The 54,665-nt window shown below is 67.8% G+C and carries 60 protein-coding genes and 4 tRNA genes (2 of these 64 cut by a window edge); 40 read left to right on the forward strand and 24 right to left on the reverse strand.

Translation table 11 applies throughout. From position 1 onward, the window contains the following. Positions 1-257 carry the beginning of a PstS family phosphate ABC transporter substrate-binding protein gene (locus ML539_RS11435; protein ID WP_243323981.1) on the reverse strand. The gene continues 742 nt to the left of window position 1, outside the view, so the window shows 257 of its 999 coding nt (coding positions 1-257); it begins with the start codon at positions 255-257; its stop codon lies off the left edge, out of view. A 98-nt stretch (positions 258-355) separates the two neighbouring features. Between ML539_RS11435 and ML539_RS11440 the strand changes: the two genes are divergently transcribed. The 3 genes from ML539_RS11440 to ML539_RS11450 are packed head-to-tail and all read left to right on the forward strand — an operon-like array spanning position 356 to position 3,870. Next, positions 356-799 (forward strand): PaaI family thioesterase, encoded by a 444-nt coding sequence (locus ML539_RS11440; protein WP_243323982.1) that lies wholly within the window; start codon positions 356-358, stop codon positions 797-799. Between the two features lies 1 nt (position 800). Continuing rightward, entirely contained in the window at positions 801-1,844 is a 1,044-nt protein-coding gene (locus ML539_RS11445; RefSeq protein ID WP_243323983.1) for a potassium channel protein, read from the forward strand. A 4-nt stretch (positions 1,845-1,848) separates the two neighbouring features. After that, positions 1,849-3,870: a cation:proton antiporter gene (locus ML539_RS11450; RefSeq protein ID WP_243323986.1), complete on the forward strand. Its 2,022-nt coding sequence runs from the start codon at positions 1,849-1,851 to the stop codon at positions 3,868-3,870. On the opposite strand, the gene ML539_RS11455 is transcribed toward ML539_RS11450, so the two are convergent. Further along, positions 3,871-5,358 carry a M20/M25/M40 family metallo-hydrolase gene (locus ML539_RS11455; protein ID WP_243323987.1) on the reverse strand — a complete coding sequence of 496 codons (1,488 nt, stop codon included), beginning with the start codon at positions 5,356-5,358 and terminating at the stop codon, positions 3,871-3,873. Between the two features lie 104 nt (positions 5,359-5,462). Here ML539_RS11455 and ML539_RS11460 point away from each other — a divergent pair, with 104 nt between their 5' ends. The 11 genes from ML539_RS11460 (at position 5,463) to ML539_RS11510 (ending at position 12,328) form a co-directional block, all read left to right on the forward strand. Further along, complete coding sequence (locus tag ML539_RS11460) at positions 5,463-5,852, forward strand: metalloregulator ArsR/SmtB family transcription factor (RefSeq protein ID WP_243323988.1); 390 nt, start codon at positions 5,463-5,465, stop codon at positions 5,850-5,852. Next, positions 5,849-6,184, forward strand: coding sequence for a hypothetical protein (locus ML539_RS11465; RefSeq protein WP_243323991.1), 336 nt, complete (start codon positions 5,849-5,851; stop codon positions 6,182-6,184). The genes ML539_RS11460 and ML539_RS11465 overlap by 4 nt, the downstream gene beginning before the upstream one ends. 9 nt (positions 6,185-6,193) lie before the next feature. After that, on the forward strand, positions 6,194-7,288 hold the full coding sequence (gene arsB / locus ML539_RS11470; RefSeq protein ID WP_243323993.1) for an ACR3 family arsenite efflux transporter: 1,095 nt from the start codon (positions 6,194-6,196) through the stop codon (positions 7,286-7,288). Between the two features lie 3 nt (positions 7,289-7,291). Next, positions 7,292-7,705: a rhodanese-like domain-containing protein gene (locus tag ML539_RS11475; protein WP_243323996.1), complete on the forward strand. Its 414-nt coding sequence runs from the start codon at positions 7,292-7,294 to the stop codon at positions 7,703-7,705. Further along, complete coding sequence (locus tag ML539_RS11480) at positions 7,702-8,184, forward strand: arsinothricin resistance N-acetyltransferase ArsN1 family B (RefSeq protein WP_243323998.1); 483 nt, start codon at positions 7,702-7,704, stop codon at positions 8,182-8,184. Before ML539_RS11475 ends, ML539_RS11480 begins: the two co-directional genes overlap by 4 nt. A gap of 10 nt (positions 8,185-8,194) precedes the next feature. Continuing rightward, on the forward strand, positions 8,195-8,614 hold the full coding sequence (locus tag ML539_RS11485) for an arsenate reductase ArsC (protein WP_243324000.1): 420 nt from the start codon (positions 8,195-8,197) through the stop codon (positions 8,612-8,614). Positions 8,615-8,685: 71 nt separating this feature from the next. Continuing rightward, positions 8,686-9,021, forward strand: coding sequence for a metalloregulator ArsR/SmtB family transcription factor (locus tag ML539_RS11490; RefSeq protein ID WP_243324001.1), 336 nt, complete (start codon positions 8,686-8,688; stop codon positions 9,019-9,021). 67 nt (positions 9,022-9,088) lie between these two features. Continuing rightward, positions 9,089-9,940, forward strand: coding sequence for an arsenite methyltransferase (arsM, locus tag ML539_RS11495; RefSeq protein WP_243324003.1), 852 nt, complete (start codon positions 9,089-9,091; stop codon positions 9,938-9,940). A 7-nt stretch (positions 9,941-9,947) separates the two neighbouring features. Further along, positions 9,948-11,021 carry a permease gene (locus ML539_RS11500; protein WP_243324004.1) on the forward strand — a complete coding sequence of 358 codons (1,074 nt, stop codon included), beginning with the start codon at positions 9,948-9,950 and terminating at the stop codon, positions 11,019-11,021. An 8-nt stretch (positions 11,022-11,029) separates the two neighbouring features. Continuing rightward, positions 11,030-11,260, forward strand: a complete 231-nt coding sequence (locus tag ML539_RS11505) for a thioredoxin family protein (RefSeq protein ID WP_243324005.1) — start codon at positions 11,030-11,032, stop codon at positions 11,258-11,260. A gap of 27 nt (positions 11,261-11,287) precedes the next feature. Continuing rightward, positions 11,288-12,328 carry a prephenate dehydrogenase/arogenate dehydrogenase family protein gene (locus ML539_RS11510; RefSeq protein WP_243324006.1) on the forward strand — a complete coding sequence of 347 codons (1,041 nt, stop codon included), beginning with the start codon at positions 11,288-11,290 and terminating at the stop codon, positions 12,326-12,328. A gap of 5 nt (positions 12,329-12,333) precedes the next feature. Here the strand turns inward: ML539_RS11510 and ML539_RS11515 are convergent, their stop codons facing one another. The 20 genes from ML539_RS11515 to folE form a co-directional block, all read right to left on the reverse strand. Next, positions 12,334-13,035, reverse strand: coding sequence for a DUF2461 domain-containing protein (locus tag ML539_RS11515; RefSeq protein WP_243324007.1), 702 nt, complete (start codon positions 13,033-13,035; stop codon positions 12,334-12,336). Positions 13,036-13,330: 295 nt separating this feature from the next. Continuing rightward, positions 13,331-13,909: a Fe-Mn family superoxide dismutase gene (locus ML539_RS11520; RefSeq protein WP_243324008.1), complete on the reverse strand. Its 579-nt coding sequence runs from the start codon at positions 13,907-13,909 to the stop codon at positions 13,331-13,333. A 258-nt stretch (positions 13,910-14,167) separates the two neighbouring features. Continuing rightward, complete coding sequence (locus tag ML539_RS11525) at positions 14,168-14,611, reverse strand: DNA starvation/stationary phase protection protein (RefSeq protein ID WP_243324009.1); 444 nt, start codon at positions 14,609-14,611, stop codon at positions 14,168-14,170. 9 nt (positions 14,612-14,620) lie between these two features. Then, the gene (locus ML539_RS11530) at positions 14,621-15,184 is read right to left on the reverse strand and encodes a DUF3501 family protein (RefSeq protein ID WP_243324010.1); all 564 of its coding nucleotides are present in this window, start codon (positions 15,182-15,184) and stop codon (positions 14,621-14,623) included. Further along, positions 15,177-15,650 carry a rubrerythrin family protein gene (locus tag ML539_RS11535; RefSeq protein WP_243324011.1) on the reverse strand — a complete coding sequence of 158 codons (474 nt, stop codon included), beginning with the start codon at positions 15,648-15,650 and terminating at the stop codon, positions 15,177-15,179. Before ML539_RS11535 ends, ML539_RS11530 begins: the two co-directional genes overlap by 8 nt. A 167-nt stretch (positions 15,651-15,817) precedes the next feature. Beyond that, on the reverse strand, positions 15,818-16,297 hold the full coding sequence (locus ML539_RS11540) for a pyridoxamine 5'-phosphate oxidase family protein (protein ID WP_243324012.1): 480 nt from the start codon (positions 16,295-16,297) through the stop codon (positions 15,818-15,820). A gap of 18 nt (positions 16,298-16,315) precedes the next feature. Further along, on the reverse strand, positions 16,316-17,206 hold the full coding sequence (bla, locus tag ML539_RS11545; RefSeq protein WP_243324013.1) for a class A beta-lactamase: 891 nt from the start codon (positions 17,204-17,206) through the stop codon (positions 16,316-16,318). A gap of 51 nt (positions 17,207-17,257) precedes the next feature. Next, complete coding sequence (locus tag ML539_RS11550) at positions 17,258-17,443, reverse strand: hypothetical protein (protein WP_243324015.1); 186 nt, start codon at positions 17,441-17,443, stop codon at positions 17,258-17,260. Positions 17,444-17,494: 51 nt separating this feature from the next. Continuing rightward, positions 17,495-17,989, reverse strand: coding sequence for a YaiI/YqxD family protein (locus ML539_RS11555; protein ID WP_243324017.1), 495 nt, complete (start codon positions 17,987-17,989; stop codon positions 17,495-17,497). Then, complete coding sequence (locus ML539_RS11560; protein WP_243324018.1) at positions 17,986-18,519, reverse strand: NADPH-dependent FMN reductase; 534 nt, start codon at positions 18,517-18,519, stop codon at positions 17,986-17,988. The genes ML539_RS11555 and ML539_RS11560 overlap by 4 nt, the downstream gene beginning before the upstream one ends. Beyond that, positions 18,519-18,743: a hypothetical protein gene (locus tag ML539_RS11565; protein WP_243324020.1), complete on the reverse strand. Its 225-nt coding sequence runs from the start codon at positions 18,741-18,743 to the stop codon at positions 18,519-18,521. Before ML539_RS11565 ends, ML539_RS11560 begins: the two co-directional genes overlap by 1 nt. Continuing rightward, on the reverse strand, positions 18,740-19,126 hold the full coding sequence (locus ML539_RS11570) for a DoxX family protein (protein ID WP_243324022.1): 387 nt from the start codon (positions 19,124-19,126) through the stop codon (positions 18,740-18,742). Before ML539_RS11570 ends, ML539_RS11565 begins: the two co-directional genes overlap by 4 nt. A gap of 127 nt (positions 19,127-19,253) precedes the next feature. After that, positions 19,254-19,928, reverse strand: a complete 675-nt coding sequence (locus ML539_RS11575) for a DUF2278 family protein (protein WP_243324023.1) — start codon at positions 19,926-19,928, stop codon at positions 19,254-19,256. Between the two features lie 279 nt (positions 19,929-20,207). Beyond that, positions 20,208-20,507, reverse strand: coding sequence for a YciI-like protein (locus tag ML539_RS11580; protein ID WP_243295619.1), 300 nt, complete (start codon positions 20,505-20,507; stop codon positions 20,208-20,210). A gap of 166 nt (positions 20,508-20,673) precedes the next feature. Continuing rightward, positions 20,674-20,991: a hypothetical protein gene (locus tag ML539_RS11585; protein ID WP_243324024.1), complete on the reverse strand. Its 318-nt coding sequence runs from the start codon at positions 20,989-20,991 to the stop codon at positions 20,674-20,676. Positions 20,992-21,080: 89 nt separating this feature from the next. After that, positions 21,081-21,707, reverse strand: coding sequence for a hypothetical protein (locus ML539_RS11590; protein WP_243324025.1), 627 nt, complete (start codon positions 21,705-21,707; stop codon positions 21,081-21,083). 57 nt (positions 21,708-21,764) lie between these two features. Further along, a complete protein-coding gene (locus tag ML539_RS11595) occupies positions 21,765-22,283 on the reverse strand; it encodes a DUF3887 domain-containing protein (RefSeq protein ID WP_243324026.1) in 519 nt (172 codons plus the stop codon). Positions 22,284-22,482: 199 nt separating this feature from the next. After that, positions 22,483-23,043 carry a hypothetical protein gene (locus ML539_RS11600; protein WP_243324027.1) on the reverse strand — a complete coding sequence of 187 codons (561 nt, stop codon included), beginning with the start codon at positions 23,041-23,043 and terminating at the stop codon, positions 22,483-22,485. 413 nt (positions 23,044-23,456) lie between these two features. Further along, on the reverse strand, positions 23,457-25,403 hold the full coding sequence (locus ML539_RS11605) for a hypothetical protein (protein ID WP_243324028.1): 1,947 nt from the start codon (positions 25,401-25,403) through the stop codon (positions 23,457-23,459). Between the two features lie 86 nt (positions 25,404-25,489). After that, positions 25,490-26,053 carry a GTP cyclohydrolase I gene (folE, locus tag ML539_RS11610; protein WP_243324031.1) on the reverse strand — a complete coding sequence of 188 codons (564 nt, stop codon included), beginning with the start codon at positions 26,051-26,053 and terminating at the stop codon, positions 25,490-25,492. 268 nt (positions 26,054-26,321) lie between these two features. Between folE and purM the strand changes: the two genes are divergently transcribed. The 3 genes from purM to ML539_RS11625 all read left to right on the forward strand — a co-directional run bounded on the left by purM (position 26,322) and on the right by ML539_RS11625 (position 30,425). Further along, positions 26,322-27,359 (forward strand): phosphoribosylformylglycinamidine cyclo-ligase, encoded by a 1,038-nt coding sequence (gene purM / locus ML539_RS11615; RefSeq protein WP_243324032.1) that lies wholly within the window; start codon positions 26,322-26,324, stop codon positions 27,357-27,359. Between the two features lie 159 nt (positions 27,360-27,518). After that, positions 27,519-29,273 carry an NAD-dependent malic enzyme gene (locus ML539_RS11620; RefSeq protein ID WP_243324034.1) on the forward strand — a complete coding sequence of 585 codons (1,755 nt, stop codon included), beginning with the start codon at positions 27,519-27,521 and terminating at the stop codon, positions 29,271-29,273. Positions 29,274-29,369: 96 nt separating this feature from the next. Continuing rightward, positions 29,370-30,425, forward strand: coding sequence for an acyltransferase (locus ML539_RS11625; RefSeq protein WP_243324038.1), 1,056 nt, complete (start codon positions 29,370-29,372; stop codon positions 30,423-30,425). On the opposite strand, the gene ML539_RS11630 is transcribed toward ML539_RS11625, so the two are convergent. Then, complete coding sequence (locus ML539_RS11630) at positions 30,426-31,868, reverse strand: short-chain fatty acyl-CoA regulator family protein (RefSeq protein WP_243324039.1); 1,443 nt, start codon at positions 31,866-31,868, stop codon at positions 30,426-30,428. A gap of 153 nt (positions 31,869-32,021) precedes the next feature. Between ML539_RS11630 and aceA the strand changes: the two genes are divergently transcribed. Then, entirely contained in the window at positions 32,022-33,296 is a 1,275-nt protein-coding gene (aceA, locus tag ML539_RS11635) for an isocitrate lyase (protein ID WP_243324040.1), read from the forward strand. 27 nt (positions 33,297-33,323) lie between these two features. Here the strand turns inward: aceA and ML539_RS11640 are convergent, their stop codons facing one another. Then, positions 33,324-34,214 (reverse strand): alpha/beta fold hydrolase, encoded by an 891-nt coding sequence (locus ML539_RS11640; RefSeq protein WP_243324041.1) that lies wholly within the window; start codon positions 34,212-34,214, stop codon positions 33,324-33,326. An 89-nt stretch (positions 34,215-34,303) separates the two neighbouring features. Between ML539_RS11640 and frr the strand changes: the two genes are divergently transcribed. The 22 genes from frr to ML539_RS11750 form a co-directional block, all read left to right on the forward strand. Beyond that, a complete protein-coding gene (gene frr / locus ML539_RS11645) occupies positions 34,304-34,876 on the forward strand; it encodes a ribosome recycling factor (protein WP_243324042.1) in 573 nt (190 codons plus the stop codon). Positions 34,877-34,941: 65 nt separating this feature from the next. Continuing rightward, positions 34,942-35,715, forward strand: coding sequence for a TSUP family transporter (locus ML539_RS11650; protein ID WP_243324045.1), 774 nt, complete (start codon positions 34,942-34,944; stop codon positions 35,713-35,715). Positions 35,716-35,724: 9 nt separating this feature from the next. After that, positions 35,725-36,012 (forward strand): hypothetical protein, encoded by a 288-nt coding sequence (locus tag ML539_RS11655; protein WP_243324048.1) that lies wholly within the window; start codon positions 35,725-35,727, stop codon positions 36,010-36,012. A 125-nt stretch (positions 36,013-36,137) separates the two neighbouring features. Next, positions 36,138-37,508 (forward strand): outer membrane protein transport protein, encoded by a 1,371-nt coding sequence (locus ML539_RS11660; protein WP_279341626.1) that lies wholly within the window; start codon positions 36,138-36,140, stop codon positions 37,506-37,508. Between the two features lie 23 nt (positions 37,509-37,531). Continuing rightward, positions 37,532-38,254, forward strand: a complete 723-nt coding sequence (rlmB, locus tag ML539_RS11665; RefSeq protein ID WP_243324050.1) for a 23S rRNA (guanosine(2251)-2'-O)-methyltransferase RlmB — start codon at positions 37,532-37,534, stop codon at positions 38,252-38,254. A gap of 179 nt (positions 38,255-38,433) precedes the next feature. After that, positions 38,434-38,520 (forward strand) — tRNA-Tyr (locus tag ML539_RS11670). 50 nt (positions 38,521-38,570) lie between these two features. Continuing rightward, positions 38,571-38,646 (forward strand) — tRNA-Gly (locus tag ML539_RS11675). Positions 38,647-38,713: 67 nt separating this feature from the next. Next, positions 38,714-38,788 (forward strand) — tRNA-Thr (locus ML539_RS11680). A gap of 54 nt (positions 38,789-38,842) precedes the next feature. Then, positions 38,843-40,036 (forward strand): elongation factor Tu, encoded by a 1,194-nt coding sequence (gene tuf / locus ML539_RS11685; protein WP_243288287.1) that lies wholly within the window; start codon positions 38,843-38,845, stop codon positions 40,034-40,036. A gap of 32 nt (positions 40,037-40,068) precedes the next feature. Beyond that, positions 40,069-40,218: a 50S ribosomal protein L33 gene (rpmG, locus tag ML539_RS11690; RefSeq protein WP_026853109.1), complete on the forward strand. Its 150-nt coding sequence runs from the start codon at positions 40,069-40,071 to the stop codon at positions 40,216-40,218. Positions 40,219-40,270: 52 nt separating this feature from the next. Continuing rightward, positions 40,271-40,346: transfer RNA gene (locus ML539_RS11695), tRNA-Trp, on the forward strand. Positions 40,347-40,415: 69 nt separating this feature from the next. Further along, on the forward strand, positions 40,416-40,610 hold the full coding sequence (secE, locus tag ML539_RS11700; RefSeq protein ID WP_243324053.1) for a preprotein translocase subunit SecE: 195 nt from the start codon (positions 40,416-40,418) through the stop codon (positions 40,608-40,610). A gap of 25 nt (positions 40,611-40,635) precedes the next feature. Continuing rightward, positions 40,636-41,262: a transcription termination/antitermination protein NusG gene (gene nusG / locus ML539_RS11705; RefSeq protein WP_347710764.1), complete on the forward strand. Its 627-nt coding sequence runs from the start codon at positions 40,636-40,638 to the stop codon at positions 41,260-41,262. 165 nt (positions 41,263-41,427) lie between these two features. Continuing rightward, entirely contained in the window at positions 41,428-41,859 is a 432-nt protein-coding gene (rplK, locus tag ML539_RS11710; protein ID WP_243295638.1) for a 50S ribosomal protein L11, read from the forward strand. A gap of 122 nt (positions 41,860-41,981) precedes the next feature. Further along, complete coding sequence (gene rplA, locus ML539_RS11715) at positions 41,982-42,674, forward strand: 50S ribosomal protein L1 (RefSeq protein ID WP_243288284.1); 693 nt, start codon at positions 41,982-41,984, stop codon at positions 42,672-42,674. A gap of 10 nt (positions 42,675-42,684) precedes the next feature. Further along, positions 42,685-43,173 carry a 50S ribosomal protein L10 gene (gene rplJ / locus ML539_RS11720; protein WP_243295639.1) on the forward strand — a complete coding sequence of 163 codons (489 nt, stop codon included), beginning with the start codon at positions 42,685-42,687 and terminating at the stop codon, positions 43,171-43,173. A 47-nt stretch (positions 43,174-43,220) separates the two neighbouring features. Continuing rightward, complete coding sequence (rplL, locus tag ML539_RS11725; RefSeq protein ID WP_243288282.1) at positions 43,221-43,598, forward strand: 50S ribosomal protein L7/L12; 378 nt, start codon at positions 43,221-43,223, stop codon at positions 43,596-43,598. A 371-nt stretch (positions 43,599-43,969) separates the two neighbouring features. Next, entirely contained in the window at positions 43,970-48,364 is a 4,395-nt protein-coding gene (gene rpoB / locus ML539_RS11730) for a DNA-directed RNA polymerase subunit beta (protein WP_243324057.1), read from the forward strand. A 42-nt stretch (positions 48,365-48,406) separates the two neighbouring features. Next, the gene (gene rpoC / locus ML539_RS11735) at positions 48,407-52,630 is read left to right on the forward strand and encodes a DNA-directed RNA polymerase subunit beta' (RefSeq protein ID WP_243324059.1); all 4,224 of its coding nucleotides are present in this window, start codon (positions 48,407-48,409) and stop codon (positions 52,628-52,630) included. Positions 52,631-52,744: 114 nt separating this feature from the next. Then, the gene (locus tag ML539_RS11740; RefSeq protein ID WP_243324060.1) at positions 52,745-53,725 is read left to right on the forward strand and encodes a hypothetical protein; all 981 of its coding nucleotides are present in this window, start codon (positions 52,745-52,747) and stop codon (positions 53,723-53,725) included. A gap of 2 nt (positions 53,726-53,727) precedes the next feature. Next, a complete protein-coding gene (locus ML539_RS11745; RefSeq protein WP_243324061.1) occupies positions 53,728-54,471 on the forward strand; it encodes a sugar phosphate nucleotidyltransferase in 744 nt (247 codons plus the stop codon). A 2-nt stretch (positions 54,472-54,473) separates the two neighbouring features. Beyond that, positions 54,474-54,665: the 5' portion of a dTDP-4-dehydrorhamnose 3,5-epimerase family protein gene (locus ML539_RS11750; RefSeq protein ID WP_243324063.1), read on the forward strand. Its footprint extends 309 nt past the window's final position; only the first 192 of its 501 coding nucleotides appear in the window; its start codon is at positions 54,474-54,476; its stop codon lies off the right edge, out of view.

The raw sequence follows: 54,665 nt of genomic DNA on the forward strand, positions 1-54,665 counted from the left end.
TTGCAGATGAACTGCGTGGCGACCCGGGGGTGGACCTTCTTGAAGTCCTCGCCCCAGAGCACCATCAACGGTTCCATGGAATCCGAGCCCACGCTCTTCAGCTCGCCCGATACGGGCCGCTCCGCGGCGTAGGCGGGCAAGGCCACTTCCCGGGCCGGGGGGGCCGGGGGAGGCGCCAGCGCGGGGACCGTTCCGGGCGGCTGGCACGCCAGGCCGAAGGCGAGAAGGACGATGGGTGCGATCGCGCGAAAGGTCATGGGGATTCCTCCAAAACCATTGCCCCATGGCGCCGTGACGCGGCCGTGAAGCCCCGGCTCCATTGCCGTGACCTCGGCAATTGGAGCTATCCTGGACCATGGTCAAGCCGCACATACCTGAGACCCTCGCGCCGGATCTCCTGGAGCGATTGCGCGACCGCTTCCACCCCTGGCCGCTCATCAGCGGCTGGGGGCTCACCATCGAGTCCGTCACGCCCGGTCAGGCGGTCATGGTGCTGGCGCCCACCAAGGCCGTCATCAACGGCACCCGCGGCACGGTGAACGGCGGGGTGCTGGCCACCATTGCCGACATGGTGAGCGCCCTCGCCCTCAGCACGGCCTTCGACGGCGCCATGCCCTTCGCCACCTCCGATCTGCACATCCGCTACCTGGAGCCCGCCCGGGGCGAGGTTCGTGCGGAAGCCCAGGTGGTGCGGATCTCCGGCCGCAGCGGCATTCTCGCCTGCCGCCTCACCTGCGGCCCGGACCTGGTGGCGCACAGCACCGCCAACTTCGCCATCAAGGCCGGTCTCGGAGGGTGATGTGAGGGCCGGGACGCCATTCCCCGAGAAGCGGAACGGGCGCCAGGCCGTTCCCCTGAGGCGCCTGCAGTACACCCTGGCCCTGCTGGTGGCGGTCATCGTGTGCGGGGGGCTCGGCTACCATCAGCTGGCGCACATCAACGCCCTCGACAGCCTCTACATGGCCGTCACCACCCTGTTCACCGTGGGCTTCCGGGAGCTGGGCGACGTGAACGCCCAGACCAAGCTCTTCACGATCTTCTATCTCATCATCGGCCTGGGCACGGCTTCCTACGCCGTATCGAACCTGACCGCCCTGCTCCTGGAGGGGGACCTCAAGGGCTACATCATGGAGCGCCGCATGCAGAAGCGCCTGGACGACCTCAAGGACCACATCATCGTCTGCGGCTTCGGGAAGATGGGATTCCAGGCCGCCTGGGAGCTGAAGAAGGCCGGCATCCCCTTCGTCATCATCGAGCAGGACGAGACCAAGGGCCGCAGCCCGCGTTTCGCCGGCGAGATGATCCTCTACGGCAACGCCATGGAGGAGATGGTGCTGGAGCGCGCGGGCGTCCGCCGGGCCCGTGGTCTCATTACGGCGCTCACCACGGACGCCGACAACGTGCTGGTCACTCTCACCGTCAAGCAGATGCGCCCGGACCTCCCCGTCGTGGCCCGCAGCGCCAAGCTGGGCACCGAGCGCCAGCTCAAGGCCGCCGGCGCGGACCACATCGTGAGCCCCTACGAGATCGGTGGCCGCCGCATGGCCGGCCTGCTGCTCAAGCCCGAGATGATGAGCTTCTTCGACATCGTGCTGCAGCAGGAGCAGCTGGAGCTCGGACTGGAGCGCATCGCCATCGCCACCGGTTCGCCCCTGGTGGGCCAGACCCTGCGGGAGGCCCGGCTGCGCCACGCCACGGGCTCGCTCCTGGTGGGTCTCGTGCATCCCGGCTCCGGCCTGCGGTTCAATCCCTCCGGCGAAGAGCGGTTCCAGACCGGCGACGAACTGCTGGTGATGGGCCCGGCGGACGCGCTGGAGACCCTCACGCGGCTGGCCAAGGGCTGAGGCCATGGAGGGGCACGCGCGCCTCCTGCTGGACCTGGCCATGGTGCTGGGCGTCGCCGCGCTGACCTCGGTGCTCTTCCAGAAGCTGAAGCAGCCGGCGGTCCTGGGCTACCTCCTGGCGGGCATGATCGTCGGTCCCCACGTGCCCGTGCCACTGGTCGCGGACCTGGGCAACGTGCGCCTCATGGGCGAGCTGGGCGTCATCCTGCTGATGTTCACCATCGGCCTGGAGTTCAGCCTGTCGAAGCTGCTGCAGGCCGGGCCCCAGGCCCTGCTCACGGGCACGCTGCAGGTGGGGACCCAGCTCGTGGTGGGCTTCCTTGCGGCGCGGCTGCTGGGGTGGCCGCCCCTGGAGAGCGCCTTCTTCGGCGCCAGCCTCGCCATCGCCTCCACCATGATCCTGGCCAAGCTCTTCGACGAGCGGGGCATCCGGGGCCCGCTGAAGGAGACGATCCTGGGCGTCCTGCTGGTGGAGGACCTCCACGCCGTGCTGCTCCTGGCGGCGCTCACGGCGGCGGCCTCCCTGGGCGGGCCCAGCGCCAGGGCCATCGCGGGCACGCTGCTCAAGCTGGCCGCCTTCCTGGCCGTGCTCATCGGCCTGGGCCGCCTGGTGGTGCCCCGCGCCGTGCGCTGGGTGGCGGACCATGCGCGGGACGAGGTGCTGCTGGTGGCGGCGGCGGCCCTCTGCTTCGGCCTGGCCCAGCTGGCGGCCTGGGCGGGTTTCTCCGTGGCCATGGGCGCCTTCGTGGCGGGCATGCTGGTCTGCGAGTCGGGCCGGGGCCGCAAGGTGGAGCACCTGGTCCACCCCCTGCGGGACCTCTTCGCCGCCATGTTCTTCGTGGCCGTGGGCATGCTGATGGAACCGGCCGTGGTGGCGCGCGACTGGCCGCTGGTGCTGCTCTTCACCGCCCTGGTCATCGTCGTGAACGCGCTGTCCGTCACCGTGGGAGCCACGCTGGCGGGCCTGCCCCTGGCCCTCGGCGTGCGCGCGGGACTCGCCCTGGGGCAGGTGGGGGAGTTCGGGTTCATCCTCCTCAGCGCGGGCATCGGCCTGGGCGTGGTGGACCCTTCCCGCTACGCCCTGCTGGCGGCCATCGGCGTCGCCACGGCCCTGGCCACGCCGGCGCTCCTCAGCGGGGGGGAACCCGCGGCCCGGTTCGTGGAGCGGCACCTGCCCGCGGCCCTGAAGACTTATCTGGGCCTCTACCAGTCCTGGGCCGCCGCCCTGCGCGCCCCGGCCCTCCGCAAGGCCCCTGGGGCCGCGGCGCGGCGGACCTTCCTGCGCCTGCTGCTGGATGCCGTGCTCATCGGCCTGGTGGGCGTCCTCGCCCCGCGGGTGATGCGGCTGGGCGCCACCTGGCTCGAGGGGCGGGGCGCGCTGGGGCACACCCTGGCCCAGGGAGTCGTCCTGCTGGCGGCGGTGGCCGTGGTGGGGTTCCTGGTGAGCCGCATGGTGCGCCGCACCCGGATCCTGGCCGAGCGCCTGCTGGACCTGCCGGGTCCCGGCGGCCTGGGCAGCCGCCCCGACATGCGCCGCGCCTTCCGCACGGGCCTGCGCCTCGGCGTGCTGCTGCTCACGGGCCTGCCCGTGCTGGCGGCGGTCTCGGCCCTCATCCCCCTGGCCTCCCTGGGGGCACTGGGTGCGGCCGCGGCCCTGGCGATTCCGCTGCTGCTCTGGCGGCGGGCCCGGGGCCTCCAGAGGGACCTGGATGCCGGCGCCGACTGGATGGGCGCGGACGCCCGGGATCCCTGGGGCGATCCAGATGCGGCCTCCGCGGCTCCGGCCGGAGGCTGGCGCACGCTCCGCATCGGGCCCCGGTGCCCCTCGCTGGGCCGCAGCCTCGGAGACCTGGATCTGCCGGGCGGTTCGGGCGCGGCCCTCGTGGCCCTGCTGCGGGAGGGCCACCTGCTGGAGCCCCGGCCCGACGCGCGCCTCCAGGCCGGCGACTTGCTGGCTCTCAGCGGCCCGGCCCCGGCCCTGGATCGGGCCGAGGCCCTGCTGGGGCGGGATCCTGGGCGGGGCTAGTCAGCGCGCAGCGGACGGATTCACGGCTCCCACGGGCGGCCGCAGGTTCACGCCGTGGGGCAGGCGGACTGGCAGCTCCGCCAGCTCCCAGGCCGTGACGGCCATGGCCTGAGTGCCCTGGACGAGCTGGTCCGGGATCAGGTGGTCCGGGAAGTCCATCTGGCTGTGGTGGGTGCCCAGGAAGTAGTCCGCCGGGTCCTGGGTGGCGGGGAAGGCGGGGACGCCGGCCCGGTCGAAGGGGGCGTGGTCCGTGCTGCCCATGACGCGTAGCGAAAGGTCCTTCACGCCCAGGTCGTTGAGGGGCGCGATGGCCTGGGCCATGGGGCCGCGGCAGTCCTCCCGGCCCTGCAGGGTGAAGCCCTTCACCAGGCCCGTGCCCATGTCGTGGACCAGCACGGCCTGGATGGCGTCCAGCTCGGCCTTGTGGGCCTCCACATAGGCGCGGGAGCCCAGCAGGCCCTGCTCCTCCCCGCTGAAGAGCACGAAGCGGATCGTGCGCCTGGGCTTCAGGCCCGAGGCCTGGAAGGCGCGCAGGGCCTCCAGGACGATGGCGCTGCCCGTGGCGTTATCGGTCGCGCCGGTGCCCAGGTCCCAGCTGTCCAGGTGGGCGCCGAGGATCACCACCTCGTCGGGCTTCCCGGTGCCCTTGAGCTCGCCCACCACGTTGAAGGCCTGCACGGGGGCCTTGGAGAAGGCGCCGCCGAGGGTCAGCTCCAGCTTCACCGGCTCCTTCCGGGCCAGGAGGCGCAGCAGCATCTTGTAGGGCTCCTGGGGGACATAGGCCGCGGGAAGCCCGGCCTTCTGCGGGTCCCGGCCAGCACCGCCGGAAGCGAAGCCCAGGCCGTTCTTCCGCGCGGACAGGGTCAGGGCGGCCAGGGCGCCCTCGTCCTGGAGGAACTGGGTCATGGCCGCCTGCTCGGCCTGGAAGGCCGCGAAATCCGCCCCTCGGCGTGCCAGCGGAGGCCGCTTGTCGTCGGGGTTGGTGCGCAGGAGGATCTTCCCCTTGAGCTGCCCCTTGAAGGCCTGCAGCTCCGCCAGATTCCGGGCGTCCACCAGGATCAGCTCGCCCCGCACCGGGCCGCCGGTGGCCGGCGTCCAGGCCTGCTGGTCCACCCGGAAGCGCAGGCCGCTGTGGGTGAGCAGGCGGGCGGAGTCGGCGCCGCGGGTCCAGGCCCGGCCGAAGTCGTAGGCCTCCTCGTGTACGTTCGTGGCACCCAGGTTCTTCATCTCGGCCATGGCCCAGGCCTGAGCCTGGCGCAGCTTCTCGGAACCCGTGAGGCGGGGGCCGATGGTGTCGCAGAGCTGCTCCACCCGGGCCACCACCTCCGCGTGGTCGTGGATCTCCCGGAGCAGGCGGCCGGCCGGGGTGGCGGAGTATTCTTTCAGGACGGGCACCGGCGAAGGGGCGGGCGCGGGCGCGAAGGGGGCCTGGGCCCGGAGGAGGGTGGCCAAGGCCAGCCAGGGCAGGGCGGAGGGACGCCGCATCATGGGAACTCCTGCAGGGGATCTCGGGATTCATCAAACATCAAAAAACGAGGCATTTCAAGATGCGGCCCAGGGGCTATCATGGGGATGTTTCGGGAAATAGCGAAATGACTTCCGACCCCCTCCGTCCACTCGTGGACACCCTCAAAGTCCTGGCCCACCCCGTGCGCCTGCGCATCCTCGCGCTCCTGCACGGGGGCGAGCTGTGCGTCTGCGAGGTGGCCGAGGTGCTGGGCCTGGCGTCCTCCACCGTCTCCGAGCACCTGACCGGCCTGCGCCGGACGGGCCTGGTGCGCGAGTGGAAGGTGGGCCGCTGGGTCCACGTGGCCCTCTCCGACGAGGCCGCCGCCCGCCCCCTGCTGGAGGCCCTCTGGCCCCTCATGGCCGGCGCCGAAGCCGAGCTCTCCCGCGACCGGGCCCAGGCTCGGGCCCTCCGGTGCGATCCCTGCGATCCCGCCGCCTGTCCCCCTTCACGCACCCTCCAGGAGCACGCATGACCTCCCAGCCTCAGACCGAGACCGAAACCACCGGCCTCAGCGAGACCACCCTCAACCTCATCGCCCTGGGCGCCGCCATCGGGTCCAACGCCGAGCGCGCCTTCCGCGCCCACCATTCCCGCCTGGAAGAGCTGGGCGTCTCCAAGGACGACATGATCGAGGCCGTGAACATGGCCCTGCGCGTGAAGGGCGATCCCCACTCCCAGATCATGGCCCTGGCCCAGACCACCCTGGTGGGCGAGAGCGCCGGCGGCTGCTGCGGCGGCGCCTGCGCCTGCGAGGAGGCCGGCGGCCAGAAGGGCGACTGCGGCGACGACTGCGACTGCCACTAGGAGTTGACGATGTCCGCGGGCCGGCTGTCCTTCCTCGATCGCTTCCTCACCCTGTGGATCTTCCTGGCCATGGGGCTCGGCGTGGCCCTGGGCTACGCCGTCCCCGGCTTCAACCGCGCCATCAACGCCTGGAACGTGGGCACCACCAGCGTGCCCCTGGCCGCGGGCCTGATCCTGATGATGTATCCGCCCCTGGCCAAGGTGAAGTACGAGGAGCTGCACCTGGTCTTCCGGAACAAGAAGGTGCTGGGCCTGTCGCTCCTCCAGAACTGGATCATCGGGCCCCTGCTCATGTTCGGCCTGGCCATCCTGTTCCTGCGGGACCGGCCCGAGTACATGCTGGGCCTCATCCTCATCGGCCTAGCCCGCTGCATCGCCATGGTCATCGTGTGGAACGACCTGGCCAAAGGTGACACCGAATACTGCGCGGGCCTGGTGGCCTTCAACTCCATCTTCCAGGTGCTCTTCTTCAGCGTGTACGCCTGGTTCTTCGCCACGGTGCTGCCCGCGAAGCTGGGCCTCCAGGGCGCGGTCGTGGCCATCACCATCGGCCAGATCGCCGAGAGCGTGTTCATCTACCTGGGCATTCCCTTCATCGCGGGCTTCCTCACGCGCTTCGTCCTCGGAAGGCTCAAGGGCCTGGACTGGTACCACCGGGTCTTCGTGCCGAAGATCAGCCCGCTGACGCTCGTGGCGCTGCTCTTCACCATCGTGGTGATGTTCAGCCTCAAGGGCGACACCATCGTGAAGCTCCCCCTCGATGTCATCCGCATTGCCATCCCCCTGCTCATCTACTTCGTTGTGATGTTCCTGGTGAGCTTCTGGCTGTCCAAGAAGGCCGGCGCCACCTATCCCCAGAGCGCCACGCTGAGCTTCACGGCAGCGAGCAACAACTTCGAGCTCGCCATTGCCGTGGCCGTGGCCACCTTCGGCATCGCCCACGGCGCGGCCTTCGCCGCGGTCATCGGCCCTCTGGTGGAGGTGCCCGCCCTCATCGGCCTGGTCAACGTGGCCCTCTGGCTGAAGCGGAAGTGGTATCCCGAGGCCGCGGAGGACGTCGCCAGCGCCGGTTGCTGTCCCGCCGTGGACCCCGCCAAGAGGTAGGCCATGGGCACCTTCGACGGCCAAGGCATGGTGATCGCGGGGCTGCGCTTCCTGGCGCCGAAGGACGCGCTGGCCGCGCTGAACGAGGGCGCGGTCCTGGTGGACCTCCGCCTCGATGAGCTGGCGGAGATGAAGTCCTTCCAGGTGCCCGAGACCATCCGCATCCCCCATAAGGAGCTGGCCGGCCTGCTGTCCGAGCTGCCCAGGGACCGCCCCCTGCTCCTGGCGGACAGCGCCGGCGTCTACACCAAGGAAGCGGCCCACCTGCTGCTCGACCACGGCTTCACTCAGGTGGCCTGCCTCAACGGCGGCATGCTCCTCTGGGACCAGGAGGGATGGCCCGTGACGACCGACGCCGCCGCGCTCCTCCACGGCCAGTGCCCCTGCGTGCTGCGCCCCCGGAAAGGCCACCGATGATCCGCCCCGTCCTGCCCACGGATGCCCCGGCCCTGGCCGAGATCTACAACCCCTACGTCCGGGACACCCTCATCACCTTCGAGGAGCAGCCCGTGACCGCCGAGGAGATGGGCGCCCGCATCGCCAAGGTGACGGCCACCTACCCCTGGCTTGTGTGGGAGGAGGACGGCCGCGTGCTCGGTTACGCCTACGGCTCCACCTGGCGGACGCGGCACGCCTACCGCTTCGCCGTGGAGACCACCATCTACCTGGACCGGGGCCACCAGGGGAGGGGCCGCGGCGTGGTGCTCTACCAGGCGCTGCTGGACGAGCTCAAGCAGCAGGGGTTCCACTCGGCCCTGGGCTGCCTAAGCCTGCCCAACGCGCCCAGCGTGCGATTGCACGAGAAGCTCGGCTTCAGGAAGGTGGGCCACATGACCGAGGCGGGCTGGAAGTTCGGCGCCTGGGTGGACGTGGGCTTCTGGGAGCTGCTCTTGTGACGGAGACCGCATGACCTCGATCCTCTTCCTCTGTGTGGCCAACAGCGCCCGGTCCCAGCTGGGCGAGGGCCTGGCGCGCCGGATGTTCCCTGGCTTCCGCATCCAGAGCGCCGGCAGCCGGCCCAGCCGCGTGAACCCCTACGCCATCGAGACCCTGGCGGAGCGGGGCATCGATGCCTCGACCCACGCCTCGAAGCCCGTGTCGGACATCGACCCCACCTCCGTGGACCTGGTCATCACCCTCTGCGCCGAGGAAGTCTGCCCCGCCTTCCTGGGCCGGGCCGAGCGCCTGCACTGGCCCATCCCGGATCCTGCCAGCGACGATCCCGCGCTCACGCCCGAGGACCTGCGCGCCCGCTTCCGCGCCGCCCGGGACGAGATCGCCGGCCGCCTGGAGGCCCTTGGCCGTGATCGGGGCTGGATTTCATGAATTTCGAAAAAAATCGAAATTAGGCCTTGCGCACTATTTCGACAAATCTAGAATTAGTTCAGGAGGAGACCATGACCGGGCGTGTGGAACAGGCGGCAGAGCGGCTGAAGGCCCTCGGGCATCCCCTCCGTCTGTCCATCCTGCGCCGCCTGGTGCAGGGCCCCGAGGCGGGGACGCCCGCCGGAGAGCTGCAGACGCGCCTGGACATCCCGGCCTCCACCCTCAGCCATCACCTGGCCACCCTCGCCGACGCCGACCTGGTGCTGGTGGCCCGGGAAGGCACCACGCTCCGCTACCGCGCCGACTACGGCACCCTGCGGGCGCTGACCGAGTACCTCTGGCAGGACTGCTGCGCCGGCGGCGCCGCGGACGACCCCCAACCTTCGCCCTGCTGCCGCAGGGACTGACCTTCCATCGTCCTGGGATGTGGATGCCACTGGCGTCCCGGGAAACTTCCATCCGAAAGGCCCCACCATGGAACCCGAAATCCTCAAATCCGCCGTCCGGGACCGCTACGCGGGCTTCGTCACCAAGAACCAGAGCTGCTGCGGCCCTTCCACTTCCTGCGGCTGCGCCCCCGGCGACGCCAGCCTGGACGTGGGCTACGACTCGAAGGACCTGGCCGCCGTGCCCGAGGGCGCCAACCTGGGCCTGGGCTGCGGGAACCCCGTGGCCCTGGCGGACCTGAAGCCCGGCGAGACCGTGCTGGACCTGGGCTCCGGCGCGGGCTTCGACGCCTTCCTCGCCGCGCAGCGCGTGGGCCCCGAAGGCCGCGTCATCGGCGTGGACATGACGCCGGAGATGATCGAGCGCGCCACCGCCCTGGCCCGCAAGCACGGCTACGGGAACGTGGAATTCCGACGGGGCGACATCGAGGCGTTGCCCGTGGATGACGCCAGCGTGGACGTCATCCTCTCCAACTGCGTGGTGAACCTCGCCCCGGACAAGGCCAAGGTCTTCCGCGAGGCCTTCCGCGTGCTCAAGCCCGGCGGGCGCCTCCACGTCTCCGACCTGGTGCTGGCCCGGCCCCTGCCCGAGGCGCTGCTCCAGGACCTGGACGCCTACGCGGCCTGCGTGTCCGGCGCCATGCTCAAGGACGACTACCTGGCCGCCATCCGCGCCGCCGGCTTTGAGGGCGTGACCGTGGCCTCCGAGCGGCGCTTCGGCCTGGCGGAGCTGTCGCCGGAGCTGATGGCGCTGGCGAAGCAGCGCTACCCGGGCATGAGTCCGGAGGAACTGGAACTGCTGGCCGGGTCCGTGCTCAGCGTGCAGGTGGAGGCCACCAAGGCTGCGAAGGCCTGCTGCGCGCCCGGCTGCTGCGGGTGAGGATGCCATGACGGATGCTTCGAAAAGCTGCGCCTGTCCGGCGCCGACACCGGCTTCCAACGGCGGCTTCTGGAGATCGGGAGGGTGGCTGCTGGCCGCCCTCCCGGCCTGGATCGCGCTGTACCTGATCCTCCATCCCGCCGCCGACTGGCTGGCCTTCCGGGTCTTCGGGCTGGCGCCCGGCAGCCGCCTGGGCGAGGCGGTGGCCTTCTTCGTCTATGACGCGCCGAAGGTCCTGATGCTCCTCGGGGCCGTGGTGCTGGGCGTGAGCTTCGTGCAGACCTTCCTGAGCCCCGAGCGCACCCGCGACTTGCTGGCGAAGCGCACGGGCGCCTGGAGCAACCTGCTGGCCGCGCTCCTGGGCATCGCCACGCCCTTCTGCTCCTGCTCGGCGGTGCCGCTCTTCATCGGCTTCGTGCGGGTGGGCGTGCCCCTGGGCGCCACCTTCAGCTTCCTGGTGTCGGCGCCCATGGTGAACGAAGTGGCCCTCTTCCTGCTGCTGGGCCTCTTCGGCTGGAAGATTGCGCTCCTCTACACGGCGACCGGCGTGACCGTGGCCTTCCTCTCCGGCTGGGTCCTCGGGAACCTGCGCCTGGAGCGGCACCTGGAGCCCTGGGTCCTGACCGTTCCCTTCGAACCCTCCAGGGGCGCCGAGGTGTCTGCGGGCTTCTCGGCGCGCCTGGAGCTGGCGCTCCAGGCGACGAAGGAGATCGTCGGGAAGGTCTGGCCGTACATCCTCGTGGGCATCGCCGTGGGGGCCTTCCTGCACGGCTACGCGCCCGCCGAGCTGCTGGCCCGGTTCATGGGCAAGTCCGCCTGGTGGAGCGTGCCCCTGGCCGTCCTCATCGGCGTGCCCCTCTACGCCAACGCCGCCGGCATCATCCCCATCGTGCAGGTGCTGCTGGCCAAGGGCGCGGCCCTGGGCACGGCCCTGGCTTTCATGATGGCGGTGACAGGCCTCTCCCTCCCCGAGACCGTCATCCTCCGCAAGGTGCTCAAGCCCCGCCTGCTGGCGGTCTTCCTGGGCATCGTGGCCGCCGGCATCGTGCTGGTGGGCTTTCTGTTCAACCTCGTGATGTAGGAGTTCCCATGAAGATCGAGATCCTGGGCAGCGGCTGCGCCAAATGCAAGCTGCTGGCGGAGCGGACGGAGGAGGCCGCGAAGGGGCTGGGGCTGGACTTCACGCTGGTGAAGGTCACGGAGTATCCGGACATCGTGGCCCGGGGCGTGATGTCCACGCCGGGGCTGGTGGTGGATGGCGTGGTGAAGAGCCAGGGCCACGTGCCCACGGTGGCGGCCATCAAGGACCTGCTGCGGTAGGATTTCCCCACACCGCGAGGGGATTTCATGCGCATCGGCATCCTGGGCTATGGCCGCTTCGGGCGCGCGCTGGGCGAGCTGCTCCGCGAGGCCGGCCATGGCTATCGGGCCTGGGATCCCGCCGTGGAGGTCCCCGCCGAGCGCCGGGCCGCCGGCCTCCGGGACCTGGTGGAGGCGGAGGCCCTGGTGCTGGCGGTGCCCGTGGCCGCCCAGGTCGCGGCCCTGGCGAGCCTGCGGCCCCACCTGCGGCCAGACCAGCTGGTCTTCGATGTGGGCAGCGTGAAGTCAGGCCCCTGCGCCCTGATGGACGCCCAGCTCGGCGCGGCCATCCCCCACGCAGGGACGCATCCTCTCTTCGGTCCCGTGAGTCTGGCCCGGGCGGAGCGTCCCCTGCGCGTGGTGCTCTGCCCCTCGAACCACCATCCCGCTGCCGCCGATCGGGTGCAGGCCCTGTTCGAGAGCCTGGGCTGCGAGGTGCTGCGGCAGAGCCCCGAGGACCACGACCGCGTGATGGCCACCACCCACGCCCTCACCTTCTTCATCGCCAAGGGCCTTCTGGCCGTGGGCGCCGGGGCCGAGCTGCCCTTCACGCCGCCCTCCTTCCACGCCATCGCCCGCACCCTGGAATCCGTGCGCGAGGATGCCGGCCACCTCTTCGCCGCGCTGCAGAACCAGAACCCCTTCGCCAAGGGAGCCCGCGAAGGACTGCTGGAGGCCCTCTCCGCCATCCACCAGACCCTGGCGGAAGCCGTGGCGGAAGGCGCGGACGAGCAGCAGCTGGCCATCCCCAGCCTGGGGGAGCGCTCCCCCATCCTCCAGGAGACCCGCGACCACATCGACGCCCTGGACCAGGAGCTGGTGGCCCTGCTGGCCCGCCGCACGGAGCTGGTGCTCCGCGCCGGCCGCGCCAAGTCCGAGCTGGGCCTCCCCGTGCACGATCCCGACCGGGAAGCCACGCAGCTCCAGGCCCGGCGGGCCTGGGCCCGGGAGGCAGGCCTGGACACCCAGGGCGTGGAGGACGTCTTCCGCGCGGTGCTGCGAGCCTCGCGTGCCGCCCAGGGGCGCTGAACCGCCTAGAACGGCAAGTCCAGGGCCTTGCACAGGAAGGCCACCAGGGGCGCCGCGTCCCGGAGGGCCTCCGCCAGGCGGTCCGGGAAGTCCGGGGCCAGCACCTGGGCATTGGTGAACGCCGTGGAGGCGTAGAAGTCCTTGAGCTTGAGGTCCTCGGCGTGGGCGTGGCCGGCGTCGAAGCCCTGGGGCACCCGCTTGAGCGCCTCGCCCTCGATTTCCAGGCCCGCGTCCTTGAGCTTCTTCCACGCGGCGGACCGGGCCACGATGGCCTGCCGCACCTTGAACAGCGCCTCTGGCTCCGGATGCCACAGGCCGCCGCCGGCAAAACAGCCGCCGGGCTCGAAGTGGAGGTAGAAGCCGGGCCCGTGCACCCCGCCGGCCGCGGCCGAGCGGTGGCGGAAGTTCACGCCCAGGTGCGTCTTGTAGGGGCTCTTGTCCCGGCTGAAGCGGGTGTCGCGGTAGATGCGGAACAGCGACCCGCCCGACGGGCGGGGGTCGGCCTCCACCTGGCGGCTGATGCCAGCCAGCGGCCCGCTGAAGGCCGCGATGAGACGAAGTACGGGATCCCGGGCCTCCGCCTCGTACCGGGACTTGTTCGCCTGGAACCACTCGCGGTCGTTGTGCGCCTTGAGGTCCTTCAAGAACCGGAAGAGGCCAGGTCCCAGCGGGTTCTCGAGTCCAGTGGAAGCCGTCTTCGTCGCCACATCGCCTCCGGGTAGTGCTCCCAGGCTACGCCCAAAAACAAGGCGGGCCCCCGATTCGGGGGCCCAACCACGAGCACGCGTGGAGAGGCGCCGAGGCGCCCGCGCGCCCTCTTACTTGCCGAACCGCTTGGAGACTTCGCTCCACTTGATGTTCTCGACAAACGCCTCGAGGTACTTCGCGCGGGCGGTGCCAGCGGGGCCCCGTCCGTGAAGCCGAGCGAAGCGAAAGCTGAACGGGAGCAGGCCCCATGCGGGGCCTGCGATCCGGGGGGCGACGAGGTTCACCCGCGCCCTCTTACTTGCCGAACCGCTTGGAGACTTCGCTCCACTTGATGTTCTCGACAAAGGCCTCGAGGTACTTCGCGCGGGCGGTGCCGTAGTCGACCATGAACGCGTGCTCCCAGCTGTCCAGCACCAGGAGCAGGTCCTGCTCGATGGGCAGGCCCAGGTGGTGCTCGGCGATGAAGTAGGTGTGCAGCTTGCCGTCGCGGCGGTTGCGGGTGAGCACGGCCCAGCCGGGGCCGCAGAGGGCCGCGGCCTTGAGGTCGGCGACCACCTTGTCCTTGCCACCCACGGCGTCCAGGGCGGCCTTGAGGCCGGAACTGATGTCGCCGTCGGCGCCCAGGTTCTCGAAGTAGAGCTCATGGAGGAAGGAGCCGTTGAAGGCCACGGCCTCGCGGCGCTTCAGTTCGCTGTACTCGTTGAAGGAGTAGTTGGCCTTGGTGTTGTCCGCCGTCGCCAGCTTCTCCTCGATCTCGTTCAGCTTGGTGATGTAGCCCTTGTAGAGGCCGAAGTGCTGGTCCAGCTGGGAATCGCTGAGCCCCTTCAGGGCGCCGCCCTTCAGGTGGTCGTAGTTCTTGGCGGTGTAGGCCATGGGTGTCTCCTTGGCTGCGCGACGCGCGGATGGGTAGTTTACTGAAGAAGTCGGAAATTGGATGAAACAGGCACAATGTTCAGGTGCGGGTCCGGTATCAGACGCGGTGCCGGGCTTGGCTCGGACCCCGCGTGGGGATGCGCGAGGGGGGACAGGGGTCCCGGATCCGTGAGCACATGCGAGCGGGAACACGCTCCAGCGGAGCGTGCGATAACCGGGCAGGTCGCGAAGCGTCCGGGCGGTCCCCCCTCGTCCAGATCAGCCCAGCATTTCCCTCAGGAACCAGGCTTCTTTCTGGTGGACCTGGACGAAGCGGGTGAGCAGGTCGGCGGTGCCAGGATCGCTGGCCTCGTTGGCGAGCTCGATGCCCTCGTGCATGAGGGACACGGTGGCCTCCTCATTGGCCAGGGCCTCCTTCAGCATGGCCTCGGGATCGAGACGGGCGGAGGGGTTGGAGATGGCGGCCTTGGTCTGGGCCTCGATCTGGGCCGGGGCGTGGATCGGCACGCCGCCCATCATGCGGATGCGCTCCGCCAGCTCGTCCACGGTGCCGTCGGCGGCGGTGTAGAGGTCCTCGAAGCGCAGGTGGTAGTCGCGGAAGTGGGGGCCGGTGACGGTCCAGTGGTAGCGCTTGGCATTGAGGGCCAACACGAAGGCGGTGGCCAGCTCGGCATTCAGGTGGTCGATGACGGAACGGTTCATGGCTTCTCCTCAGGAAGACCAGGACGTCCAGGCGGCCGGCGCGGGCCAGCGGCCGGGAAGCCCGGCGTGGGTGGAGACGAGGGCGGCGATGGGGCGGCCGTCCGGAATGAGGTAGCGCAGGGCCAGCACCGAGGGCAGGCGGTCCTCCGGCCCGGCGGCGCCGCGGTCCACGGAAGGGGCGACGAGGGATCCATCCGCGAGCTCCAGCGCCAGCTGGTCCGGGAACGTGTGCAGGGCCGCCAGTCGGCGGTCCCGCACGTCGTCGGGGAAGCCCAGCATGAGCGTGGCGGCCACACTGGCGCCTCCGGGCTCGCGACGGGGCGCCAGCACGGAGAAGGAGGCGCGGGCCTCGGCCAGGTCCTCCGCCGGGGCGGAGTCCAAGGTCATGCCTTCGGCCCAGAGGGTCTCGACCACCTGGTCCTCCACGCTCTCCGCCGTCTCGGGCTGGAAGCTGATGCCTTCCGCCAGCTCCAGCCGCAGGGCCGCCTGGCGGACCAGGAAGGCCTGCCGTGCCTGGAAGCGTGCCCGTTCGGTGGCGGGGTCGAAGGAAGGGGCCGCCAGGAACTCAGACATGCTGGGCGATGTCGGCGGAGGGTTGGGCGAAGGCGGGCTTGGTGCCGGCCTGCAGCTTGGTCAGGGCCTCCTGGAAGCGACCGGCGTGGAAGCGCTCGACCTTGGCCAGGGTCTCGAACCAGGCGGCGATTTCCGGGTAGCCCTCTTCCTTGGCCAGGCGGGCGAACTCGGGGTACATGTCCGTGTATTCGTAGGTCTCGCCGGCCACGGCGGACTTCAGGTTGGTGAGCGTGTCGCCCAGGGGCAGGCCCGTGGCGGGGTCGCCGGCCTTCTCCGCCAGGAACATCAGGTGCCTCAGGGCGTGGCCCGTCTCGCCATCGGCGCTGTGCTTGAAGAGGTCGGCCACCTCCTTCAGGCCTTCCTTCTCGGCCACCTGGGCCATCCAGGTGTAGCGGCGGTTCGCCTGGCTCTCGCCAGCGAAGGCGGCCTTGAGGTTCTGGTGGGTCTTGGAATCGGTGAAGGACATGGCATCTCCTCTTGGGCCGCGATCGGCGGCATCAAGGTAGAGCCATCTCCATGCCAAAGCAATAAGTCAAATCATTGAATAAATTCTGTAAATTCCAATCCGCGCTTTCCCAAGAGAATCCCGACCGATCGAGAGCCGGATCCTCGGCATGTCGCGAGTCGCGCCGGTCAGGGGATCGCGCGGAGGCTGCCTTGGATCTGAGCGGCGTCCAGGCTGAGCGCCCGGCCGAAACCCAGCACCAGCCGTCCGGAGGCGGGACGGATGAGGAAGAAGGAGAAGTCCCCCAGGCCCAGGGTCGTCTCCGCCTCCGGGAACCGAGCCAGGTAGGCCGCGGCCGCCTGGTCGTGGCGGCTGGATTCCCGGGGGATCTCCTCCGCCCCGCCCTGCACGGTCACCCGGGGCAGGGCCAGCGGGTTCTGGCCCTCCTCCATGGGCACCACGAGCATCAGGCTGGCGCGGGCGTCCGCCCGCAGGTCGCGGGTGTGCTGGGCCAGGCCGCTTACGTGGATGAGGAAGCCCGCACCATCCGGCGCCGGGACCACCGGCACCATGGAGACGAAGGGGGCCCCTTCATGCAGCGTGCCCAGGGAGGCCACGGGGAGTCCCGTCAGCAGGGCGTGGAGTGTCGCTTCCGTGTTCGGATCCATGAGACCTCCTCGGCCTGGTCAGTTCGGGAAGGCGGCGGCCACGATGCGGCCCACTTCGGCCAGCACGGCGTTGCGGTCCTTCATGGGGGCCCGGGAGCCAGTGTAGTAGGCGGCCACCAGGATCGGCGCCCGGCCAGGCGGACGCAGGACGGCCACATCGTTCACGGTGCCCCGCTCGCCTGAGCCGGTCTTGTCGCCCACGGCCCAGGTGACCGGGAGGCCCGCCCTCAGGCGATCTCCGCCGGTGAGGCAGCCCCGCATCCAGCCCTCCAGGCGCTGGCACGAGGCCGGTTCGAGGGCCCCGCCCAGCAGCATGGCCTTCAGGGAATCCACCATGGCCGTGGGGCTGGTGGTGTCCCGGGGGTCGCCGGGGATGGCGGTGTTCAGGGTGGGCTCAGTGCGGTCGAGCCGCGTCACGGCGTCACCCAGGCTTCGGGCGAATGCCGTCACCTCGGCGGGACCGCCGAGGGCCTGGAGCAGCAAGTTGGCGGCGGTGTTGTCGCTGGACTCCACGGCGGCGGCGCAGAGCGCCTCCACGGTCATGTGCCCCTCCGCCAAACGGGCCGCGGTGACGGGCGCATAATCCAGCAGGTCTGCGGACGTGTAGGCGATGGGCCGATTCAGGTGCTCCTGGCCCCGCTCCACCCGCGCGAGCACCGCGCCCGCCAGCAGGACCTTGAAGGTGCTGCACAGGGGGAACCGCTCTTCGCCGCGGTGAGCGATGCGGCGGCCCGTGCCGGTGTCCAGCGCCGCCACGCCCAGGCGCCCGCCCGCGCGGGCTTCCAGGGCGGCAAGGCGGGACTGGGCCAGGGCCTGGGCTGGGGCCGGGGCCCTGGCCGGGGTGGGTGCGGGCGGCGCGGCCTGGAGGGTCTGGATCAGGAGAACGGCGGTGCACAGGATCCGGCTCATGGGGACTCCTGAAGGCCCTTCCTTCTACCACGGTGCGGGCCGCGGCGGCGGCTACTCGGGATCCTGGTCGGGACCCTGGCCGCCCTCGGCGGTGCCTTCCGGGCCTTCGACTTCCGGAATGTCGTTGCCCTGGGCGTCCTTCTTCATCGCCTTCTTCTGCAGTTTCTCTTCCTTCTTCTTCTGGCGGGCCAGGTCCTTCTGCCGCTTCTCGAAGTTGTAGTTGGGCTTTCTGGCCATGGCGCGTCCGATCTCGAAAAAGGTTGAAGCCTGTGAAGCCCTTTCCTAAGTCTACCGCCTCGTCCGCCGGAGCGCCTGGATGAGGTCGTCCAGCCGCTGCAGGAAGGTGGAGCGGTCCCTCGCGCTGAACGGGGCCGGGCCCGTGCCCAACTCGCCCATGGCGCGCAGATGGCTCATCAGCTCGCGGCTGGCCAGGGCGTCGCCGATGGAATCCGGCGTGTAGACGCGACCTCGCGCGTCCAGGGCCCGGGCGCCCTTTTCGAGGCAGCGGGCCGCCAGGGGGATGTCGGCGGTCACGGCGATGTCCGAGGCCGTGATGTTCGCCACGATCCAGTCGTCGGCGCCGTCGAACTGGCCCCGGGCCACCACCACGGACTCGAACAGGGGATGGCGCGGTACCCGCAACGGCGTGTTCGAGACAAGGAAGACCTTCAGCCCGCAGCGCGAGGCCACCCGGAAGACCTCCTCCTTCACGGGGCAGGCGTCCGCGTCCACGAAGATGCGGATGGCGGGGGCCTCCACGCTCATGCCATGCATGCCGCTCATGCCGCGTTTCCGGCGGCGATCAGGGCCTGGATCGCCTCCGCCATGCGGGCCACCTGGACTGGATCGATCAGCCGGCCTTCGGCATCCAGGCCCGAGGCGGCCAGGGTGAGGCAGAGCGAAGCCTCCGGCACCACCCGCGCCGACATCACCGCCAGCGTGTGGGCCAGGGAGGCCTGGGCCTTGGCGCCGCCCTCCGGCGAGGGCGAGGCGCTCCAGGCCGCCGCGGGCTTGCCCACACAGGCGCCCGACGAGACCACCCACTCCAGCAGGTTCTTCAGCACCGCGGGCATGGCGTGGATGTACTCGGGCGTGCAGACGAGCAGGGCGTCCGCCGCCAGGATCCGGGCCCGCAGGTCGGCCACGGGCTCCGGCACGGGTTCGACGTCGCGCTCGGGGCTGAAGTGGGGCAGGTCGTCCAGACGCTCCCAGAACTCGAACGCGGCCTCCGGCGCCAGGCGCGCAGCCTCCCGCAGCAGCCGGGCGTTGAGGGAGGCCGCCCGCAGGCTGCCGGCCAGGGCGAGGATCCGCATCAGCCCTTCCGCCGCCACAGAAGGGCCGTGCCCGCGGCAATGGCCGCGAACCCGGCCCAGGCCGGGATGCGCAGGGTGTCCTTCTCCTTCAGGGTGAACTCCAGGGGACCCAGCTTGGCGTCGTGACTGTCCTTCGTGTAGCTGAACTCCGGCCAGGCCAGGGCCGCGGCGCCCAGGGCGATGAGGGCCAGGCCCGCGAGGGACTTGAGGGTGGCGGCCTTCATGCGGTCTTGTCCAGGCACCACTTCACGCCACCCTTGGCGGCGATGAAGAGGAACAGGAAGCAGAACACCACCGCCAGCTCGCCCTTGTTCACGGCGGGCCAGAAGGCGGCGCCGAACTGGAACTTCCAGTGGAACTGCATGTAGGCCACCGCCATCATGCCGCTGCACAGGAATGCCGCCCGCTGAGTCTGGAAGCCCACCAGGATCGCCAGGCCGCCCACCAGCTCGATGAGGCCGCCAATCCAGAGCTGAGAGCCCACCGGGGGCTGGAAGCCGCTCACCACCCCGAAGATCTTCTGGAGCCCGTGGAACGCCAGCAACAGGCCCGACACGATGCGCAGCAGCGCGTAGGTCTGGTCCGAGTACTTGCTGAGCCATGTCATGAAAGCCCCCTCCGATGGGTGTGAAAACATTCTGGACCTGGAGACCGGATCCGGACAGGGAACTCTTCTCCCGGTTTGCGTTCGGATCCCGCCTGTTATCCGGCCCTGTGAAAACAATGCGTGGCAGTCAGGGGATCGGGTGCCCGCTGGTGTCCGTCTGGTAGGCCTGGGTCTTGAACTTGGTCAGGAATGCCACGATGGAATGATCCTTTTTCTCGATGATCACCCCCCCGTCCTGCCAGATCCCGTTTTCTGACCACCACTGCGAACCGGCAGGGTCCCCCTGGTTCTGGTGGATGTTGTGGACGCCCAACCCGCCGTAGGTGAAGGGTTCCCCGAAGATGAAAAGTCGCGTGGAGTCATCAAGAAGCGGCTCGAGCACTGCGAGGGCATCGATGCTGGTGCCAGCCTTCCAAGGGGGATTGATCCAGATGTTGAACCAGCGCCGCAGTGCTTCGAGAATAGGGTCAAAAATAATGAAGATAATGTTGCAGCCCTTTCGGTGGAACGCTGCGGTCCTGATGTTGTCCAGGGCCCCGGACGTGTCATTGCAGACCAGGGTGTGCCAGCCGTTGGCCATGGCGAACACACCTTTCATGTCCGCTTCTCCCAGGGGAACCACGCGCCATTGGATGCCGTCGTTCGTCATCTTGGTGTCGACGTCGACGGCGCAGTGGTAGAGGCCGCCCGGCGTCGAGACATAGACGTTATCGTGGTAATACTGGCCATAGTTGTTGACAGGGTCGCGTTGGTAATGGTCCAGCGTTCCGATGACGACGCCGTAGCCGTTGGGAAGGGGCACGCGCACCTCCGAGAGGGTGGTTTGGCCAGATTCGTGGAAGCCCTGGATATGAGAATGAGAGCGGCAAAAGATCGTTGCCCGTCACCCTTGCATCACGGCAAAAGGGGTGGCAAGGAGACCTTGAGGCAGGTCAATGGCAAGCCTGGAAGCCCTGGAGATAAGGCCTCGAAGGTTGTTGATGCTCGATCGACAAGCTAGGCAGAAAATGACCCGGGACAAGCCCGTGGGATCGCCGGATCCGAACCTGTGGAATTGGCAGGGGCTGGCGGGCCCGCGGGCCTACGCGTGCACCGGCGTGGCCGCGTCCGCGCCCACCACGGTGATCCAGGGGCGCACCTGCCAGCGATGCACCAGGCCGTGGAGCACGTAGGGATCCGCCGCGGCGAAGCGCTGGGCCGCCGCCGGGGAGTCCCCCTGGAAGAGGAGGACGGACATGTCCACGGGATCCGCCACCGCCCCGCCCAGCACCAGCTCGCCCCGCTCATGGGCGGCCCAGGCCAGGGCCAGGTGCTCCTTCCGGAATTCCCCTCGGCGATCCACATATTCCGGACCGACCTCGTAGATCAGGAGGTAGTGCATAGATACCCCTCATCGATGGGAGGCGGTCATCATGACGGCCGCATCCACCGGAAAAGATGGAGCAAGATGCCTCGCGGTTCCATCGTATTTTTCCATGATTGTCGCTGCCTGCAGAGGCTGCCGACCTTCGAATGGCGACGCCTACTCGGCCCGGTAAGCCCGGCCCTCAGCCCTTGGCGCCAGGCTCCTTCTTGACGGCCCGCCTCCGGCGGTCCGGCTTCTTCGCCTTGGCGGCCGGCTGGGTGGCGTGGTCGTACAGGTATTCCAGACGCACCGCCTTGGCCGAAGTGTCCGCCGCCTTGTGGAGCTCCTTCAGCACCGAGGCCACCAGGTCCAGGTCCGCCGCGTCGCCCTTCAGAAGCTCCTGGAAGGCCGCCGACTTCAGCGCCTCCAGCCGCTTCGACGACCGCTTCCCCGCCGCCCAGGTCAGCAGCTTGGAGAACAGCTCATAGCCGAGCTTGAGTTCGGGGGTGGGGAGGGACATTGCGGAAGGTTAGCTGAAGGTACGCGTCAGGGCTTGTCCACTCGGGCATGGAGCAGGCCAGGTGGGGCCGGTCTCCGGGGCCGCCGCAGTCAGCGGATGGGCTCGCGGGGCAGGAGGTCGATCCTCTGGAGGTCGGCGATGATCCAGCGGGCCAAGCCCCTGGCCTGCTCGCGGGCCCGGTTCGCGGCGACCAGCTTGGCGTCGCCGGAGAGCGGGTCCATGAAGGCCATGAGGTGGGCCTTCATGAAGATCGATGTATAGGGGTGGGCGGCGGTGGCTCTGCCGTAGATCCGGATGTCCCCCTGCATGTCGTCCGCGTCGTAGCCGAGCCGGTCCCGCTGGATGGCCTCGGGGTTCCTGGTGGCTGGACGGGGCCTGTCGCGATCGAAGAGGGAGGCCAACTCCATGGTGGCGTCGGCCTGCCTGGCGAATTCGCTCCGGCACGCGCAGCTGATGCGGATTCGCAGGGTGATGTCGCCTTCCTTCGCGGGCTCGGCCTCGGGCAGGATCTCCGCCCAGGACGAAAGGGCCTCGTGGATCGAATCCACGTACAGCTTCTGGGCTTCGGGTGTGAGCTTGGCCTTGGGGTCGAACTGGGTCTGGATCCGGAGAGCGATGGGAGTGTTCACGGCGTTCGGAGCGGTCCGCCAGGTGTAGTGGGGCCTTCCGCATCCGAGGAGGGCCAGCCCGAGGACGAGCAGGAATCGGTGTCGCATGGAGGTCCTTTGGGGAGGAGTCGATGGCTGGTTTCCATCCAGGCACAGCAACTGGGCTTATTTCGGGTCGATCATCAGATCCAGCAGCAGCGGCGAGTGGTAGTTGAACTCGACGATCTTGTAGGCATCGCCGCGCTTGGCGAGGCGGAAGCGGATCGTGCCCTCGCCGTTCGTGAACCTGGCCGAGTACTGGATCCTCGACCACTTCCCCGTCTGATCGAAGCCGGACTCGACATGCTGCACCTGCTTGGATTCGAGCTTTCCCAGCTTCCCGTAGACGGCGCCCAGCAGGGCCCGGTGCTTCTCCCGGGTCACGACCAGCTTCAGGCTGTCGTCGAACTCCTCATAGGCCCAGTCGTAGCGCCCCTCATTGGCATAGGCCAGGTAGGCATCGCAGGTGGGTCCGAGCTGGCGTTCGCCGAGGGTCATGACCCCCCGGGCCATGACATAGCAGCTGGCCAGTAGGAGCAGGCTGGCCCCGAGGCAGCCGCCGCAGCCCCAGGTGACCCACTTCCAGATTTTGGATTTTGGGGCGGGTGGATTCGGGGCACAGGGGGCTTGGTAGGGGTTTTCCATGGGGATTCCTGGGGGGGGCTTGCGTTTAACGAATGAAGCCAACCAGCTCCGCCTATACCGAGGCGAAGAGCAGAGTCGAGGAAACGGGAAGATGAGAGAGAGCGAAAGGCAATGCCGGCGTGGCCCGAGTTGAGCGAAGGGTTAGGGGCCTCGTTATTCAAGATGGGCTTGTGAATTTCATAAAAATTGATATGAGGGATCAGGTGGTGGGTGACTTACCTTCCTGAGCATCCTGGATGTTGGAACGTTTAGTATTTTCATCGAATGAGAATGGGATATATATTGTTTGGGATGGCTGGTTGAATACGCGTGCGGTGACCTTAAAAATAAAAGTCGTCGTTTCTTTCGAATAAAGCCATGGGACGGAGCTAGGATTGATATTTATTAAAGCTGTACTATATTTTGACCACATATTTGAGCTTAATTTGGGGATATTATCGTTAATCTTGGGGAAAATTGGATTAGTATGAGCAATTTCCTCAACTATAATTTGTTCAATTTTTCTATTGGTATATTTAAAATGAAGGTTGATCCCCCACATTATCGAATTCATTCCATTGACGGGATTTTTGGGCTTGACCATGAAAGTCATGGTATGATTGGCGATCCATTTCCCGCCTGCACCCACTTTGCCATCTTCTGAGATGGAGAGTACCCGTCCGTCATCAGTGACTGGAAGCATTAAGGATTGCCCATTGGCACGGGGGAAAGGTTTCAAGGTCCAGCTTTCATCAGCCAATGCACTGGGAGTGATGCGCACAAAACACATTATAAGTATGGGAACGAATGTTTTGTGCATGAGACTCCTAACTTGGATTTAGACGGACCAAACCCAAAGCCCCTGGGCGCCTCCTGGCGCAAAGCCTAAGGTCCGCCTGGGCCTGAAGGTCGGATTCGAGAACGCGAAGCATGAGCCTCTCGGGGGATGCCGGGCCAGCATAGCTGTTCCGTAAGTCAGCTGCTGATCGACCGGTCGAACGGTCCGATTCGGCCCCTGAACGGTGCGGGCGGGTCGGCCCTCCAACTTCCGCCCCCGGGCAGGCATTTCGCACGGATACGCCGGGAGGCTTCAAGCTGCGGTGGCTCACGAGTGTTCGGACGGCCACGTGCCGAGTACCCCCGGGTGGTCGGCGGAGGTCGATCTGGAATGCGTCGGCGATGGGGGCTGAGCCCTCATTCGTGGAAATCCACCAGGTCCGTGGCGAGGGACGACGGCTTCACCAGGATGTGCAGGCGGTTCCCGCCATCGAAGGCGACCCTGTAGGTGGGGGTGTCGACGGAGGGGACCGGCAGGAGGCTCTCGGTCCAGACCTGGGCGGTCAGGGTGAAGAGGAACAGCCCGTTCTTCTGGGCGAAGACCGCCGCGACCCGCTTGCCGTCCGGGGAGAGGGCGGCCGAGGGCCAGTCGGAGATGCCGGTCGAGGGGAACGACTTCAGGAGGACTGGCGGCTGCCAGAGGCCGTTCACCTTTTGCATGGCCCAGAAGGCGTCGTTCACGGGGTTGCCCGCATCGGGGATCTTGTAGAAGACACAGGCCGTGTTCGAGTCGGTCCACAGGCCGCTCTCGAAGTGGAAGCCGACGAACGAGCTCAGCGTGTTCGGCAGGATCTGGCGGGTCCAGGTGCCGTCCGCATTCCGGCTGTATTCCCGGCTGTCGATCGAGGAGGTGAGCAGCACGTGGGGGACGTCGGAACGGTCAAGGAACAGGCGCCAGTTCCCGGGGAGGGTATTCGAAGGGTCGATGTCTTCCTGAATCCAGACCCCGCCCACCTTGCGGGTGTACCGGACGCCTGTCGCGGTGGAGAGGAGGGTCTGGGGGCTGCCGCTCTGATCCAGCCAGAGGGTGTCGGCGAAGGAGAGGGTGTCGGTCGAAGGGGCCTGGGCGATCACTTCGGAGACCCAGGCGCTGCCGTCGAACCAGGCATGGCTCAGGACCGTCATGGAGGAGGTCGAGTCGGTGTAGAGGGTGTGGGGCCGGGATTGGGCATCCAGCACCAGGGGGTCCCTCGGACCGCCATAGCCATACGAGGTGGGCTGCGTCCAGGCAGGCCAGGTGCCCCAGGGGGCGGGAAGGATCGTGAAGGGGGAACCCGTGGCGAAGGCCCAGAGCCCCTCTGGGGAGAGGGCGAAGGCTCCAACGGAGGGACCGGCCACCTGGGGGGTCGCCGTCAGGCTGGGGGCACCCGGTGGATTGGCGGGGGCGGCATAGAGGGTGGGGCCCTTGGTGGTGCTCTGGCCGTCGGAGACGCTGAGGGCGTACTGATAGTAGCCGAGGGGTACGTCGGCATCCTGGAACGAGGTCTCGGTGCCGGGAAGGGTGGCAAGGAGGACCGTGGGCCCGTAGCCGCCGGAGGCTACCCGAGTGATCTGGATCTGGGTGGCGGTCTGGCTCTGGTTCACCCAGGTGAGGCCCACCGCACCAGAGAGGGGCTGGGCCGCGAAGGCGGTCGGCGCCAGGGGCGGGGTGACCGCCCGCTGGCTCGGCCCCCGCGTCGTGCTGGCGGTGGTTCCCGACCAGGCGGTGACTCGGTACAGGTAGCCCTGGGTTTCGGCCACGGCCTTGTCCACGAAGGTGGTGGCGGCGGGGTTCGGCAAAGGGAGGTTGGCCCAGGCTCCGGTCGGAGCGCCAGCGGCGTCGCAGGGTGCGCGCTCCAGGACATAGCGGTCCGTAAGCAGGGAGAGCGTCTCCCAGGTGACGAGGATTCCTCCATCCGGTACAGAGTACGAGGCCGCCACATAGGTCGGAGGGAGCAGGGGGGTCTTGATTCCCGCGACATTGGAGTACGGCCCGTTGACGCCCTTCGTGACGGTGCAGATCCGGAAGTCGAAGGTCGCCAGCTCCGGGGGTGTCGCTGTGAAGGTCAGGATCGCCGACGTGACGCCGCTGAAGATGGGGCTCGGGTTGATCAGGGTGTAGGACCCCGAATTGACCCTGGCCTCCAGGTTGTAGCCGTCGATGTTGCCCGAGGCCTGGGTCCAGGTGAGCTTGACCTGGGTTTGTGCGGGGTCGTAGGCGGCCTGGAGCTGGATGGGGGCGGGGGGCGCCGAGCTGCCCCCGCCCCCGCCGCAGCCGAGCAGCATCAGACAGAAGGCCAAGCCGAGGCCGAGGGCGCGCGCCATGGGAATCTCCGTGGGTCCGGGAACAGCGGACCCAGCATACCCAGGCCCCGGATCATCTCCGCTGGCTTCCGCCGAACGGTGGCGGATCAGCCCCTGAACGGTCGGGGGGGATCGGTTTCCCAGGCGCCGCCCAGGAGGGTGGTGCGGACGGGGACGCCGGGGGTGCGGACGCCGCGGTGGGCCATGCAGGTGTGGACGGCCACCAGGTCCACGCCCCAGGCGGCGGGGCGGAGGTGGGTCTGGAGGGCGTCGGCGATCTGCCGGGCCATGCGCTCCTGCACCTGCAGGCGCCCGGCGTAGGCCTGCACCACGCGCACGAGCTTGGAGAGGCCCACGGTGCCGCCCTCTCCCGGCAGGTAGCCGATGGTGGCGTGGCCCTCGAACGGGGCCAGGTGGTGCTCGCAGGTGCTCACGAAGGGGATGCGCTCCAGGATGACGGGCACGGGGGCGAGGTCGCCGGGCAGGGGCCTCAGCTCCGCGGCCAGGTCCACGCCGTAGCCCGCCAGGCGCTCGGCCCAGAACTCGGCCACCCGGGCCGGGGTGTCCCGCAGCTCCGGCGCGTCCGGATCCTGCCCCAGGCCCTTCAGCAGGGCGCGGACGGCGGCCTCGGAGGCGGCGCGGTCGAAGGGGGGGAAGGGGGCGTCGGCCATGGTGCGGCCAGTCTACGCCGGTTGACGGGTGGTTTCCGGCGCGGTTGATGCATCCAAGGGGATGGAGGGCCGCCATGCTCCGCGCCCACGCACTCGATCCTCACCGCGCGCCGCGCATCCTGGCCGCCTGGGTCGTGGCGGCCCTCCTGGCCTGGCTGCTGCTGAGCTGAGGCCTTTCGCCTCGCAGGGTGCGTTCCACCGCGCCCCGCGAGGCCGGCCGGTGGCAGGCCGCCCGCCTTGTGGGACAATGGCGGATTCGGGAGAGGTCATGAGCGAAGCCAAGGTCAGCTACGCGTCCAGCGGCGTGGACATCAACCGCCAGGACGAGGCCCTGAAGCGCATCAAGCCCCTGGTGAAGGCCACCAAGACCCCCGGCGTCCGCAGCGACATCGGCCTGTTCGGCGGTCTGTACGACGCCCGGTTCTCCGAGGCCAAGCCCATCCTCGTCAGCAGCATGGATGGCGTGGGCACCAAGATGAAGGTGGCCCGCCGGGCCGGCATCTGGGACACGGTGGGCCAGGATCTGGTGAACCACTGCATCAACGACATCCTGGTGCAGGGCGCGCGGCCCCTCTTCTTCCTGGACTACATCGCCGCCCAGCAGCTGGAGCCCGAGGTCATCGAGCAGATCGTCAAGGGCATGGCCACGGCCTGCAAGGAGGCGGGTTCGGCGCTGATCGGCGGCGAGCTGGCGGAGATGCCCGGCGTCTACGCCGAAGGCGAGGTGGATGTGGCCGGCACCATCGTGGGCGTGGTCGATGAGGCCGACCTGCTGCCGCGCCTCGACGCCATGGCCGAAGGCGACGTGCTCATCGGCCTGCCCTCCAGCGGCCTCCACACCAACGGCTATTCACTCGCCCGCAAGGTCTGCTTCGAGCTGGAGAAGCTCGATGTGAACGACAAGGTGCCCGGGACGGACCGCACCGTGGCCGACGCCCTCCTGGCCATCCACCGCAGCTACCTGACGCCGGTCATGCCCCTGGTGAAGGCCCACCAGCTGGTGGCCATGGCGCACATCACCGGCGGCGGGCTCACCGACAACATCCCCCGCGTGCTGCCCAAGACCCTGGATGCGGAGATCGACACCGCCACCTGGGAGATCCCGGCCCTGTTCCGCTTCCTCATGGAGAAGGGAGGCCTGGGCATCGACGACGCCCGCCAGGCCCTGAACCTGGGCGTGGGCATGGTGCTGGTGGTGAAGCCCGAGCTGGCCGGCGACGTGCTGGCCCGCCTGCACGAGGCTGAGGAGCCCGCCTGGGTGCTGGGGCGGCTGGTGAAGGGCGTGGGGACCGTTCGCTACCGCTAGATCATCAATTGCTGGCCGGGCCGGAATCGGGAACGCATATTGGGGCGTTGCCCGGGTTTCCGGCCGCCTCCCCCTGCCCGCGGGAAGGCTCTCCGAGGGGGCGGACCGCCTTCATGGCCCCTGCCATGGAGGAGTCCCTGCCCCGGCGGAGGAGGTCCCATGGAACGCTTCGGTGTGGAATGCGAACCCAGCGGCAAGCAGCGCCTGGCCGTGCCTTTCCGGGGCGTCCGACTCCTGCGCAACCCCATGTACACCAAGGGGACGGCCTTCACCCAGGAAGAGCGGCTGGTCCTGGGCCTGGATGGCCTGCTGCCCCACGCGGTGACCAGCATGGAGCAGCAGGCCCGGCGGGTGTACGCCAGCATCCAGCGCAAACAGGACCCGCTGGAGAAGTACATCGGCCTAGCGGCCCTCCAGGACCGCAATGAGCACCTGTTCTACCGGGTGCTCATCGATCACATCGAGGAGTTCCTCCCGATCGTCTACACCCCCACCGTGGGACGGGCCTGCCAGGAGTTCAGCCACATCTTCCGCCGGGCCCGCGGCCTGTGGATCACCCCGGAGCACCGGGGCCACATCGCGCGGGTGCTGGAAAACGCCCTCTTCGACGACATCCGCCTCATCGTGGTGACGGACAACGAGCGCATCCTGGGCCTGGGGGACCAGGGCGCCGGCGGCATGGGCATCCCCATCGGCAAGCTGGCCCTCTACACCGCCGCCGCGGGCATCCCGCCCTGGCAGACCCTGCCCGTGAGCCTGGACGTGGGCACGGACAACCTGGACCTGCTGGAGGACGAGTTCTACCTCGGCTGGCGCTCCCGCCGCCTGCGGGGCCCGGAGTACGATGCCCTGGTGGACGAGTTCGTTCAGGCGGTCCGCCGGGTCTTTCCCAAGGCCCTGCTGCAGTGGGAGGACTTCAAGAAGTTCAACGCCTTCCATCTGCTGGACCGCTACCGGAAGGTGCTCACCAGCTTCAACGACGACATCCAGGGCACAGCGGCGGTGGGCGTCGCGGCCCTGCTGGCGGGGGCCCGGGCCACGGGCACGCCCCTTCGGCGGCAGCGGATCGTCTTCCTGGGATCGGGCGCGGCGGGCATCGGCATCTCCCGCCTGGTGCGCTCCACGCTGAGGCGGGAGGGCCTGGAAGGGGAGGATCTCGTCCTGGCCATGGCCAACCTCGACGTGCAGGGGCTCCTGGTGGAGGACGATCCCAGCCTGGACCCGCTGCAGCGGGACTTCGCCTGGCCGGTGGCCCTGGCCGAGCGCATGGGCCTGGGGCGCGGGCAGAAGCGCGACCTCCTCTCCGTGGTGAAGGCCTTCAAGCCCACCATGCTCATCGGCACCTCCGGCACTGCCGGGGCCTTCACGGAGGAGGCCATCCGCGCCATGGCGGCCCAGGTGGAGCGGCCCGTGGTGCTGCCCATGTCCAACCCCACCAGCAAGGCGGAGGCCAAGCCCAGGGATGTCCTCGCCTGGACCGAGGGCCGGGCCCTGGTGGCCACGGGCAGCCCCTTCGATCCGGTGGCCTACGAGGGCCGGGAATACCGCATCGGGCAGAGCAACAACGTCTTCATCTTCCCGGGCGTGGGCCTGGGCGTGCTGGTGGCCGAGGCCTGCGAGGTCACGGACGGGATGTTCGCCGCCGCCGCCCGGCAGCTGGCCGACGAGGTCCGGCCCGAGGACCTGTCTGTGGGGAGCCTCTTCCCCTCCGCCGGGCGGATCCGCGAGGTCACGGCCCGCGTGGCCGCGGCCGTGGTGCGGGAGGCCCGGGAGATGGGCGTGGCGGCCCGTCCCCTGGCGGATGAGGACATCCCCGGCGCCGTCGCGGCGGCCATGTGGAACCCCTGCTACCTGCCGGCCGACCCTGCGCCGGAACCTGCCTACGAGCGGCACCAGGAGGCCACCCTGGCCTGAAGGCAAGCCGATCGGTCCAACCGGACGGTGGCCAAGGCGGGCCATCGGTGGTCCACTGGCCCCTGACCCGGGAGGACGGTTCTGACCAGCGCATCCGTGGAAGCCCGTTCCGCCCCCCCCGCCCGACTGGGCCTGCTGGACCCTCTGCGGGGCCTCCTGGCCCTGTGCGTCGCCGTCTACCACCTGGGCGTGTGGTTCAACATCTCGCAGTCGGGCGGCGGCGCGAACATCGCCATGGCGCGCCTGGGGAACTACAGCGTGTCGGCCTTCTTCGTGCTGAGCGGCTTCGTGCTGTTCCGCACCACGCCCTGGCGCCGCGTCCGGAAGGAGGGGCCGGGGCGCTTCTACCTCCGGCGCTTCCTGCGGCTGGCGCCGGTCTTCTACCTGGCCTTCGCCCTGAACGTGGCCTTCCGCCTGGGCATGGGGCCCGAGGTCTCCGGGCGCTTCCTCCTCGAGAACCTCACGCTGACCTTCGGCGCCATCCACCCCAACCATGCGCTGGTGACCGGCGGTTGGTACGTGGGGCTGGTGGCGCTGCTCTACTTCGCCTTCCCGGCCCTGGCCTGGCTGCGGGAGAAGGGGGGACTCTGGTTCCTGGCAGTCCTGGCCCTCGGCCTCTGGGCCTGGAGCCTGCCCTCGACCCTGCACGGCGTGATGGAACAGCCCCAGTGGAACCGCTTCCACACCTACGTGCTGGCCCCGAACCAGCTCTTCCTCCTGGCCTGGGGCGCCCTGCTGGCGGGGCTCCACGAGACCACGGAGCGGCGGCTGGATCCGCGCTGGGCCCTCCTGCTGGCCATCCCGCTGGTGTGGATCCTGGTGAAGCCCACGCCCCAGTTCTTCGACCACCTGGTGGCCCTCACGGGCTGGCTCCGCTACCGCTACCTGCTGGTGGTGACGGGCCTGGTGGCCCTGGCGGCCTTCACCCGGGATGGCGAACCCGGCTGGTTCGGGAACCAGCTCGGGCGCCTGGGCGCCTGGAGCTACGGCCTCTACCTCCTGCACCCCTTCGCCATGAAGCTGGTGGCGCCGCACCTGGCCGGACGGGCCGGCTTTGGCCTGTCCCTGGGCCTGGCGCTCGTGGCCGCCTGGGCTGTGCATCGGTGGATCGAAGAGCCGATGGGCAAGCTGGGGCGGGGCGCGAAGGCCTGATCAGTTCCCGCCGATCCGCGCGTAGAAGCTGGTGCGGCGCAGGTTCTCCTCCACCTTGAAGGCCTGCTGCAGGGGCGGGAAGGCGCGCTGCTCGCAGTCGGTGCGCTCGCAGAGGCGGCAGGTGACGCCGATGGGCACCGGGGGCTGGTCCAGGCGCAGGCCGTCGGCGTAGATCAGCTCCTTGGCGTGGCCCATCTCGCAGCCCAGGCCCAGGGCCTGCATGGCGTGCTGGCCCCGGTAGCCGCCGGTGTCCTTCTGGATGGTGCGGGCGATGCAGAAGTACTTGCGGCCATCCGGCATCTCGCTGAGCTGGGTGCGGATGAGGCCCGGGGTGAGGAAGGCGGCGTGGGCATTCCAGCGGGGGCAGGCGCCGGAGAACCGCGCGAAGCGGATGCCCGAGGCCGAGAAGCTCTTGGAGATGTTCCCGGCGATGTCGATGCGCAGGAAGTGGAAGGGCACGCCTTCGGCGCCGGGCCGACGCAGCGTCGTGAGGCGGTGGCAGACCTGCTCGAAGCTGGCCTGGAAGCGCCGGGCGAGGATGTCGATGTCGTACCGCTCGGCCTTGGCCGCCCGCAGGAACCGCTCATAAGGCATGAGCACGGCCCCGGCGAAGTAGTTGGCCAGGGCCACCCGGGCCAGGGCCCTGGAGGCGTTCGTGCGCAGCAGGGGATGGTCCGCCAGGCGGTCCAGCAGGTCGCCATGGTCCAGCAGGGCCAGCTGGTGGGCGAGCTGGAAGGTGCGGCTCCGCTGGGGCAGCAGTTCCGAGAGGCTGAGGATGCGGCGCTCGGGGTCGAAGCGGCGCAGCAGGCCCGGTCCCTCGGACACACGGTGGATGCGGATCTGGACGTTCCGGGCCTCGAAGGCCGCCGCCAGGGCGGGGTAGGGCTGGTCCGCGTCCAGGCCGGCGCTGGCACAGAGCTCCTCCGCCGCCGACTCCAGCTCGGGAAAGTGGTTCATGGCCTGCTGGAGGAAGTCGCCCACCTCCTCGGAGGGCAGGCGCGTGGCCTCGGGGTCGAAGCCCTGGCCGTCGCTGAGCTTGTCCGCCAGCGTGTCCAGGCTGTCCTGGCTGTGCTGGTAGGCCCGGTACAGCTCGAAGACCCCCCGGGCCAGGGTGGGGCTGTTCTGCACCAGCTCCCGCACGTCCTGGGCCTGGAGCCCCAGCGATTCGAACAGGGGATCGCCGAAAGCCTCCATGAGGTCGTCCGACAGGCGCTGGTCCTCGTCCGGCGCCAGGGCGCGGAGGTCCAGATGGAACTGTTGGGCCAGCCGGATGAGCAGGGGAGCCGTGAGGGGCCGCTTGTTGCCCTCGATGAGGTTCAGGTAGCTCGGGCTGATCCCCAGGGCCTCGGCGAGCTGGACCTGGCTCAGGCCCTCCTGGCGGCGGAGGAGACGGATCTTGGCGCCGAGGCGCGCGGCGGGCTTGGTGGGGGCGGCGGAGGGCATGGGGACCTCATTTACATCAATTTACAAAATCAATGGAAAGAATTGACTGAAATTTTCAGTTCAACCCCTGTCAAATCAGCCGTTGGTTGACTCACGAAAGAATAGGTCAATCTTTGACACTACGCCACCCCCAACTCCCATCCGAGGTGCCCCATGACCCCCAAGTTCCCCATCCCCCCCATCGAGGACGACCTCCAGGCCCATCGTTGGGAAGGCATCACCCGGCCCTACAGCGCCGAGACGGTGAAGAAGCTCCGCGGCAGCCTCCGCATCGAGCACACCCTGGCCAAGCTCGGGGCCCGCAAGCTCTGGAAGCTGCTCCAGAACGAGGAGCCCACCCGGGCCCTGGGCGCCCTCAGCGGCGGCCAGGCGGTCCAGATGGCCAAGGCCGGCCTCAAGGCCATCTACTGCTCCGGCTGGCAGGTGGCGGCAGACGCCAACCTCTCGGGCCAGACCTACCCGGACCAGAGCCTCTACCCCGCCAACTCGGTGCCTGCCCTGGTGAAGCGCCTCAATGGGGCCCTCCAGCGGGCCGACCAGGTCGAGCATGGCGAGGGCGGCGTGAGCCGCGACTGGTTCCTGCCCATCGTGGCGGACGCCGAGGCCGGCTTCGGCGGCCCCCTCAACGCCTACGAGCTGATGAAGGGCATGATCGAGGCCGGCGCCTCCGGCGTCCACTTCGAGGACCAGCTCTCCAGCGAGAAGAAGTGCGGCCACCTCGGCGGCAAGGTGCTCATCCCCACGGGCCACTTCATCCGCACCCTGGTGGCGGCCCGCCTGGCGGCGGACGTCATGGACGTGCCCACCCTCATCATCGCCCGCACGGACGCGGACTCGGCCCGCCTCATCACCTCCGACATCGACGAACGCGACCGGCCCTTCCTCACGGGGGAGCGCACGCCTGAGGGCTTCCACCGCATCACCGGCGGCGTCCAGATGGCCATCGCCCGCGCCAAGGCCTACGCCCCCTACGCGGATCTCATCTGGTGCGAGACCTCCACGCCGGACCTCAAGGAGGCCCGTGAATTCGCCGAGGGCGTCCACGCCGCGTTCCCCGGCAAGCTGCTGGCCTACAATTGCTCACCCTCCTTCAACTGGAAGAAGAAGCTCTCGGACGAGGAGATCGCCACCTTCCAGCGCGAGTTGAACGCCATGGGCTACAAGTTCCAGTTCATCACCCTGGCGGGCTTCCACAGCCTCAACCACGGGATGTTCGAGCTGGCCAGCGCCTACCGCACCGAGCACATGACCGCCTACGCGCGGCTGCAGGAGGCCGAGTTCGCCGCCGAGGATCGCGGCTACACGGCCACCAAGCACCAGCGCGAGGTGGGCACCGGCTACTTCGACGAGGTGGCCCAGGCCGTGAGCGGCGGCCTGGCCTCCACCCTGGCCCTGGTGGGTTCAACCGAGGCCCAGCAGTTCCACTAGGCCCCGGTCGGATCTGGAGCGGACGCCCTACTTCGGGGCGTCCGCTTTCTTTTCCTCGGCGGTCGGGCCGCCGGTCATGCCCTCGGGCGAGGCGGGAACGGCGGCCTCGGCCCGGGCCGGGGCGGAGACGGCCGCGTATCTCTTCCCCGTGTGGTGGTAGGTGAGGTATTCGCCGAAGTAGACAGCCATGAGGTCCGAGCAGTCCTTGAAGTAGGCGAACCCGTGGTCCTTGCCCTCCTTCAGGTCCACGGCCACGCCGGGCAGATCCTTCACGACCTGGGCATTCTCGGCGGCGTCCTTGTCCTCCATGGACGCCAGCACCAGGATGGAGGGCCGGCTGCGGAGCACGGCGCCCTTCAGGCGGTCCCGGGCGCTGTCCCCGAAGGCGGCGGTGCCGGCCGGGCTGAGGCTGAGGACGGCCAGGGGCTTCACTTCCGGGGCGGCCAGGAGCACCGCGAAGGCGCCCACGCTGGAGCCGGCCAGGCCGATGCGGCGGCCATCCACGCCCGGCTGCTTGCGGAGCCAGACGGCGGCCTGGGCCAGGTCGGCGGGGATCTTGTCAAAGCCCACGGCCTTGGCCGAGGCCGTGAAGTCGGGGCTGACCCGGGTCTCGGTCCCGTCCTTCATGGCGCTCTCGCCGTGGCCGCGGAGGTCCAGGGCCAGCACGCCGATGCCCCGCGCCAGGAGCTTTTCGGTGAGGGGCGCCCAGCCCGCCCGGTCCGAGTGGAACTGGTGGGCGAGGATCACCACGGGGACCTTGGCCTTGGGCTTGGCGTCCGGCAGGGTCAGCGTGCCCTTGAGGGCGAAGCCGTCCGAGCTGGTGAGGGCCATCTCCGTGGAGGCGGCGGCCAACGGGGAAGCCAGCGGTGCGGCCAGGATCAGGGCCGCGAGAGGAGCCAGCAGGCGGGGTGTGCGCATGGGGACCTCGTGAAAGTGCCCCACTCTAGCACGCCAAGTTCCTGGGTCTCTGAGGTATAAAAGAAAGCTTCCGCTCTTTCGAGGTGCCCATGTCCCAGACCCCCGATGCGATCCTGCAGGAAACCAAGCGCCGCATGCATGCGTCCGTGGAGGCCCTGAAGAAGGAGATGGCCACCATCCGCACCGGCCGGGCCAACGCCAGCCTGCTGGACAACGTGCATGTGGATTACTACGGCTCCATGGTGCCCTTGAACCAGATGGGATCCATCACGGTGCCGGAGTCCGGCATGCTGGTGGTGACCCCCTTCGACAAGAGCGCCATCAAGGCCGTGGAGACGGCCATCCTCAAGTCCGACCTGGGCATCAACCCCTCCAACGATGGCCAGGTGATCCGCCTCCCCATCCCCATGCTCACGGAAGAGCGGCGCAAGGAGCTGGTGAAGGTCCTCCACCGCCTGGGCGAGGAGATCAAGACCGGCGTGCGCAACATCCGCCGCGATGCCAACGAGGACGTGAAGAAGCTGGAGAAGGCCAAGGAGGGCCACATCTCCGAGGACGCCGCCAAGAAGGCCCTGGACGACATCCAGAAGCTCACCGACCTCCACACCAAGGAGATCGAGGAAGCCCTGAAGCACAAGGAAGCCGAGATTCTCAAGGTTTGAGGCGATAGGCTGTCAGCAGGCGCCGCGGCCCTTCGGGGCCGCGGCCTTTTGTGGATTCGTCGACGATGCCGAACCTCCCCACCTTAGCCCTCCTCATGCTCGCCGCCCTGCTGGCGGGCTTCATCGACGCGGTGGTGGGCGGGGGCGGGCTCATCACCGTGCCGGCCCTCATGCTCGGCCTGCCCGCGGGCACGCCGCTGCCCACGCTGCTTGGAACCAACAAGGTGGTGGCGGTGACGGGCACGACCATGGCGGCGGGCAAGTTCCTGCGCTCCGGGGCCCTGGCCGGGCGGGAGATGGTGGTGCCGGTGCTGGCCTCGGCGCTGGGCGCCTCCGGGGGCGTGTGGCTCACCTACCGGGTGCATGCGGACTTCCTGAAGCCCGTGATGCTGGGCCTGCTGGTGGCCATGCTGGCCTTCACCCTGCTGAAGCCGGACCTGGGCCACCTGCACGCGCCCCGGTACGGCCTACGCCACCAGCGAGGCCTGGCGGCCCTCATCGCCCTGGGGCTGGGCTTCTACGACGGATTCTTCGGGCCGGGCACGGGTTCGGTGCTGATCTTCCTCTTCGTGGCGGTCCTGGGGTTCGACTTCCTGCGGTCCTCGGCCCTGGCCAAGGCCGTGAACTGGGCCTCGAACATCACCTCCATGGGCCTCTTCGTCTGGCAGGGGAGCTGGATCCCCTCGGTGGCCCTGGGCATGGCGGCGGCGAACGGCGTGGGCGGCTACCTGGGCGCCCACGTGGCCCTCAACAAGGGCAGCGGCTGGGTGCGGGGCGTCTTCATCGGCGTGGTGGGCGCCCTCATTCTGCGCTTGGGTTGGCAGGTGTTCCGCGGGTAGATTAGGCCGATGCCCTCCCGTTCCCGTCCCTTCCCCTGGGACGTCCTCATCCGAACCTTGAGATTCTTCTACCTGCTGTGGGGCGGGATGCTGCTTTCCTCGCTGGCCTTCTACGGGCGCCTGAAGGTGCCTCCGTTCCTTTGGCACTGGCCGGACCTCTGCCGGGCCCTCGTGGGACCCTGGGGACGGGCCGTGGCCCTGGGCCTCGGCCTGGTGATGTGTCTCGCGGCCCTCCTGGAAGTCTGGGAGCTGGTGGACCGGCTCCTGGTGCGCTTCATGGGCGAGTCCGAGCACTGAGCCCCCAAGCGTGTGCTCGGGAATGCGCTTGGTGAATCGGGCCCTTTTGGCGATCCTGGAGCCTTGGGCTTGAACCCTTTCCGGGTTCGGGCCATTCAAGAAGCGTGTCCCGGAGGCAGGTCGATATGGCGCAGGCGGTTCGTGGAGTGGTCAAGGCAGGACTGATGCTGGGCGCGGCCGCCCTGCCGGCGGCGGCCCAGAGCCTGGCCCTTCCGGCCGCGGATCCCGTGGGCATCGCCCGCAGCGGGGCCCAGGTGGCCTACGGCTACAGCCTGGAGGCGGCCTCCACCAATCCGGCTCTCCTGGCTTCGCTGAAGGAGAAGACAGGTTTCTACGTGGCGGGCGGAATGGAGCTGGCCTCCAGCCAGGAGAGCCTCGAATCGAACCAGAAGACCTGGTACACCTCCGACCGCAACCGCGCCATCGGGGCCTTCGGGCTGTCCATGCGCCTCTCGCCCAAGCTGACCCTCGGGCTCAAGCTCGATGAGCCCTACCTGCGCCACGGCAAGTTCGGCGACGATGCGCCCAGCCGCTTCCTCGGCGATGGCATCGACCTGTCCGCCCACCGCCTGGAAGGCCAGGCCGCCTGGACCCTCAATCCGAACATGTCCATCGGCCTGGGCCTCGGCGTGGCTCGGCTTGGCTACGAATCCAGCAGTGTCATGCGCTTCGGCGTGCCCCTCGATCCCTCCTTGCCCGTCTCGGGCACGAACACGGTCCAGGGTGTGGTGGAGCAGCGGGTGGAACAGAGCGGGAACAAGGTGGTTCCGAGCTACTCGCTGGGGTTCCGCTGGGCCATCAATCCGCGCTGGACCCTGGGCGTCACCCACCAGTCCGGGCTGAAGGGCGACCTCGACATGAGCGCGGGCTACCGGGGCGGCAGCCAGGGACTCTACGCCAACGACGGGCTGAGCGCTCCGCCCCTGGGCACGGGACTGCGTTCCCCCGGCATCCTGTCGGCTTCGACGCCCGTGGCCAGCGGTTCCGGGAGGATGGAACTGCCCTCCCAGACGGCGGTGGGCTTCCGGCACCGCGCCCACCCGATGGTGACCTGGGAGGCGGATCTGCGCTGGACCGCCGCCGGTCTGAGGGTGCCCGATTTCGCCCAGGTGTCCACCCCCTCGGGGATGGTGACGGCCCCGGCGGAGCTGCCCCGCGGCAAGGGCCACTTCGGTCTCAGCGCCTCGGTCGAGGTCGAGCTGGGCAAGTTCTGGACCTTGCGGGGCGGCCTCGCGCTCGATCAGCGCGCCGTGGAGGAATCCATGATCGAGCCCTTGCTGGGCGGAGGCCGGACCGCCGCCTTCTCCGTGGGAGCTGGCTACAAGGCCTGGGGCGGGGAGCTGAGCATCGGCTACCAGTTCCGCCAGAGCGAGGACCTGAGCACGCGGCGCCTGGACGGCGTCTGGAGCTCCTCCGGCTTCCGCTCCACGGGCACCCTCGAGCGGATCGAAGGCATGGGACATCTCATGGCCATCGGGTACCGGAAGACATTCTGACCATGCCCCGGGTGGAGCCCTAGATGCGTTTCCTCGGCCCCCACGCCTGCGAAGAGGCCCTGGCCCGCGGGGAACTGCACACGGCCTGGATCGCCCCGGCGGCCTTCGGGCGGCTGGCCAGGTTCATCGCGGAGGCCCGATCGGCGGGCGTGGTCATCCACCGCGAACCCATGGAGAGCCTGGATCGGCGCAGCCAGGGCCAGCGCCACCAGGGGGTGCTGGGCGAGGGCGGCCCCTTCGCCTACGCCGACTTCGACGAGATCGCCTCCTGTGTCCGGGCCAAGGGCGCGGCCGCGCTGGTGCTGGCGCTGGATGGCGTCACCGACCCCCACAACCTGGGGGCCATCCTGCGTTCAGCCGCTGCGGCCGCCGTGGACGGCGTGATCCTGCCCGAACGGCGCTCCGCGGCCGTGAACGAGACGGTGGTGCGCGCCAGCGCGGGCACGGCGGGCCGCGTGCCCGTGTGCCGCGTGGTGAACCTGGGCCGCGCCCTGGACGGCCTGAAGGAGGCCGGGGCGTGGATCTACGGACTGGCGGCGGGGCCCGGCAGCCGCGACTACCTGCAGGAGCCCTTCGATCGCGCCGCGGTGCTGGTGATGGGCGCCGAGGGCGAGGGGCTGCACCTCAAGATCCGCGAGCGCTGCGACATCCTCCTCCACATCCCCATGCCGGGAGGCATCGAGAGCCTCAACGTCTCCGCCGCCGCGGCGGTGACGCTGTTCCGCGTGCTGGCGCGCCGTGGATAGCCGCGCTCCGAAGTTTTCGCTTGAGGCCCCCATGGGCGCGTGATAGCGTTGGGGTTCCCTGTCAGGAAAGCCCTGCCTCGCAGCGACCCTGACACGGAGCCCCGGTAGGGGTTCCGAGGGGAGGCTTCCCGGGCTTCCCGGAAGCATTGACAAGCCCCGGGAGGGGCGCTGGACACAATGCCGAGATGGCCGAGTGGTTAATGGCAGCAGACTGTAAATCTGCCACGCATCGCGTTACGGAGGTTCGAATCCTTCTCTCGGCACCAGTCCTCTGGATCCCATCCAGATCGCTGGATCCCGCTTTCGGGATTCCACCGCGGGAATAGCTCAGTTGGTAGAGCGTCAGCCTTCCAAGCTGAATGTCGCGGGTTCGAGCCCCGTTTCCCGCTCCACCTCCCCGTCATGCCGGCCCCGCCCGGCCCGACGGCAAGGCCCCCCGCTCCGGCGGGAAGGTTCAAAGCCCACATAGCTCAGCGGTAGAGCACTTCCTTGGTAAGGAAGAGGTCACCGGTTCAAGCCCGGTTGTGGGCTCCACCCTTTGCACATGTTCCCTTCATCATCTTCTCTCCCACCTTCCAGGAGGCATCCGTGGCCAAAGAGAAATTCGATCGTTCCAAGCCCCACGTCAACATCGGCACCATCGGCCACGTGGACCACGGCAAGACGACGCTGACCGCCGCCATCACGTTCGTGCTGGCCAAGAAGTTCGGTGGCGAGACCAAGTCCTACGACCAGATCGACTCCGCGCCCGAAGAGAAGGCCCGCGGGATCACGATCAACACCGCCCACGTCGAGTACCAGACCGAGAAGCGCCACTATGCCCACGTGGACTGCCCCGGTCACGCCGACTACGTGAAGAACATGATCACCGGCGCGGCCCAGATGGACGGCGCCATCCTCGTGGTCGCCGCCACTGACGGCCCCATGCCCCAGACCCGCGAGCACATCCTGCTGGCCCGTCAGGTGGGCGTGCCCTACATCGTGGTCTTCATGAACAAGATCGACATCGCCGACCCCGAGCTCGCCGAGCTGGTGGAGATGGAGATCCGCGACCTGCTGTCCTCCTACCAGTTCCCCGGCGACGAGATCCCCATCATCAAGGGTTCCGCCCGCCTGGCCCTGGATCACGCCGACACCCCCGAGCACCCCGACTGCGCCTGCATCCATGAGCTCATGGCTGCCGTCGATGCCTACATTCCCGATCCCGTCCGCGCCATCGACAAGCCCTTCATCATGCCCGTCGAGGACGTGTTCACCATCACCGGCCGCGGCACCGTGGTGACCGGCCGCATCGAGCAGGGCATCGTGCGGGTGGGCGAGGAAGTCGAGATCGTCGGCCTCAAGGACACCGTCAAGAAGGTCGTCACCGGCGTCGAGATGTTCCGCAAGTCCCTGGACCAGGGCCAGGCTGGCGACAACGCCGGCATCCTGCTCCGCGGCGTGGAGCGCAAGGATGTGGAGCGCGGCCAGGTGCTCGCCAAGCCCGGCAGCATCACTCCCCACACCAAGTTCAACGCCCAGGTGTACGTGCTGACCAAGGAAGAGGGCGGCCGCCACACCCCCTTCTTCAACAAGTACCGTCCCCAGTTCTACTTCCGCACCACCGACGTGACCGGCTCCATCGAGCTCGAGGCTGGCCGCGAAATGGTGATGCCCGGCGACAACGTCACCCTGACGGTCGAGCTGATCCAGCCCATCGCCATGGACAAGGGCCTGAAGTTCGCCATCCGTGAGGGTGGTCGTACGGTGGGCGCCGGCAACGTGGGCGAGATCCTGGCCTAAGGCCAGTCCGCCCTCCGACTCAGGAGGTCACCATGCGCGACATCGTTCACCTGCAGTGCCAGGACTGCAAGCGCAAGAACTACAGCACCACCAAGAACAAGAAGACCACCACGGGCAAGCTTGAATTCAACAAGTTCTGCCGGTTCTGTGGTGGTTACCGGGTCCACCGAGAGGCCAAGTAGGCTCCGGTCCCGAGGGTTCCCGCCCGGCTCACCAGATGCCGGGCGGTCCCACAGGGGAGTAGCTCAGCTGGTAGAGCAGCGGACTCCAAATCCGCAGGTCGCGGGTTCGAACCCTGTCTCCCCTGCCACCTTCCCGGCCCCGGCGAACCCGCCCGGGGCCAGGTTTTTCTCACCGAATCCTTTCCACGGGGTCCATCGTGATTGGTGCCATCAAACAGCAGGCCAGGGATCTGTTCGCAGAGCTCGACCGGGTGGACTGGCCCAGCAAAGAGAAAGTGCTGACCTCCACCTACACGGTGGTGATCATCTCGGTGTTCGTCGGGGCCTATCTGTGGGCGGCGGACTGGGTCTTCTCCAAGGGCTTCGCCTACTTCTTCCTGAAGACCCGCTGAGCCGGAGGCAGCCATGACCGATCTCATGAGCACTCCCCAGGACACGGTGGTTCCCGCCCAGATCCAGGGCCGTGAACTCAAGTGGTTCATCATCCACACCTACTCGGGCTACGAAGCCAAGGTGATGGAGCATCTCCGCCAGCGCATCAAGATGGAAGAGCGCGATGCGAACTTTGGGGACATCCAGATCCCCGAGGAGACCTACGAGGAGATGAAGGTCGACGCCAAGTCCGGCAAGAAGGAGCGCGTCGTCAAGAAGCGCAAGTCCTTCCCCGGCTACCTGCTCGTGCAGATCCAGGTGGAGCGCAAGCCCGACGGCTCCGTGGAGATGGCGGACGCCGACTGGCACCTGGTGCGGAACACGCCCAAGGTGACCAGCTTCGTGGGCGCCAACAAGAAGCGCCCCACGCCCCTGACGGACGAGGAGGTCCGCCAGATCATGCACCACACGGAAGAAACCCAGGAGAAGCCCAAGCCGAAGTACCACTTCGAGCGCGGCGAGAAGGTGCGCATCATCGATGGCCCCTTCGCCAACTTCGAGGGCGACGTGGAGGAAGTCCACGAGGAGCGCTCCACCATCAAGGTCATGGTCACGGTCTTCGGACGGTCCACGCCGGTGGAGCTGGACTTCATCCAGGTGGAGAAAAGGTAGGATCCTCCATTTCCTGAGGACTTTTCGAGGTTCTTCAGGTAGACTTTTACGTCCCGGTCCGTCTGGACCGGGACGTTTTCAACCCGGCTGGGCGATCCGAAGGATCCCCACCCTACAAGGCGGGCGTCGCCGGCATGCGCCGGAATCCCCCGCGGGAGCAATGACATGGCAAAGAAGATCACCGGCTACATCAAGCTGCAGCTGCCCGCGGGCGAGGCCACGCCGGCCCCTCCCGTCGGTCCCGCGCTGGGCCAGCACGGCGTGAACATCATGGAGTTCGTGAAGCAGTTCAACGCGAAGTCCGTGGGCGCGGTGGAGAAGGGCACCACCCTCCCGGTCGTCATCACCGTCTACGCCGACCGCAGCTTCAGCTTCATCCTCAAGACCCCGCCCGCCGCGGTGCTGATCAAGAAGAAGATCGGCCTGGACAAGGGTAGCCCCACGCCCAACAAGCAGAAGGTCGGCAAGATCACCAAGGCGCAACTCGCCGAGATCGCCAAGGTGAAGATGCCCGACCTCACCGCCGGCAGCCTCGAGGCCGCCGTCCGTTCCATCGCCGGCTCCGCGCGCTCCATGGGCGTCGAAGTCATCGATTGATTTTTTCGCGTGGGTCCCAAGCCCACGCGAGCGTTTCGATTCACCTGTTGGAGAACTGCGTCGTGCAGTGATCCCGGCCACCGCGACCGTCATCGCGGGAGATCGTTCGAGTAGGAGCCAATATGGCAAAACCTGGAAAGAAGTACCGGGCTGCCGCGGCCAAGATCGAAGATCGCCCCTACGAGCTCAAGGATGCGCTCACCGTCGTGAAGGACACGGCCTACGCCAAGTTCGACGAGACGGTTGAAGTGCACATGCGGCTCGGCGTGGATCCCCGCCACGCGGACCAGATGGTCCGCGGCACCATCGTCCTGCCCCACGGAACGGGCAAGACGATGCGCGTGGCGGTGATCGCGGGTGGCGAGAAGATCAAGGAAGCGGAAGCGGCGGGCGCCGAGATCGTGGGCGGGGACGAGCTGGTCGAGAAGATCGCCGGCGGATTCCTCGACTTCGATGCCCTGGTTGCGACCCCCGACATGATGAAGGGCGTCGGCCGTCTCGGTAAGGTGCTGGGCCCCCGTGGCCTCATGCCCAACCCCAAGACCGGCACCGTGACCTTCAACGTGGCCCAGGCCATCAAGGAGATCAAGGCCGGCAAGGTGGAGTACCGCGTCGACAAGACCGGCATCATCCACGCGCCCGTGGGCAAGCTCTCCTTCGGCGTCGAGAAGCTGGAAGAGAACGCCAAGGCGCTCATCGATGCCGTGAACAAGGCCAAGCCCGCCACGGCGAAGGGCAAGTACGTGAAGACGATGTATATCGCCTCCACGATGGGCCCCTCGGTCACCCTCAACACCACAAGCGTTGAGAAGTAGGAGGCCGACCATGGAAAAGAACCAGAAGATCGCTGAAGTCGCCGAGCTCAAGGAGACCTTCGCCACGGCCACCTCGGCCGTCGTGATCGAATTCAAGGGCCTCGGGGTCGAGAAGGACACCGCGTTCCGCAAGAACATCCGCGAGAGCAAGGGTCACTACCGCGTCGGCAAGAACACGCTGCTCCGCCTGGCCGTGAAGGACACCACCTTCGAGGGCCTCGGCGGTTCCTTCAAGGGCAACAGCGCCGTGGCCACCACCAAGGACGACGTCGTCGCCCTGGCCAAGGCCATCAACGGCTTCCTGAAGGACAACCCGGCTGCCACCTTCAAGGCCGGCATCATGGACGGCAAGGCCATCAACGCCGCCCAGCTGCAGACCCTGGCCGAGCTGCCGAGCCGCGATGTGCTCATCGCCAAGCTGCTCTATCTCATGCAGTACCCCATCTCCGGTCTGGCGGTCGCCCTCGATGGCATCCGCAAGCAGAAGGCCGGCGAGTAGTTCCCAACCCCGAATCCAAAACCTTTCATCGCATGTAGGAGGCCATCATGGCTCTCACCGCCGACCAGCTCATCGCTGAGATCGAAACCATGACCGTCCTTGACCTGGCGAACCTGGTCAAGGCCCTCGAGGAGCGCTTCGGCGTCTCCGCCGCCGCCATGGCCGCTCCCGCCGCCGGCGGGGCCGCCCCGGCCGCCGCTGCCGAAGAGCAGACGGAATTCAACGTCATCCTGGCTGACGCCGGCGCCAACAAGCTGAACGTCATCAAGGCCGTCCGCGAGATCGTCGCCGGCCTGGGCCTGAAGGAGGCCAAGGACCTCGTTGACGGCGCCCCCAAGCCCGTCAAGGAAGGCGTGGCCAAGGACGAGGCTCAGAAGATCAAGGAAAAGCTCGAAGCCGCTGGCGCCAAGGTCGAGATCAAGTAGTTCCTTTTCCTGCACTAACGCAAAGCGTGGGGTGCCTCCTGCACCTTGCGCTTTGCGGTTTTGTCTGGACATGGTACGATTATTCCTTCCGCCCGGCCCCTCGGGCGGTCCCGCCACCTTCAAAGGCCCCTGGTTGCGAAACGCCTTCCGCCGCAGCGCCAATCACCTTGCTGGGCCGCTCCCTCCACCGATGGGTGGCGGGGTGGCCTTCGGTGCGTGTGCCTGCCTGATCCGCGTCGCCGACTTCTGAATCCCTTCCCCGGGGCCGCGGCTCCGGGGGCATCGCCGTCTTTGCTCAAGGCCCGCGACACCGCCCCACTGCGTCGCGCGCCGTTCATCGAAGGTTCCGCCAACTTCATCTGGAGCGAACCATGAGTGTTCAGCAGAACATCTACCGCCAGCGCCACAACTTCTCGAAGATCCGGTCCCTGGTCCCCATCCCGAACCTGATCGACATCCAGAAGCGGAGCTACGACGAGTTCCTCCAGATGAACCTGCTCCACAGCGAGCGGGAATCCCGCGGCCTCAAGGCCGTGTTCGAGTCGATGTTCCCCGTGCACAACGGCAAGAACCCCGATGGCACCGACGCCACCCTCGAAGTCGAGTTCCTCGACTACACCGTGGGCCACTGGGCCTGCAAGTGCGAGAAGTACCTGGGCCTGGAGCATCTCCGCACGAGCTGCAAGCAGTGCGGGCACAGCATCGTGTCGGACCACCCGAAGGATCCCACGGTGGACTGCCCCAAGTGCGGCACCCGCAACAAGAACGCCGCGACCATCTGTGACGTGTGCCAGGAGCCCGTCTCGATGAAGCAGAAGATGGGCATGGACGAGTGCGTCGAGCGCGGCGCCACCATGGCCGCCCCCCTGAAGATCCGCGTGCGTCTCAACCAGTTCGACAAGGACGACAAGGGCAACCGGCGCTTCAAGCAGAGCCAGGATTCGGAAGTCTACTTCGGCGACCTGCCGATCATGACCGACCGCGGCACCTTCATCATCAATGGCACCGAGCGCGTGATCGTGAGCCAGCTGCACCGCAGCCCCGGCGTCTTCTTCAGCATCGCGCCGGACAAGAGCCTCTACAGCTCCCAGATCATCCCCTACCGCGGTTCCTGGATCGAGTTCGAGCTCGACTCCAAGGGCCTGCTCTACGCTCGCATCGACCGCAAGCGCAAGTTCCTCGGCGCCACCTTCATGCGCGCCCTGGGCCTGTTCAGCGAGGATCTCGGCTCCAACGAGACCATGCTCCGCCACTTCTACGCCCCCGCCACCTTCTTCCTCAAGAAGGGCAAGCTGAGCGTGGCCGTGAGCGAGCTGCTGGTGGGCCGCAAGCTCGGCGAGGCGGTGAAGCACCCCAAGACGAAGGAAGAGATCCTCGCCAAGGACAAGAAGATCACCCGCCGCGTCCTAGAACAGATGGAGAAGGCGGGCATCAAGGACGTGCCCGTGGAGCGCGAGATGCTCGACGGCGCCGTGCTGCTGCAGGACATCGTGAACATGGGCACCGGCGAAGTGCTCATGGAGGCCAACGAGCCCTTCCTCCAGACCCACCTGGAGATGTTCCTGGCCAACGACGTGCAGTCCTTCGACGTCTGCTTCCCCGAGGCCGACCTCACCGGCAAGATCTTCTCCGAGACCCTGGCCAAGGACCACACCGAGGACAGCGAGGAAGCCGCCAAGGAGCTCTTCAAGAAGATCCGGCCCGGCGAGCCCGCCACGCTGGAATCCAGCAAGAAGCTGCTCTACGGCATGTTCTTCGACCCCCAGAAGTACGACCTCAGCAAGGTGGGCCGCCACAAGATCAACGCCAAGCTGGGCCTCAGCACCGACCTGGACTTCCGCACCCTGGGCACGGACGACTTCGTCTCGACCGTCCACTACCTCCTGCGCCTGAAGAAGTACGACACCACCCGCCAGGACATCGGCGAGATCGCCCCCGTGCGCGCCGACGACATCGACCACCTGGGCAACCGCCGTGTGCGGTCCGTGGGCGAGCTGCTGGAGAACGGCTTCCGCGTGGGCCTGGTGCGCGTGCAGCGCGCCATCAAGGAGAAGTTCAGCATCGCGCAGGATCCCAACAGCCCCCTGCAGGCGCACGACCTGATCAACAGCAAGCCCGTCATCGCGGCCATGAAGGAGTTCTTCGGCAGCAGCCAGCTCTCCCAGTTCATGGACCAGACCAACCCGCTGTCCGAGATCACCCACAAGCGTCGCCTCTCGGCCCTCGGACCGGGCGGCCTCAGCCGCGACCGCGCGGGCTTCGAGGTGCGCGACGTGCACACCTCCCACTACGGCCGCATCTGCCCCATCGAGACGCCTGAAGGTCCGAACATCGGCCTCATCAGCTCGCTCTCCTGCTATGCCCGCATCAATGAGTTCGGCTTCATCGAGAGCCCCTACCTGAAGGTGGAGAACGGCCGCATCGTCCACTTCGCCAAGGTCACCAGCGTGGGCGACTCCAAGTTCGGCTACATGGACGTGGTCCGCCTGGAGGACCTGGAAGCCGAGAACAAGAAGCTGACCAAGGCCGGCAAGCGCGCCGCCAAGTTCGAGATGCATGCCTTCTACCTCTCCGCCTGGGAGGAGGACGAGCACGTCATCGCGCAGGCCAACGTCCCCGTGGACGCCGATGGCGCCATCCTCGACGAGGACGTGACGGTCCGTGTCGCCGGTGAGACCAAGATCGTCGCCCGCGACAAGGTCACGCTCATGGACGTGAGCCCCAAGCAGGTGGTCTCCGTCGCCGCCAGCCTCATCCCCTTCCTCGAGAACGACGACGCCAACCGGGCCCTCATGGGCGCCAACATGCAGCGCCAGGCCGTGCCGCTCATCCGCACCGAGGCCCCCATCGTGGGCACCGGCATGGAGTACGTGGCCGCCAAGGATTCCGGCGCCTGCGTGGTCTGCCGCCGCTCCGGCATCGTGGAGACCGTGGACGCCAACCGTATCGTGGTGCGTGTTGAGGATGACCCCGAGACCGAAGGCATCGAGTCCGGGGTGGACATCTACACCCTGGTGAAGTTCGCCCGCAGCAACCAGAACACCTGCCTCAACCAGATGCCCCTCGTGAAGAAGGGCGAGTACGTCACCGAGGGCCAGATCCTGGCCGACGGTCCCTGCACCGACCACGGCGAGCTGGCCCTGGGCCGCAACCTGGTCGTGGCCTACATGCCCTGGCGCGGCTACAACTTCGAGGACGCGATCCTGATCTCCGAGCGCGTGGTGAAGGAAGACCTCTACACCACCATCCACATCGAGGAGTTCGAGGTCCACGCACGCGACACCAAGCTGGGCCCCGAAGAGATCACCCGCGACATCCCCCAGGTGCGCGAGGAGGCCCTCAAGAACCTCGACGAGTCGGGCATCATCCGCACCGGCGCCACCGTGCGCCACGGCGACATCCTGGTGGGCAAGGTCACGCCCAAGGGCGAGACCATCCTCAGCCCCGAGGAGAAGCTGCTCCGCGCCATCTTCGGCGAGAAGGCCAGCGACGTGAAGGACGCCAGCCTCACGGTGCCCCCGGGCATCGAGGGCACCGTGGTGGACATCAAGGTGTTCACCCGCAAGGGCCAGGAGAAGGACCTCCGCACCCAGCAGATCGAGCGCGACCAGATCGCCAAGTGGGAGAAGGACCTCTCCGACGAGGAGCGCATCATCCGCGCCGAGGCCAAGAAGAAGATCGTGGCCCTGCTGAAGGGCAAGGAGCTCTCCGAGACCCTCACGGACGACAAGGGCCAGAAGGAGCTGCTGCCCAAGGGCAAGAAGCTCACCCAGAACATGCTCGAGGCCGTGCCCTACCACCGCTTCCGGCAGATCTCCGTGGCCGCCGGCAAGAGCCGCATCGAGACCGAGGTGCTGGACATCCTCGACAAGACCGAGAGCCAGCTCAAGGTCCTGCGCAACATCCTCGACGAGCGCATGGAGCGCCTGCTCAAGGGCGACGAGCTGATGCCGGGCGTCCTCAAGACCGTGAAGTGCTACGTGGCCGTGAAGCGCAAGCTGCAGGTCGGCGACAAGATGGCCGGTCGCCACGGCAACAAGGGTGTGGTCAGCCGCATCCTCCCCGTGGAGGACATGCCCTACCTGCCCGATGGCCGCCCGGTGGACATCGTGCTGAACCCCCTCGGCGTGCCTTCCCGTATGAACATCGGCCAGGTGCTCGAGTGCCACCTCGGCTGGGCCGGCAAGACCCTCGGCGTCCACTTCTCCACGCCCGTCTTCGACGGCGCCCGCGAGGCGGACATCAAGGGCTTCCTCACCCAGGCCTGGGAGAAGAACGGCAAGCTGGGGCCGGACATTTCCGGCAAGACCATGCTGTTCGACGGCATGACCGGCGAGGCCTTTGAGCAGCCCGTGAACGTGGGCTGCGTCTACATGCTCAAGCTGCACCACCTGGTGGACAACAAAATCCACGCCCGGAGCATCGGGCCCTACAGCCTCATCACCCAGCAGCCCCTCGGCGGCAAGGCCCAGTTCGGCGGCCAGCGCTTCGGCGAGATGGAAGTGTGGGCGCTCGAGGCCTACGGCGCCGCCCACGTGCTGCAGGAGCTGCTCACCTACAAGTCCGACGACATGCACGGCCGCACCCAGATCTACCAGGCCATCATCAAGGGCGAGACCATCAAGGATCCCGGCCTCCCCGAGAGCTTCAACGTCGTGAAGAAGGAACTCAACGCGCTGTGCATCGATGTCGAGATGCTCACCCGCGAGGAGTTGGATCCAGGCCTGACGGAAGAGGAACCCGCAGTCTTCACCATCGAAGGCTGATCTCCTTCCGCATCCGTTCCCGACGAATCCTGAGAGGTCCACATGTATCCTGAGCAGCAGAACATCAACGCCTACGAGTGCATCCGGGTGTCCCTGGCCAGCCCGGACAAGATGCGCTCCTGGTCCAAGGGCGAGGTCACCAAGCCCGAGACCATCAACTACCGCAGCCTGAAGCCCGAGCGCGACGGCCTCTTCTGCGCCCGCATCTTCGGGCCCGTCAACGACTGGGAATGCCTCTGCGGCAAGTACAAGCGGCAGAAGTTCAAAGGCGTCACCTGCGACAAGTGCGGCGTCGAAGTCACCAAGAAGTCCGTGCGCCGCGAGCGCATGGGCCACATCGCGCTGGCCAGCCCGGTCAGCCACGTGTGGTTCTTCAAGGGCGTGCCCAGCCGCATCGGCTACCTGCTGGACATCCCCCTGAAGGATCTTGAGCGCGTGCTCTACTTCGAGGCCTACGCCGTCACCGAGTCCGGCGGCACCGGCATGAAGGAAGGCGAGATCCTCAACGAGGACAAGTTCCGCGAGGCCCGCAGCCTCCACGGCGAGGGCTTCAAGGCCCAGATGGGCGCCGAGGCCATCAAGGAGCTGCTCAAGCAGGTGGATATCGAGGCGCTGACCATCGAGCTCCGCGACCTCATGAAGAAGGAGACCTCCAGCCAGAAGCGCAGCAAGATCGCCAAGCGCCTCAAGGTGGCGGAGTCCTTCCACCGCTCCGGCAACAAGCCCGAGTGGATGATCCTCGACGTGGTGCCCGTGCTGCCCCCCGAGCTGCGCCCCCTGGTGCCCCTCGACGGCGGCCGCTTCGCCACTTCCGACCTGAACGACCTCTACCGTCGCGTCATCAACCGCAACAACCGCCTCAAGAAGCTGCTAGAGCTCAAGGCCCCCGACGTCATCGTGCGCAACGAGAAGCGCATGCTGCAGGAGGCCGTGGACGCCCTCTTCGAGAACGGGAAGCGCGGCCGCCTCCTGCGCGGCGTCAGCAACCGCCCCCTGAAGTCCCTCAGCGACGCCCTCAAAGGCAAGCAGGGCCGGTTCCGCCAGAACCTGCTCGGCAAGCGCGTGGACTACTCGGGCCGCTCCGTCATCGTGGTGGGCCCCGACCTCAAGCTGCACCAGTGCGGCCTGCCCAAGAAGATGGCGCTCGAGCTCTTCAAGCCCTTCATCTTCAACCGGCTCGAGCACAAGGGCTTCGCCGCCACCATCCGCCAGGCCAAGGAGATGGTGGAAGAGGGCCGTCCCGAGGTGTGGGACGTGCTGGAAGAGGTCATCAAGGACCACCCGGTCCTGCTGAACCGCGCCCCGACCCTCCACCGCCTCGGCATCCAGGCCTTCCAGCCCGTGCTGGTGGAAGGCAAGGCCATCCGCCTGCATCCGCTGGTCTGCACCGCCTTCAACGCCGACTTCGACGGCGACCAGATGGCCGTGCACGTGCCCCTCAGCCCCATGGCCCAGATCGAGGCCAAGGTGCTGATGATGTCCACCCAGAACATCCTCAACCCCGCCAACGGCCGCCCCAACGTGGTGCCCAGCCAGGACATCGTGCTCGGCGGCTACTACCTCACCAAGAAGCGCACCGGCCGCAAGGGCGAGGGCATGGTCTTCAGCAGCGTCAACGACGTGGTTGCGGCCCACTATGCCGGCGTCGTGGACACCCACGCCATCATCCAGCTGCGCTACACCGGCGAGTGGGTGGACACCGAGGCCTGGCACGCGAAGGACCCCAAGAAGAACTCCGAGCAGGAAGTCTTCGAGGCGCCCGCCGAGACCGTGAAGAACCAGCTCAAGACCACCACCGTGGGCCGCGTGCTCTTCAACCGCGCCCTGCCCGCCGAGCTGCCCTTCATCAACGGCCTGCTCAAGAAGGAGGGCCTGCTCTCCCTCGTGAACCGCGCCTACAAGCTGAATGGCCCCGAGGTCACCATCCGCATGCTGGACGCCATGAAGGACACCGGCTTCCAGTGGGCCATGCGCGCCGGCGTGTCCGTGGGCATCGACGACCTGGTCGTGCCTGACACCAAGGGCAAGCTCCTCAAGAGCGCCACCGAGGACGTCCGCGCCATCGAGAAGGAGGCCTACGAGGGCCGCCTCGACTCCTCCACGCGCTACAACCGCATCCTGGAAGTCTGGTCCAAGACCAGCGATCAGGTGGCCAGCGACATGATGAAGGAGCTGGAGAAGCGGAACGAGAACGACACGTTCCTCAACTCCATCTACATCCTCGCCGACTCCGGCGCCCGCGGCTCCAAGACGCAGATTCGCCAGGTGGCCGGCATGCGCGGCCTCATGGCCAAGCCCAGCGGCGACATCATCGAGACGCCCATCACCGCGAACTTCAAGGAAGGCCTCTCGGTGCTGCAGTACTTCATCTCGACCCACGGTGCTCGCAAGGGCCTCGCGGACACCGCGCTGAAGACGGCCGACTCCGGCTACCTCACCCGCAAGCTGGTGGACGTGGCGCAGGACGTCATCGTCAACGAGGACGACTGCGAGACCCTGGGCGGCATCGAGGTGGAGGCCATCGTCAACAGCGACGGCACCATCCGCTCCCGCCTGCGCGACCGCATCATGGGCCGCGTCTGCCTCGAGGACATCGTCGATCCCTACGATCCGTCCATCGTGCGGGCCCCCGCGGGCACCCTCATCTCCGAGGAGCTGGCGTTCAAGATCGAGACCAGCGGCATCGCCAAGGTCAAGATCCGCTCCGCCCTCACCTGCGAGGCCCGGCGCGGCATCTGCGCCAAGTGCTACGGCCTGAACCTGAGCACCGGCCGCCTGGTGGATCTCGGCGAGGCCGTGGGCGTCATCGCCGCCCAGTCCATCGGCGAACCCGGCACCCAGCTCACCATGCGCACCTTCCACGTGGGCGGCGCCGCGAGCCGAACCTCTGAGAAGAGCACCCACGAGGCCCAGATCGCCGGCATCGTGAAGTACGAAGGCCTCCAGGGCAAGACCGTGGTCAACCGCAAGGGCGAGACCGTGGCCCTCACCCGCAACGGCTACCTCCTGGTGACCGACGCGGACGGCAACGAGCGCGAGCGCTACAAGATCACCTCCGGCGCTATCCTCAAGGTCAAGGACAAGGAGGCCGTCGAGCCCCGTACCGTCCTCGCCGAGTGGGATCCCTACAACGACGTGCTCCTCACCGAAGTGGGCGGCGTCGCGGACTTCAAGGAATTCGAAGTCAACGTCTCCTACCAGGAAGAGAAGGACCCGATCTCCGGGAACTTCCGCAAGAAGGTCATCGATCCCACCGATGACAAGATCCACCCCCACATCAACGTGAAGGGGGACAACCACAAGGTCCTCAAGCGCTACAACATCCCCACCGGCGCCTACATCGAGGTGGAGGAGGGCCAGGAGCTGCTGCCCGGCGACGTCATCGCCAAGACCAGCCGCCAGCAGGCCAAGACCAGCGACATCACGGGCGGCCTGCCGCGCGTCACCGAGCTGTTCGAGGGCCGCAAGCCCAAGGAACCCGCCATCATCAGCGAAGTCTCCGGCATCGCGAAGTACGGCAACCGCGTCCGTGGCAACCAGAAGGTCATCGTCGAGGCCGAATCCGGGGAGAAGGGCGAGTACCTCATTCCCCGCGGCAAGCACATCCAGGTGCAGGACGGTGACGAGATCCGCGCCGGCGAGAAGCTCACCGAGGGCGCCGTCAGCCCCCACGATCTGCTCAAGGTCCAGGGCGACCGCGCCCTCCAGGCCTTCCTCGTCAACGAGGTGCAGGAGGTCTACCGCGCCCAGGGCGTGGTGATCAACGACAAGCACATCGAGGTGATCATCCGCCAGATGATGCGCTGGGTCCTCATCACCGACGTGGGCGACACCCCGCTCATCGTCGAGGAGAAGGTGGACAAGCACCGCTTCAAGGAGATCAACGAGCAGGTCATGAAGGAGGGCGGCCAGCCCGCCACCTGCGAGCCCCTGCTGCTCGGCATCACCAAGGCCGCGCTGACCTCCGAGAGCTTCATCTCCGCCGCCAGCTTCCAGGAGACCACCCGCGTCCTCACCGAGGCCGCCCTGGAAGGCCGCGTGGACTACCTCCGCGGCCTCAAGGAGAACGTCATCCTGGGCCGGCTCATCCCCGCCGGCACCGGCATGGCCCACTACCGCAACCTGGAGATCGAGGAGGGCGAGTACCCCGAGCCCACCCCCAACGAGTTCCAGGGCGGCGAGGACTTCGACGACGAATACGCCCGCATGGCCCAGCACGTCGAGGAGCTCCAGGGCATGACCGAGATCGACGGCGAAGACCTGTAGCCGCAATCTTCACAGCACCGGCAAGGGCGGGAGCGATCCTGCCCTTTGTTTTGTGGCATCCAGCACAGGATCTGCGAGGCAGTCCCTGCCGGGGTTCTGGTAACCTATGCCCTTATGCCCAATTCGTCGACAATCCCGGCCCTGGACCTCAAAGCCAGCCTGAAGAAGCCCCTCCAGTGGGCCCTGGCAGCCGGCTTGGCGACGGCAGTCATCACCCTCTTCCTGCCGAACTACTACCGCTCCGAGGCCCGGCTCCTGCCGGTGGAATCCAAGGGACTGGGCGGCAGCCTCGGCGGCCTGGCCACCGCCGCCGCGGCCTTCGGTGTCAGCGTGCCCGGGGGCGAGGGCAACGATGCCAACTTCGTGGACATCCTCAACAGCCGCTGGCTGAAGGAGCAGCTGCTCCAGACCGAGTTCCAATACCATGCGAGGTCCTGGCGCTTCGGCGCCGAGCGCCTCGAAAAAGGCACCCTCTACGCCTACGTGGACGAAAAGAACATGGACCGGGCGGTCAAGGAGCTGGGCAAGGTCCTCTCCGCCACCCGCGACCTGAAGTCCAAGGTCATCACCCTCAGCGCCGAGACGAAATCCCCCGAGCTGTCCCAGCAGGTGGTGCAGCGGGCCGGGAAGCTGCTGGAGGCCTTCCTCCAGGAGAAGGGCCACACCCGCGGCGGGGCCAAAGCCCTCTTCGCCGAGGCCCGCCTGGCCGATGCCCGCACGGAGATGGACCAGGCCGAGGAGGCCTTCCGCCGCTTCCTGGAAGGCAACCGGAACTACCAGAGCAGCGGCGATCCCGCCGTCCGCCTCAAGGGCACCCGCCTGGAGAACGAGCTCCGCCTCCGCCAGCAGCTCGTCACCACCCTTGCCATGAACCGCGAGCAGGCCCTGCTGGAAGAGAAGAACGATATCCCCATTCTCAACCTGCTGGATCCCGGCAACCTGCCCATCGACAAAAGCAAGCCGGCGCGGTCGGTGATCGTCATCCTGGCGGCGCTCCTCGTGGGCGCCGGCGGATGGACCTGGCTCAACCGCGAGTGGGTGCGTACGCGCCTGCTGGCCGATGAAGACGAATCCGCAACCCCCATCCAGGAGTGATCATGAAGGGCGTCGTTCTCGCCGGGGGCACCGGCTCCCGCCTGTTCCCGCTGACCAAGGTGACGAACAAGCACCTGCTGCCCGTGGGCCCAGCGCCGATGCTCTGGCATCCCTTATGGAAGCTGGTGGAATCAGGTATTACGGAGATCCTCATCGTCACGGGCACCGAGCACATGGGTGACGTGGTCGCCCTGATGGGCTCCGGGAAGGACTTCGGCTGCCGGTTCACCTACAAGGTCCAGGATGAGGCCGGCGGCATCGCCCAGGCCCTGGGCTTGGCGGAGAACTTCGCTGGAGGATCCCCCATCTGCGTGATCCTGGGCGACAACATCTTTCAGGACAGCCTGAAGCCCGAGGTCGAGGCCTTCGACAAGCAGGGGAGGGGCGCCCGCATCCTGCTGAAGCCCGTGGAAGATCCCCAGCGCTACGGCGTGGCCGAGGTGAAGGATGGCCGGGTGCTGGGCATCGAGGAGAAGCCCAAGGCGCCCAAGTCCAACCTGTCCGTGACGGGCATCTACCTCTACGACGCCACCGTGTTCGACATCATCCGCACCGTGAAGCCCTCGGGTCGTGGCGAGATGGAGATCACGGACGTGAACAACGCCTACATCGCCAAGGGCCAGCTCAGCTTCGGCACCCTCCAGGGCTGGTGGACCGACGCGGGCACCTTCCCGAGCCTGGCTCACGCGAACGAGCTGGCCATCCGGGAGGCGACGCCGTTCCCCCAGGCCAACGGAGGGAAGTAGCCATGGCCTTCCAGAAAGGTCCCATTGAGGGCGTGGTGATCACCTCCTTCCGCAAGTTCGTGGATGAGCGCGGGTGGCTGGCGGAGATCTTCCGCCACGACGAGCTGCCCGCCTGGTTCCGGCCTGAGATGTCGTACGTGAGTGTCACCAACCCCGGCGTGCTGCGGGGACCCCACGAGCATGTGGACCAGGCA

Origin of the sequence: Geothrix sp. SG200 (assembly GCF_022808935.1) — a bacterium.
GTDB lineage: Bacteria > Acidobacteriota > Holophagae > Holophagales > Holophagaceae > Geothrix > Geothrix alkalitolerans.

Bases quoted from the DNA above. Each gene is read 5' to 3' on its own strand.
- rpmG (WP_026853109.1), top strand. From the start codon at position 40,069: ATGCGCGACATCGTTCACCTGCAGTGCCAGGACTGCAAGCGCAAGAAC.
- ML539_RS11450 (WP_243323986.1), top strand. From the start codon at position 1,849: ATGGAGGGGCACGCGCGCCTCCTGCTGGACCTGGCCATGGTGCTGGGC.
- ML539_RS11740 (WP_243324060.1), top strand. From the start codon at position 52,745: ATGCCCAATTCGTCGACAATCCCGGCCCTGGACCTCAAAGCCAGCCTG.
- ML539_RS11745 (WP_243324061.1), top strand. From the start codon at position 53,728: ATGAAGGGCGTCGTTCTCGCCGGGGGCACCGGCTCCCGCCTGTTCCCG.
- ML539_RS11605 (WP_243324028.1), bottom strand. From the start codon at position 25,403: ATGGCGCGCGCCCTCGGCCTCGGCTTGGCCTTCTGTCTGATGCTGCTC.
- ML539_RS11640 (WP_243324041.1), bottom strand. From the start codon at position 34,214: ATGCGCACACCCCGCCTGCTGGCTCCTCTCGCGGCCCTGATCCTGGCC.
- ML539_RS11650 (WP_243324045.1), top strand. From the start codon at position 34,942: ATGCCGAACCTCCCCACCTTAGCCCTCCTCATGCTCGCCGCCCTGCTG.
- ML539_RS11620 (WP_243324034.1), top strand. From the start codon at position 27,519: ATGGAACGCTTCGGTGTGGAATGCGAACCCAGCGGCAAGCAGCGCCTG.
- rplA (WP_243288284.1), top strand. From the start codon at position 41,982: ATGGCAAAACCTGGAAAGAAGTACCGGGCTGCCGCGGCCAAGATCGAA.
- purM (WP_243324032.1), top strand. From the start codon at position 26,322: ATGAGCGAAGCCAAGGTCAGCTACGCGTCCAGCGGCGTGGACATCAAC.
- bla (WP_243324013.1), bottom strand. From the start codon at position 17,206: ATGAGCCGGATCCTGTGCACCGCCGTTCTCCTGATCCAGACCCTCCAG.
- ML539_RS11460 (WP_243323988.1), top strand. From the start codon at position 5,463: ATGACTTCCGACCCCCTCCGTCCACTCGTGGACACCCTCAAAGTCCTG.
- ML539_RS11490 (WP_243324001.1), top strand. From the start codon at position 8,686: ATGACCGGGCGTGTGGAACAGGCGGCAGAGCGGCTGAAGGCCCTCGGG.
- ML539_RS11510 (WP_243324006.1), top strand. From the start codon at position 11,288: ATGCGCATCGGCATCCTGGGCTATGGCCGCTTCGGGCGCGCGCTGGGC.
- ML539_RS11480 (WP_243323998.1), top strand. From the start codon at position 7,702: ATGATCCGCCCCGTCCTGCCCACGGATGCCCCGGCCCTGGCCGAGATC.
- ML539_RS11540 (WP_243324012.1), bottom strand. From the start codon at position 16,297: ATGGATCCGAACACGGAAGCGACACTCCACGCCCTGCTGACGGGACTC.
- ML539_RS11580 (WP_243295619.1), bottom strand. From the start codon at position 20,507: ATGCACTACCTCCTGATCTACGAGGTCGGTCCGGAATATGTGGATCGC.
- aceA (WP_243324040.1), top strand. From the start codon at position 32,022: ATGACCCCCAAGTTCCCCATCCCCCCCATCGAGGACGACCTCCAGGCC.
- rplK (WP_243295638.1), top strand. From the start codon at position 41,428: ATGGCAAAGAAGATCACCGGCTACATCAAGCTGCAGCTGCCCGCGGGC.
- ML539_RS11440 (WP_243323982.1), top strand. From the start codon at position 356: ATGGTCAAGCCGCACATACCTGAGACCCTCGCGCCGGATCTCCTGGAG.
- ML539_RS11485 (WP_243324000.1), top strand. From the start codon at position 8,195: ATGACCTCGATCCTCTTCCTCTGTGTGGCCAACAGCGCCCGGTCCCAG.
- arsB (WP_243323993.1), top strand. From the start codon at position 6,194: ATGTCCGCGGGCCGGCTGTCCTTCCTCGATCGCTTCCTCACCCTGTGG.
- folE (WP_243324031.1), bottom strand. From the start codon at position 26,053: ATGGCCGACGCCCCCTTCCCCCCCTTCGACCGCGCCGCCTCCGAGGCC.
- ML539_RS11455 (WP_243323987.1), bottom strand. From the start codon at position 5,358: ATGATGCGGCGTCCCTCCGCCCTGCCCTGGCTGGCCTTGGCCACCCTC.
- ML539_RS11465 (WP_243323991.1), top strand. From the start codon at position 5,849: ATGACCTCCCAGCCTCAGACCGAGACCGAAACCACCGGCCTCAGCGAG.
- ML539_RS11535 (WP_243324011.1), bottom strand. From the start codon at position 15,650: ATGTCCTTCACCGATTCCAAGACCCACCAGAACCTCAAGGCCGCCTTC.
- ML539_RS11520 (WP_243324008.1), bottom strand. From the start codon at position 13,909: ATGGCCTACACCGCCAAGAACTACGACCACCTGAAGGGCGGCGCCCTG.
- rpoC (WP_243324059.1), top strand. From the start codon at position 48,407: ATGTATCCTGAGCAGCAGAACATCAACGCCTACGAGTGCATCCGGGTG.
- ML539_RS11565 (WP_243324020.1), bottom strand. From the start codon at position 18,743: ATGAAGGCCGCCACCCTCAAGTCCCTCGCGGGCCTGGCCCTCATCGCC.
- rplJ (WP_243295639.1), top strand. From the start codon at position 42,685: ATGGAAAAGAACCAGAAGATCGCTGAAGTCGCCGAGCTCAAGGAGACC.
- rlmB (WP_243324050.1), top strand. From the start codon at position 37,532: ATGCGTTTCCTCGGCCCCCACGCCTGCGAAGAGGCCCTGGCCCGCGGG.
- ML539_RS11555 (WP_243324017.1), bottom strand. From the start codon at position 17,989: ATGAGCGGCATGCATGGCATGAGCGTGGAGGCCCCCGCCATCCGCATC.
- ML539_RS11570 (WP_243324022.1), bottom strand. From the start codon at position 19,126: ATGACATGGCTCAGCAAGTACTCGGACCAGACCTACGCGCTGCTGCGC.
- ML539_RS11590 (WP_243324025.1), bottom strand. From the start codon at position 21,707: ATGCGACACCGATTCCTGCTCGTCCTCGGGCTGGCCCTCCTCGGATGC.
- arsM (WP_243324003.1), top strand. From the start codon at position 9,089: ATGGAACCCGAAATCCTCAAATCCGCCGTCCGGGACCGCTACGCGGGC.
- frr (WP_243324042.1), top strand. From the start codon at position 34,304: ATGTCCCAGACCCCCGATGCGATCCTGCAGGAAACCAAGCGCCGCATG.
- ML539_RS11475 (WP_243323996.1), top strand. From the start codon at position 7,292: ATGGGCACCTTCGACGGCCAAGGCATGGTGATCGCGGGGCTGCGCTTC.
- ML539_RS11585 (WP_243324024.1), bottom strand. From the start codon at position 20,991: ATGTCCCTCCCCACCCCCGAACTCAAGCTCGGCTATGAGCTGTTCTCC.
- ML539_RS11500 (WP_243324004.1), top strand. From the start codon at position 9,948: ATGACGGATGCTTCGAAAAGCTGCGCCTGTCCGGCGCCGACACCGGCT.
- ML539_RS11595 (WP_243324026.1), bottom strand. From the start codon at position 22,283: ATGGAAAACCCCTACCAAGCCCCCTGTGCCCCGAATCCACCCGCCCCA.
- ML539_RS11505 (WP_243324005.1), top strand. From the start codon at position 11,030: ATGAAGATCGAGATCCTGGGCAGCGGCTGCGCCAAATGCAAGCTGCTG.
- ML539_RS11560 (WP_243324018.1), bottom strand. From the start codon at position 18,519: ATGCGGATCCTCGCCCTGGCCGGCAGCCTGCGGGCGGCCTCCCTCAAC.
- ML539_RS11660 (WP_279341626.1), top strand. From the start codon at position 36,138: ATGGCGCAGGCGGTTCGTGGAGTGGTCAAGGCAGGACTGATGCTGGGC.
- ML539_RS11525 (WP_243324009.1), bottom strand. From the start codon at position 14,611: ATGAACCGTTCCGTCATCGACCACCTGAATGCCGAGCTGGCCACCGCC.
- ML539_RS11550 (WP_243324015.1), bottom strand. From the start codon at position 17,443: ATGGCCAGAAAGCCCAACTACAACTTCGAGAAGCGGCAGAAGGACCTG.
- ML539_RS11655 (WP_243324048.1), top strand. From the start codon at position 35,725: ATGCCCTCCCGTTCCCGTCCCTTCCCCTGGGACGTCCTCATCCGAACC.
- nusG (WP_347710764.1), top strand. From the start codon at position 40,636: ATGAGCACTCCCCAGGACACGGTGGTTCCCGCCCAGATCCAGGGCCGT.
- rpoB (WP_243324057.1), top strand. From the start codon at position 43,970: ATGAGTGTTCAGCAGAACATCTACCGCCAGCGCCACAACTTCTCGAAG.
- rplL (WP_243288282.1), top strand. From the start codon at position 43,221: ATGGCTCTCACCGCCGACCAGCTCATCGCTGAGATCGAAACCATGACC.
- ML539_RS11630 (WP_243324039.1), bottom strand. From the start codon at position 31,868: ATGCCCTCCGCCGCCCCCACCAAGCCCGCCGCGCGCCTCGGCGCCAAG.
- ML539_RS11530 (WP_243324010.1), bottom strand. From the start codon at position 15,184: ATGTCTGAGTTCCTGGCGGCCCCTTCCTTCGACCCCGCCACCGAACGG.